Below are 57,671 nucleotides of genomic sequence, written 5' to 3' on the forward strand. Positions count from 1 at the left end.
CATTTTATTATTTTCAATCGTATCAATGATATCATCTTCTAACGGACCTGAATTCCCGATACACGTCGTACAACCATATCCAACAATATTAAATCCTAATGCATTTAAAGGCTCAATCAAGCCAGCATTTTTCAAATAATTCGTTGCGACTTTTGATCCAGGTGCTAAAGAAGTCTTAACCCAAGGTTTACGGGTTAATCCCAATGCATGTGCCTTTTTCGCCAACAATCCAGCAGCCATCATGACTTCAGCATTGGATGTATTGGTACAAGAGGTAATCGCAGCAATCACGACAGAGCCATGTTCTAATTCATAATCAGCATTGGCAACAGGATAAGATTTGTCTTGAGCTGCTGGAACATTAAATCCGTCTGTTAATTCTTTTTCAAATACCGTTTTTGCAGCAGATAAATCAATACGATCTTGTGGACGACGTGGGCCAGAAATAGAAGGAACAACAGTTCCGATATCAAGTTCTAATGTATCGGTAAATTCTGGATCAACCGCGTTTGCATCACGGAACATGCCTTGAGCTTTAAGATAAGCTTCAACTAATTTAATTTGATGTTCATCACGGCCCGTTAAACGTAAATAATCAAGGGCTTGTTGATCGACTGGGAAGAACCCACAAGTTGCTCCATATTCAGGTGCCATATTTGCAATCGTTGCACGGGTATATAGTGGTAAATGATCCAACGCTGGACCAAAAAATTCGACAAATTTACCAACAACACCTTTTTTACGCAGCATTTCGGTAACTTTTAAGACTAAATCTGTCGCAGTTACACCAGCAGCCAATTTGCCTGTTAATTTAAACCCAATAACATCAGGAATTAACATGGTGATTGGCTGCCCCAACATTGCGGCTTCGGCTTCAATTCCACCAACACCCCAACCCAAAACACCCAAACCATTAATCATGGTTGTATGTGAATCAGTTCCATATAACGTATCGGGATATGCGTAGGTTTTACCATCTTCCTCATTATGCCAAACCACTTTGGCAATATGTTCCAAGTTAACTTGGTGACAAATCCCTGTATCAGGAGGAACAACGGAGAAATCTTTAAATGCTTCTTGCCCCCACCGTAAAAACGCATAACGTTCAGCATTACGTTGAAATTCCAACGTGATATTTTGTGTTAATGCAGTAGAAGATGCAGAATAATCAACCATCACAGAGTGGTCGATAACCAAATTCACAGGAATCAAAGGATTAACTTTTTGAGGGTCGCCTTTTAAACTAATCATCCCTTCACGCATAGCAGCCAAATCCACAACGGCAGGAACCCCTGTAAAATCTTGCATCAAAATACGTGCTGGACGAAATGGAACCTCGGAATCACTACGATGATTTTTTAACCATTCTACGACAGATTTTGCATTCTCAACGGTAAAGGCTTTTCCATTTTCAAAGCGTAGAATATTTTCAAGTAATACTTTTAACGTGACAGGCAAATGTTTAACAGAGCCTATTTGTTTTTCTGCTTCGGGTAAAGAAAAGTAATGATAGTTTTTTCCATCAACATCTAATGTGCGACATGTTTTTAAACTATCTTGGCCAATGAGCTTCATAATGGCTTCCTTATTCGTGTATTTCGTTTCTGAACAATCTATATAGTAAACTATTTTACCAAAATTATCGATTACTATAGTTTTTATATCCCGAATCGAATAAAAGCAATTATATGAGTCAATTTGTTTTTTCACTTACGTGTGTACTGAAACGAAAAGGATATAAATACTGTCTATTATATCAACAAATTGTTTTGAGATTATCAATATCAGCGCATTTCATGGGGAAAAGTTAGTTTTAAAAAATATCAGCTTTTCACTTTCTTCCGATGAGTCTTTGATTATCACAGGAAAGAACGGTGCTGGTAAAAGTACGTTGCTGCGTATCTTAGCAGGACTTAGATCGCCGGATGCTGGACAAATAACTTGGAATAAGGCCGATATTACCAAAAACGCTATAGAACATACACAACATATCGCTTGGCTGAGCCATCAAGATTCTTTAAAATCCGCCCTTACTGTCAAAGAAAACTTACTAATCACCAGTCAAATTTACAAAACTGATCTTCAAGCAGCTTTAAAAACAGTGAACCTAGATCACATGGCGGATATTCCTGTGCGCATGCTATCCGCAGGGCAAAAGCGACGCACAGCACTGGCGCGTATTTTATTAAAACCTGCACAATTATGGTTGTTGGATGAGCCGTCTATTGGATTAGATCAAGAAACCATCGAACAATTAGGTTTAATCTTTAAAAAATTTACAAAACAGGGGGGAATGATTATTACCACAACTCATATTCCCTTACCTTTAGAAAATAGCAAAACGCTTCATCTACCCTCTTTATCGTCTTTGGTACCATCCCTATAAAATGCGTATATTTTTATTCTTTATTCGCCGAGAAATACAATTGTCCTTGAAATACGGGACGGATAGTTTAGGCACGATTTTATTTTTTATTTTAATCGCTTCTTTGTTTCCATTAGCCTTGGGGCCAGAGCCACAATTATTGCGTCAAATCGCCCCAGGTATTTTATGGGTATGTGTTTTACTCGCCGCTCTATTACCCATAGAGCGTCTGTTTAACCATGAATATGAAGATGGATCATTGGAGCAACTCTTATTGTTGGGATTGCCCCCATATGGTGTTGCATTCGCAAAAATAGTAGGGCATTGGTTAACAACAGGGATGCCTTTACTGATTGCCAGTGTTCCTTTAGCCTTGATGTTCAACTTTCCCTATCATGCAATCCCTTTATTCCTATTTAGCCTGATGATTGGCACAGGATGTTTGTCCTTACTCGGCGGCATGGCAACTTGTATTGCCCTAGGTGCCAGAAGAAGTGCTTTCTTACTTCCTTTACTGACCTTTCCTTTACTAACCCCAATTATCATTTTCGGCGCAATGATTACGGATGCTCAACTCCATGCATTAAATTTTATGCCTCACCTTCAATTACTCGGGGCTTGTTTTGCACTGGCATTACCACTTTGCCCATTCGTCGCTGGGGCTGGACTTAAATTAGCCGTAGAGTGAGTGGTATCAGGTGCATTTCCTTCGACTGTAAACGGAATTTCACCAGAGCTTTCTTCGCCTTTCCACGTCCAAATCTGCCATTGCAATTTGTATTTTCCTGCTGTTAATGGATATTGTGTTTTTACCTGCGTGTGATCTAAAGAAACCGTTGCTGGGATGAGCTTTGGTTCTCCTTGTTCCCCAACCAGTAATAATCTGCTACGAAAAGGGTTAAATTCATGATCGTATTTCAACATAATTTCTTGAGTGCCAGCCTGCAATGTTTGGTTCGCTTTTGGAATAGAGCTTTTGACATCAATCGCGTATGCAGATATTCCCAAAACGCTAGCTCCTACCAAAACACAAATAGCTGCAGACTTGATTTTATAATATTTTTGCACTTTTGATCCTTTATGTATAAAAAAGAATTTCTTCCTTACGCATCCTAAGCTATCTTGATCCCTGAAAACAATATCATTCTTTGTATTCTTCATCTCAATATAGGAAATATGAATATTATGCCTCGTCACCGTATAACGTTCCTTACCCTTTTAGGAATATGTTTTTCAAGTCTGGTCGGTTCATATTCTGCATACGCTAATTATAAAAGATGTTGGATTAAAGAAGGTGTTGCAACCATTAATTGTAACCCAGCAGATGGCTATTATTTTATCAAAGAAAAAGACCTTTATAAAAAATGCACCGTTGCGAATGGATGGTTAAAAAAAGATTGTAAAGAAGAAGATGGTTTTGCCATGATCTTAAAAAATCATCATTGGGTTCAATGCCCCATACAAAACGGTAAAAAGATAGAAAGCTGTACCCTTGCCACTGGATATTACACAATATTTGTACCGCATTTACCGTTGTTGTAAGCTGTATTAATTCACACACTCTATAAAATATTGAGCATGCCAGTGATTCATAATACAAAATTTACAATCCATCTTTTGAAAGCTGACAATTCAGGTTTGCTTATAGATCTGTTTATTAAATCTATCCATGAAACTGCCAATAAAGACTATAGTCCAGAACAAATTAAAGCATGGTCGCAAATCGACCCTGAACAATGGCATAATAAATTTAGAGAACTGACCACATGGGTTGCTATAACAAAAGAAAATTTCATTGTTGGCTTTATCAGCCTTCAAGCAACTCATCATATTGAGATGCTTTATGTTCATCCAACCTATCAACGTATCGGTGTAGCAACTCAACTTTTAAAAAAATTAGAAGATCAAGAAATGATACATCATATAAAAATGCTCAGTACCGATGCCAGCATTACTGCTAAACCTTTTTTTGAAAAACATCAATTTACAGTTTTTACCCATCAGCATGTATATTGTCGTGGGCAACTATTAACAAACTTTCAAATGAAAAAATACTTTTAGCAATAGCAACTAAGATACTTCTTAATATTCCTAACAAGATTTGATCAATAAGCTACATATCCTTCAGTATCTATTTACTTAACGAAGCGACCAGTTATCACGATCTATATAATCATGCGGTAAGCCATATTTATTTTCTTTTTCCGAACCACGGACTAACATCAACGCCAAAAACACGATCAACAACACACAAAATAAGCATAATATACTCAGAGCAACCCATAATGGGTCCTCTGCGCGTTCCACGTTTTCTAACGCTTCCCAGTCTTGTAAAGTCCTAAGTAATGCCAAGATAAAATGATTAATCAAATATCCAAAACAAGAAAGGATCATACTCAATAAAAAAAAACCATTTTCCACTGAGATTAATATCATGAAACCTGCGCACCCATGATGAAATAACAGGCACAATAAAGATCCCAAACATCATCAATAGTAACAAAAGATATGCACCATCACTCATCCATGATGCTAATAAAGATACGATTACACCAATTCCAAGAAAAAGAAAAAAGGAACTCCAAACCTCTCTTCTGCAAGCACGACCTTTATAATCAAAAGATCTTTGTATCGCTTGGATGCCCCAACAAAAGAAACACGCTATCATGGTATATCTCCAAGAATAATATTTCTTATATTACAAATATATTATTTCATTTTATCAGGTCACTACTAAAATATAATAAAGGCATATTCTATCAAATATGCCCTTGAACTATAAAATTATTTATTATTTAGTTTCTTTATTAGGTTGATCTTTAGCAAATGGTTCTCCTTGAGGAGGATAAGCAGTCTTCCAACTTGGAGGAGATGGCAAATTCGTAGGATGCTCTTTTAATTCTTTCAGCAAATAATTTACAGCAGTTTCCAGTTGTTTATCATGACCATCTTGTAATTCACCAGGTGTATTTTCGACTTCGATATCAGGTTCAACACCATAATTTTCAATAATCCACTCAGAATTCAATCCATAGAGGCTTTCCTCTGGAATGGTAATATATCCCCCATCACGTAAAGGCCAATATCCACGAATACCACGAACACCGCCCCATGTGCGTTTACCAATCACTTTACCCAATCCATATTTACGGAAGTAGTATGGGAAAATATCTCCATCAGATGCAGAATATTGATTAACCAAAGTTACTTTGGGTCCATTGATTAATTGTTGAGGCAACGTTGCTTGCATTTTTTCCCGATTGGTCGTCATACCAACCAAAATGCGTCGCAATCTTTCCAACAAGATTTGATCGATAAACCCACCGCCATTCCAACGGTCATCAATAATCACGGCTTCTTTGTCAAGTTGAGAGTAAAATTGGCGAATAAATTGCTGCATTCCCAACTCTTCCATATCAGACAGATAAATATAAGCAATTCTGCCATCTGATATACGATCAACGAGTTTACGATTATGCTCTACCCATGCCCTTTCTTTCAAAGAAAGCTCGTTTTTAAGCGTATTCACTTCAACATTTTTGACTTTACCTGAATCTTTATCTTCAAAAGACAATTGCACAGGATTAGAAACCCCAACAAAGAACTGATAAGGATTCACATTTCCTTTAACCTCTTGCCCATTCACAGACAATAAGAAGTCTCCCTCGTTAATATTTAACCCTGGTTCTGTCAAAGGACTGCGATATTGTTTACGGCTATTATCCCCTTGGTAAATTTTTGCCAATGAATAGCGTTGCTTTTGTGCATCATAGGCAAAATCAACACCTAATAAAGCAGTTGGAACTGCTTTAACGGGGTCTTGTTGATCCCCACCCCCTACATAAGTATGAGAGTTCCCAATTTCACCCACCATTTGTCCGATAATATAATTCACGTCAGCTCTAGAACCAGCCAAAGGCATCAAAGCCGCATATTTATCGTGAATGGCTTGCCAATCTTGACCATTCATCTTTGGATTAACAAATAAATCCCTTTGTAAACGCCAAGCATTGTTAAACATTTCTTGCCATTCTTTCGGTGGCTCTATTCGAGCCCGCATCGAAGAAACATCTAATGTTTTATCATCGCTATGTTTTTCTTTGGCATCCGCAACAATCCAAGAGTCTTTTTGATTGTAGAGAACCTTTTTACCATCATAAGACAGGCTGTAATTATCAATCCCTTTTTCAATCAATGAATCTTTGCGTTCTTTGAGATCGTAAACATGCAGTTCAGGCTTTTCACCAGAAAACTCTCCAGAAATCGTTTGTGGTGGAGATAGTAAATAATAAATCTTGTCCCCAGCAGCCTGCATATCTGCGATTTCGCCACCCGTCATGGGTACGGGAACAATTCGATTACCAAACCCTTGCGTGTCAAATTCTACTTCTGGCACAGATGCTTTCTTAGCATCTTTGTCATCTTTAGTGTCAGTTTGTCCTTCATCGGAACGCACGGCAAAAGGTGATGGGATATCCGAAGCCAAAGTCGCGACATAGATCCCTGCACTTTTAACCGTTAGTGCATTCATTTCATTATCAGCAAACACTGTATTTTCATAACGGTTAGAAACAAAATATAAATATTTACCATCAGGAGAAAATACAGGTAAATAATCACTATTTTGACCTGTAGTCAGCCGAGAAGGCATATTCTGAGCAATATTATACGCCCATAAGGTACGTTGTTGGTTGGCTTGTGTTAGGCTATATGCAATCCATTTGCTATCAGGAGAGAAATTAAAATCATGAATTTCAGCATTCCGATCCACAGCAATTTGCTTTAGATTCTTACCAGTAACATCGACCAGCCATAAATTATGGTTTCCATCGGAGAAAGCGAGTTTTTTACCATCTGGAGAAAAACGCGGTGCATAATAATATCCTGATTTAAAATCAGTTAAGATTTTTTCTTCCCCACCAATTGATGGACGAATTGCAATATTTTGCTCACCATTTTTATCCGTTGTATAGGCTATCCATTGCCCATCAGGAGACCAAACTGGATGATCTGCATCCACATCACTCGCATAAATTAAGTTCCGTATCGCACCGTGTTCGACTGGCACGGTAAAGATATTTCCTCTGGCAGCAAAGGCAGCGCGTTTACCATTCGGAGAAATCGAATAATCAGGTTGTTGAGCCGCATCAATTTTACGAATAGAATCACTAACCTCTACAAAACGAGGCATCGTGCGTGTGCCATCATCAGGAACTTTGATTGAAACCGTATGAAGTTGTTCGGAAGGCAAATCCAAGACATAGAGTTTGCCACCTTGTTGGAAAACAATACCATTATCACCCAATGATGGAAAATCAATATCGTAATCTGTAAAATGCGTAACCTGTGTGGTTTTCCCCGTCGCTTTATCATATACCCACAAATTTAAACGACGATTAGCATCACGATCTGATAGAAAATAAATCTTATGTTGGTACCACATTGGAATTGTATCTGTGCCTTTCCAATGGGTAATTTGATCGAGCTTTTTCGTATCAAAATTATAAGTGTAAACGTCTTGAGCCAGCCCGCCATCATACCGTTTCCATGTGCGGAAATCACGGTAAATACGGGTGTAAGCAATTTCTTTGTCCGAAACGCCATAGCTGATAAACCCAGAGCGATCTAAAGGAAGTTGTTTAGGTAAACCACCATCGACAGAAACTGTAAACGGCAAGCTCATCCAACTGTTCCACGCATTGCGACGAGATAAGAAGACAATTTCCTTTGAATCAGGCGTCCATGTGACAACCATATTATCAGGTCCCCACCGTTCAGGAGCCGAAGCGACAACATCAGAGTGATAAGTTAACCGTTTAACCGCTCCACCAGCGGCAGGCATGACATAAACATCACGATTGCCTTGATAGCTGGCGGTAAAAGCCAACCATCTTCCATCAGGCGAGTATCGTGGCATTAAATCTTCACCCGTATCCGCAGTCAAACGATGTGCAGTTCCACCTTTTCTATCGACTTCCCACACATCACCACGCGCAACAAATGCAATCTTATCCCCGTGTAAGGTTGGATAACGCATCAATGCCTGTTCTTGTGTTTTTTCTTGTGTTTGTGCAGATTTAGTATTTTCATCCGCCCACGCAGGGATCGAAATCATCCCATAACCAACAGTTCCAATTTGCACCAACATGGTGCTGAATAATAATTTCTTCCATCTATCGACCTGAACCATTGGTTGTTTTTCTCCTGAAAAGTAATTTATGGTCTTAACTATTTATAACCCTAACGTAAAATTCAAAGTAATTGTAAATTTGCCTTTAACCTGCTCCTAGCAATGTCACAATATTCTTCACTAATATCAATGCCAATGAACTTTCTTCCTAAATCTTGAGCTGATTTGCATACAGTGCCACTGCCACACATTGGATCTAAAATAATATCATCAATATTCGACCATGATAAGATATGGTCAATAGCTAGTTGATACGGAAAAGGTGCTGGATGTCCTTTGGCAGCTTGATCTTCTATTTTTTTTCCAACAACATATTCCCAAATGTTACCCTTAATTTTATCTTTTTTAACAGGGTTAGCAATTTTTTCTCTTTTTTGTTCATTTTTAGAGAAATTTTTATATGTTGTTTTTCTCAACTCTAAACCTGCATGTAAACAGGGTATTTTTATTGGATTGTGTGTTTTAACCACCCCTTTACTAAAAACAAACATATACTCAAATTCATTATTATACCGTTTTCTGTAAATTTGAGGTATAGGATTTTGTTTTTTAAAAATCATTGTATCATGTAAATTAAATCCTATTGATTTAAAGTACAAGGCTTGCTCAAAACTACTGCCTGTCTCTGACCCGTTAATTGTCGCGTCTGCAACAACCCATACAACCACCCCACCGACTTTTAAAACTCGAAATAATTGTTGTGCTATCAATTTATAATCAAATAAATATCCTTGATAAGTTCTTAAATTATCATACGGAGGAGACGTAATCACCATATCAATAACATTTTTATCAATTTTATTCAAAATCTCTACACAATTACCAGCGATAATTTTGTTTATCATACCTTCTAGCATATATAAGTATTTTTCATTTATAAGGTTAACAAATCATTATTCTTAATAGATTGAATCGTTTTCTCTCTATTATCAATTCTATTCATTTTCATTAACTCTTGCAACGCAGCTTGATGTGACATACGAAGAATTCTTTTTCTTTCATCGCACAAAAAATCTAAAGCAATTTTTTTTGCAACTTTAATTGAAATATCGACCTCTCTTTTTTCTTCATTCCATAATGCTGGTATTTGAGGATCAAAATTTAAAATAATTCTATTGAGAATAGACCAATAATCCTTTGAATTTTTAGAAGGATTCATGCCTTTTACTTCTTTAAAAATCTGATATAACAAATCATCGGCTTTTTTCTTAGAAGATATCTGCATATATCGATATAAAACAGCCAAATGAGAATAAGTAAAAATACATACACTCCTAGTCGTTGCTTGCATATAAATTTGACTTTGAGAGGTAGGTAATTGATAAATCGGACACACTAACATCGCATAATCATGTGTTTCTCGCCATACATCTAATGCTGTAATCTTAAAATCTTTTTGATTTTTAGCTGTTCTACTTAAGCGAAACGCTTTTGCATCAGAGACAAAACTGTAATTGTTACTTTTGGAACAAGATTCTACGTCCGCACTATTACTTCTTGTTTGCAAAACTACACTATTAATACCTAATTCATTAAATGTTAAACTCAGTAAAGTATCAGTATATTTCGAATATAATTTTTCCTCCGTTGAATCGTGAACATATTGTTCTGGAATATCGCCACATAATCGAAGATGATCAATCAAAACATTTGGAAAAGACTGTATCTCTTGTTGCAACTCTTTTTCCAATCGATTTGAGTTTTGACCTACATTCAAAATCTTCTGTATCCACTTTTGTCTGTGATGAATTAATTGCTGATTGATCATACGCACCCTCTACTTATTTGAAGGATAAAACCATAATTCTATATTACATCTTTCTGAAATAAAATACTTGTCAGAATTGAATGTTATTTTGTAATAGATAAAAGCACTTTACTAAAAATCATAACCAAAGGAACTTCACATGACTGATACGCTTCCAGACCGCCTATCTGCTGATCCTAGCAGCCCTTTTTATAACGAAGAACTGCTGAACCGTGGGGTTGGTATTCGTTTTAAAGGTGTTGAAAAAGACAATATTTTGGAATATTGCATCAGCGAACAATGGGTTAGAGTAACTGTTAGTAACACTGTAAAACGTGATGGCACACCAATGACCATGAAATTGAGTGGCTCTGTCGAGGCTTATGTCAAAGAAAATACTGAAGAAACTAAATAAGTAATACAAGAGCATTAGAATTCATCGCGAGTTCTAATGCTAATCACAAAATATCAACGGTTTGTTATCAATGTGAAAAAAAGCGTAATCAATTGATAATTGATCGCTTCATCAATAAAAATCTTTAGCAAATACCCATAAAAAACCATCAAACCTATCGCCAATATTGCAATAACCGTAAAGCTGATAACAACAATTATCATTTGAATATAAATATGAAATTTATCTAGTTGCTTTAAAACCCATTTTCCCGAAATAAAGCATTTAGAAAAAGTTACAAAAGTTAAAAGCACACAATTTAAAATAAAATATTCGACAGGGAATAAACGCATTATAACAGATAATGAAGAATGCATTTCAGAGAATATTGAACAAACTACTGTCGTCCATAAAAGCGCAGAGAAAAACTCTTCGTATGTTTTTTTAGGATGATCTTTAATTAATGATTTTTGCAGTAATCGTGCTGTTTCTACCTTAAAATCTTGTATTGTTTTTTCCCTGTGATGAGGTGCTAGTGCAAATCGTTGTTTTAAATGAAACATATAAGTTTTTCCTTAATAGATAAGATAATATCTTTCATTTCTATATCATAACATAATGTAAGTAAACTATAAATTCCGTCCATATAAACGCATAATTAATTCTATACAAGTCTGAAATAAAGCTGCATCATATCGTGGCCCTTCATCGCGCAAGAAAGCATGCTGCGCATTAAATTCATGCCATTCATAGTTAGTCCCTGCTTGTTGTAATGCTTGCTGAATTTGGATACGACCTGCAAAAGGCACATGAGGATCTTGCCTGCCAAAGACAAACATAGCCTCGCCTTTCAGCTCTGCTAAGCGATGGATCGTATCATCATGCTGCCCTTGCCCCAAGGTTGAATCGTGGACATTCGTTGGATAGAAACACGCTGCTGCCAAAACATCAGGATGCAATGCAGCGCGTAATGCCAAATGTCCCCCAAGGCAAACACCCATCGTGCCAACTTTACCATTTCCGTGTTCATAGGTTTTCGCCCACTCAATTACAGCTTTAGCATCTGAATCGTAGGCAGAGATTGGCTTTTCAAATTTCAAACAATTGCCACGATCCGTGCCTTCTTTATCATACTCCAATACAGTTCCCAAAGACTCATACTCATGATATACCTCTGGCACAATCACGATATACCCTTGCCCCGCAATATAAGCAGCCAAACGACGAATAGGCTGAGTAACCTGATAAATCTCGGAATAAAAAATAACGCTCGAATATTTTCCTTCGGCAACAGGACGGAAAATATGACAACGCATCAGGCCTGTTGGCGTATTTAAATCAACAATTTCATCGGTTTGGATAATCATTTATTTACCTATATCTTTCAATTCAAATTAACTATTATTTAGCCCAACGTGCGATAATCAAGGAATGATTTTGACCATCCTTTAATCTTAATATTTTTCCATGAACAGAATAAGATTGAACGGATTTTAAATAATTAAAAAGGCGATCATCTTGTGTATTTACATCCTCAGATAGACAGGTTTCATGGGTAGTGATCACGTCACGAATGGTTACTTTATCATTGTGATTTTCAAATTTTCCCATAAATTTATTGCATAAACCACGACCTGTTACCCGATGTGTATAAGGGTTGAAAGAAATAGACGCATAATTCCTTTCCCCTTGATAGGTTTGAATGGTTTTTGGTTGATTATATAAAGTCTCTATACGCCACACTGATTCATCAAATGGAGCAACAACTCGTGTTGCTTGAGCATAAGCCAAACCGTTTCCCAACATGATTTGCGCCCCTAAAACCCACGAAAATATATTCTTCAACATTCCAATCAACCTTATAGTAAAAGAAGAATAATGTCATATTTTCACAAATGTATAAAGGTCTACTCTATGAAAAAAAATATCCTATTAATTTTCATCATTCATTTTGTTGATAACTGTCTGTGCAAATAAAAAAGCTATTAATGATTGTTATCTTATCAAAGTCTGAACACAAATTACCCTTCAAACCAGCACCACTTTCACCTTAAAGTAACCGCTTATTTGAAGGGCGATATCATAAAAAACTGAATTTTTATAATGATTAATTATTTACCTGCTCTTGTTCTGAAAATAGCTCGAAAACCATAACCGCCCCCAGAGCCATTACCATTACCATTACCGTTGCCATTGCCATTGCCATAACCAGGTTTGCAACCAAAACCTGGAAAAGATGGTAATCCTGGGTAAGCTGGAGGAGTAATTTTAAAGCAACATCCACCGTTAACTTCAACGATCTCTATATTGGTTAACTCTTTCATAACATCAAATCCTTATAATTTTGTAAAAAGCATAAAAAATTGCAACAATGATAACTTAATCATTGTTGCAATTTAATATCTATATTTTAATTATTAAAATATCAAATTTATTTTTATAAGGAAATAAATTATTATCGTATAGAATATACCGTCAACATCCCCAATATTGTCAAAGCAACTGAACAGACAACATGAGTCACGATTTCGGTTCCTGCCCAAAAAAAACGTCCCTCTTGCATGGACATTACGACTTCTGCTGAAAAGCTCGAAAATGTTGAAAGACCACCCAGAAAGCCTGTGATAATGAATAATCGCCACGGTGCCAATGATGGAATCAACAAAAAGGCAGCCATTGCAACGCCAATTAAATATCCTGCGATACAATTTGCTGCAAAAGTTCCCAATGGCATACACGGAAACAAAGCGTTAAGGGATAACCCCAACCACCAGCGCAACAAGCACCCTAGTGCCCCACCGACACTAATCATGATAATTGAATTAAACATATCCTATCCTTCATACAAATAACATTGCCAGATAGGTACAGATCTACGCACCCCGTACAAAACCGGCTTGACGTAGATATCATCATCCGCAAAATGCGGCAGTTTACAAGGAGGATATCATCTCCTAATCTTCTTTATAATATTTTTAATTCAGCTTTATAAAACTGTCAAATTCTTTTGCTTTGGCAAAATCCATAAAAAAACCAGGTCATATTGCCTGGTTTTTTTTTAACTCTTTAATATATTTCAATCGACGAATTTATTCAGCATCATTCGTGCTAATCGAAACAAATAAAGACTGATTACCTCTTAAGATTCTCAATAAAACATTCGAATCTTTTTTCAGAACATTCGTAATCGCATCTGTCGCAGCATTTGGATTGTTAACGGGATGATTATCAACGGAAACGATCACGTCTCCTGGCTGTAAACCTGCACGATCTGCTGGGGAATTGCTTTTAATGCCACTAATCACAACCCCTTTGATGCTTTCATCAACACCAATTTGTTGTCTGATGTCAGGCGTTAATGGTGATAATGCCACTCCAATATTACTTGGTTTTTTGACGACTTCTTTATTATCTTCTTTACCATCATTTAAATTAGCAACTTTGATAGAAAGCTCTTTTTTGACACCATCACGTAAAACAACCAGTTTAGCCTCTGTTCCAGGGGTAATACCAGCTACTTTAACTGCTAATTCACGAGGATTTTGAACTGTTTTTCCATCTAGTGTAAGCACAACATCCCCAACATTCAACCCTCCTTTTTCAGCAGGACTGTCTGGAGAAATCGACGCAATCAATGCGCCTTGAGGGGCAATACCATGTTCAGGTTCAGGCAGTTTTAATGCTTTGACCATAGAAGACGTCACAGATTGCGCTGCAACACCAATATAACCTCTGGTTACATGTCCAGTTTTTTCAAGTTGGGTGATAATCGTTTTTACTGTATTCGAAGGAATAGCAAAACCAATGCCAATAGACCCCCCTGATGGGGATAAAATAGCAGTATTCACACCGATTACTTTACCGTCTTGGGAAAATAATGGCCCTCCAGAATTTCCGCGATTAATTGGTGCGTCAATTTGAATAAACGAATCATAGGGGCTATCACCAATATCTCGCCCGCGTGCTGAAACAATACCAGCCGTTACCGTCCCGCCTAAACCATATGGGTCGCCAACAGCCACCACCCATTCTCCTGGTTCGACCCCATTAGAATCCCCTAGTTGTATAAATGAAAAAGGCTTATCAGATTGAATCTTCAGCAACGCTAGGTCTGTTTTTGGATCCAGCCCAATTACTTTGGCTTGATATTTAGCACCGTCCTCAAGGGAAACAGTGATTTTCTTTGCTCCTTTGACAACATGGTTGTTGGTCACCACATATCCATCAGGGGAAATAATAAACCCAGATCCTCGCGCTTCTACAACCTGTTTAGGCATTTGCTGAGGGAACATCGGAAAAGGAAAAGGAGACGAGAATCCACCTCTGCCAGAAAAACCCTCATTATCGGGAAAACCATCAATCATTTGATCGTCACCACCAACGGTCATTTTGGTCGTAATAGACACCACCGCTGGCTTAACTTGTTTTACCAAGCTTACAAAATTAGGCAGATTTTGCGCAGATGTAACGGGTTTTATCGCCCCGCTATGTTCATTCAATAACTTTGATCCTTCAGCAGCGTAAGCTGAAGGCATTCCAACCAATGATATGGAACTACTCCCCATCAATAGAGAGACCATAACCCCTTGACGTATATAAGGGGTAAGTTGAGAAAATAGTTTGACCATTTTGTCTTTATTTAAACGATTAATCATTGAACACCTAAATTTTAAAATTCATCATCATGAATAGTTAAGACATATTATGATTGGTAATTATGGCAAAAATTGACAAGAGGTTGTTCTTACTTTTTGAAAAAATTTTTTTATTAAATTCTGACTTTCTTGCTCTCTGACCCCGCCAATAATCTCTGGTCGATGCAAAGATTGCCGATGAGAGAAAACACAAGCACCATGTTCTGTTCCGCCACCTTTCGAATCATATGCCCCGAAAACGATACGATCTACGCGATAATGCATCGCTGCTGCTGCACACATGGGGCAAGGTTCTAAATTCACGACTAATGTATATCCAACTAACCGTTTTTGATTTAATTTTTTACAAGCTTGCGCTAATGCCAATAATTCTGCATGTGCCGTCGGGTTTTGGAGTTGTTCCACTTGATTAAAGGCTTGGGCAACAATATACCGTTCTGGTGATAATACCAAAGCACCCACGGGGACTTCACCTGCATCAAAAGCACATTTTGCCAGATGTAATGCAATATTCATCTTCCAAAAAGAGTGATTTTTTTTATGCAATCTTATTGTCCTTAATGAAACAGAATTAACCAAATATTTTTTTATAAGTTAATTTAATTTTTATAATGTACAAAGAGACTTTGACAAACATAACACTTCTTTTTAAAAAAGAAATTATTCATCCACATTCTCTGAGTATAGATTATTCTATTAATGACAAACCTATCCCCTCCCATCATAGGTATTACCCTTGACGCGCTAAATGGTTCAGCCAATGGATATTCTGCTTATCCTTGGGTTGCTTTGCGTAAAAACTATACAACAATAACCATCGAAGCCGGCGGAATCCCAATAGGACTTCCACCGCTTAACCATAAAAATATCGATATTTTAATAAATAAAATTGATGGGTTGATTATCAGTGGAGGGAATTTTGATATTCATCCCTCTTTATATGGCAGCTCAGATATACATCCAAGCGTCCAATTCAATGAAGCACGCACTGCGTTCGAATTAACACTTGTAAAAGCAGCATGGGAAAGAAATATTCCCATTTTAGGAATCTGCGGTGGCGCACAATTAATGGCTGTATATTTAGGCGGCGAGCTTTATCAACATCTTCCAGATGATCTTCCTGATGCTTTACCCCATGAGCAAGACTTACCCCCTCATCAAGGCAGCCATAGTGTTATCATTCAACCCAATACAATCTTATCAACTTTAAGCCAAAGACCGCAATGGGCTGTTAACTCCTCTCATCATCAAGGGATTAAATCTACTGGACGAGGTATTGTCTCTGCGGTTGCCGAAGATAATCTGATTGAAGCGATTGAAGATCCTTCACGAGATTTCTTTGTTGGTGTACAGTGGCATCCCGAATTTGGAATAGAATATCCTGATCGAAAAATTTTCTCTGCTTTAATTGCCAAGGCGAAACTCTATGCACAACACAAATAATAATTCTGATTCTCCATCTGCTGTTAAGGGAGAACGTATTGCCAAATGGTTGGCAAGAGCAGGCGTTGCCTCTCGCCGTGAAGCAGAGGTCATGATTGAAGCAGGTAAAATTTCACTAAATAATGAACCTGTTACTCAACCTGCAACCTTTGTCCAAGAAAACGATATTATCCGCGTTGACGGACAAGTCATTTCTCCACCAGACCGTACGCGTTTATGGCGGTATCATAAACCCGTTGGTTTAATCACCACACACAAAGATCCAGAGGGTCGTAAAACCGTTTTCGAAGCCCTGCCTGAAACAATGCCTCGAGTAGTCAGTGTGGGTCGTTTGGATTTAAATAGTGAAGGTCTATTATTATTAACTAATGATGGTGCTTTGGCCAGAAAACTAGAGATGCCCAGCAGCCAATGGACAAGACGCTATCGCGTTCGCGTTTTTGGCACCATTAATCAAGACGATTTTAACAAACTGAAAAAAGGGATCACCGTTGAAGGCATTCATTATGCCCCTATCGACGTCAAAGTTGATTCTCAGAAAGGGAATAACACATGGCTAACAGTTTCCCTACAAGAAGGACGTAACCGCGAAATTAGACGGGTCATGCAACATATTAACTTGCAAGTCAATCGACTGATCCGCATTGCGTACGGCCCATTCCAACTGGGCACTTTACCCAAAGGAAGTTTAGACGAAGTAACCTTGAAAGTTATCAAAGAACAACTGGGTTGGAACCCCGCAGAGTCCAAAAAAAAGTAAGTTAGTATGCGTATTATTGCAGGACATTATAAAGGCACCCATTTATACACCCCAACGGGCAAAGAAACACGTCCAACATCAGACCGTGCAAGACAAACCTTGTTCGATATCTTGTTGCATGCCCCTTGGGCAGGAAAATTTTTTATAGAAGATGCAATTATTCTGGATGCCTTTGCTGGCACGGGTGCTTTGGGACTCGAATCACTCTCTCGCGGCGCACAAAAAGCAATTTTTTTTGAAAAAAATACGCAAACAAGGCAAGTTTTAGAAAAAAACATTCAACTTTGCCGTGCAAATTCGCAGAGTATCCTATATAAAGATGTGTTAACATCTCCACCTAGCAATTATTTATGTAATCTTATTTTCTTTGATCCTCCTTATCATCAAAAATTAATTCCTATTGCATTCGAACATCTAAGAAGAAATCAATATATATCAAAAGATGCGTTAATTATTACAGAAACAGCTATTGATGAACCATTACTGATGGATCAATCAGTAACCTTATTAAACGAACGAAAAATAGGAGCCGCATATTTGAAATTCTGGAAATATAGCAATATGATAGAGTGAACTACTCTTCTTAAAGAATCTTTTTTACCATCTTACAAACAAACGGATAATCATTGTGATCGGCCATAACAAAACAGAAAAAATTATTTCTTCTGAATTACAGTCTGCATTTGGAAAAAGAGTTGTGCAGCTTAGTGGCTGGATTCTTTGGGTATTCGCCTTGCTATTGATTGTCGCATTAATCAGTTATAATCCCGCCGATCCTTCTTTTAACACTTCATCGACTCAGTCCCCTACCAATTTACTTGGGTATGTTGGAGCGTATTTATCTGATATGTTAATTCAATGGGTTGGAATTGCCAGCTTTTTTCCCGTTATTGTTTTTATGGCGTGGGGATGGCGTATTATCAAACACCAACATTTACATGGATTTATTCTACGCATTATTGCGATGCTGTTTGCTTTACCTGTTTGTGCTGCTGTCATCGCTGCTATACCACTTTTTGTTTCAAATAATTATTCTCCTGAATGGCCCAGTGAATCTGGAATTGGTGGATCAGTAGGATTTGTCATTGCTCAAACCTCTTTTACAGCAGCGTCCGACGCTCTGGGACTGTCTGGTAAGATCTTAATCTGGTCACTAGGGCTGATTTTATGCGCGTTATTAATCCCTTTATCAATGGGGTTGTCAAAACAAGAATGGCAAAAAATCATCAGGTTTTTTAAACGTATTTTTAGTATTATTACTTATTTAATTTTCAAAAGAAAAAAAACCACTACTGAGACAGATCAATATACAAACAGTGCATATTCAGCACCCGTGCGTTCATACGATAAAACACCTTTTAAATCTGACCCAAACACTGTATTTGAACAAGATTATACCCCTCCCTCTTATCAAGAATCAATCAGAGCAACAACCCATACACCCTACTCTGCTCCTGCACCTAAAAAGCAAGTAGCAAGTGAAATGGCACCTGATAATACCCCTATTTTTAATCCCCAAGATGTGCAAGAAAAAAACACCAAACACGCCCCTTACTCTTCTGCTCCAGCACAAATAACTTCTGCTGCTCCGACATCACCATCTATTGAAACTAGCAATGAAGTTTATCAAGAAGAAAACACTGTATATGAAGAAACTGAGACGGCCGCACCACCAAAAGTAAAAGATATTTTCTCACTCTTTAACAAACCAATCAAAGAACGCCTAACCCCAATTAAAGAACATATCGTAAACGAACATATTGCGCCAATCAAAGAAACTCTGCAAGCTGCTGATCCTTATAAGCAACAAGATCCTTATACAAATGAAAATTCATGGTCATTCCCACCAGTTTCGTTATTAAGAGAAAATCCTGCGGGAAATAATAACAGACCTAGCGAGCAAATTTTACAAGCCAATGCGCGCATGTTGGAAACAATTCTGGATGATTATGGCGTCAAAGGAACAATTGGTGAAATCTTATGTGGTCCAGTTGTTACCTTATATGAACTTGAACCCGCACCAGGTATTCGTTCAGCCAGAGTAATTGGCTTGTCCGATGATATTGCACGCTCTTTATCCGTCATATCTGTGCGCATTGCAACGGTTCCTGGACGTAATATTATTGGAATTGAAGTGCCAAACAGCACCAGAGAAATGGTATATTTCTCTGAAATGCTTACAACCGAAGCATGGCGCAGGCATACAGCTAAACTTTGTTTGGCTTTGGGTAAAAATATTTTCGGTGAACCCATTTATACGAACCTAGCCAAAATGCCGCATCTTCTAATTGCAGGAACAACAGGGTCAGGCAAATCAGTTGGGGTAAACTCGATGATTTTATCATTGCTCTATCGTTTATCCCCTGATGAATGTCGATTAATTTTAATTGACCCCAAAATGCTTGAATTATCGGTTTACGAAGGGATTCCACATCTTTTAACACCAGTCGTTACCGACCCTCACAAAGCATTATCTGCACTGAAATGGGCGGTCAGAGAAATGGAACGTCGTTATCGCCTAATGTCTCAGCTTGGTGTGCGAAATATTGATGGTTATAATCAACGGATTACCAATGCACGTAACCAAAGCAAGGTTATGACACGTCGTGTACAAACTGGATTTGACACAGAAACAGGCAGACCTACCTTTGAAGAACAGCAAATTCCACTAGAGCATTTCCCTTATATCGTCGTAGTCATTGATGAAATGGCTGATCTGATGATGGTTGCAGGTAAAGATATCGAAGCCGCCGTGCAACGTTTGGCTCAAATGGCGCGTGCTGCTGGTATTCATGTGATTATGGCAACGCAACGCCCTTCTGTTGATGTGATTACGGGCACTATCAAAGCCAATTTTCCGACACGTATCTCCTTTCAAGTGATTAGTAAATTCGACAGTAGAACTATTTTGGGTGAGCAAGGTTCAGAACAATTGTTAGGCCAAGGGGATATGCTATTCATGCAAGCCGGTGGGCGTATTCAACGTGTGCATGGTCCTTTTGTTTCCGATGACGAGGTCGATAAGGTAGTTCATCATCTACGTCAACAAGGCGAACCTATTTACGTTGAAGATGTAACCGCTGAACCTGTCGAGGAAAATAATAACACTGGACGTTCTGGAGGTAATAATAATGATGATGAACTATATAATCAAGCCATTGCTTTAGTTGTAAAAGAAGGAAAAGCTTCCACTTCTTTCATTCAACGCCATTTATCCATAGGCTATAATCGTGCTGCGAAGATTATCGAACAAATGGAAAAAGAACGCATCGTAAGTCCCGCAAATCATGTTGGGAAAAGAGAAATTTTAATCAATAAACTGCCAAACGAATAAGATCATCACATGGTGCTTCCTTTCCCTATTTTGTTTCAAAATAATTACTATATTATTATCAACAAGCCTGCAGGTATGCCTGTTTATAATAACAAGCATACCACGCAACAATCTGTTGAAGATTTCTTCCCGATGATGTCAAAGCGGAAAGATGGCCCTTGGTTAGTTCATCGGCTAGATCAAGATACTGCGGGATGTTTGGTTATTGCTTTGCGTAAACAAGCCCTAATCAATGCACAACATTGTTTCGACACCAAACAAGTCACAAAAATATATTGGGCAATCGTACACGGAAAACCGAAAGAAAATTACGGAAAAATTGATACACCACTTTTAAAAATCACCAAAAATAAACAATGGTCAATGCAAGCAAATCCAACAGGGCAGTCTGCTTCGACTCAATGGAAGTTATTGGGGTCAAATGGTCATATAAGTTGCCTTGAATTAAAGCTTTTAACAGGACGCACTCATCAAGCCAGAGCACACTGCGCGATCCTAGGACATCCTATTATTGGGGATACAATTTATAATCCTAAGGGCGATAAAGAACATTATTTACATCTCTTTAGTCGTGAGATTTCCTTGCCTTTATCCCCTCCCCTCTCTGCAACTGCTGAGCCTCCAAAACATATGATTTCTGAATTACAGCAATTGAATATCTTATGAATAACTCGAAAAGACATGTCACTATAAAAAGAGCCTGTTCATAAACTCAAATAGTTCAAGTTTATCTACTTGAACACATTAATAAAGATCAAAGATAAATACCCAAATCTATATCGTTTTCTGTAACTATTGGTGAGACATATACAGCTACAACATTCGTAATAATTCATCATCTAAGAAAAACTATTTTATAAGCTAACAAATGATATTTACGTCAGCACATATGCTGAAATAATGGATAACCCAATAAAAAATCCCTGATTATCTCAGGGATTTTCATCTAAATATATCTTAGAAAAATCAAGCGCTAAAAACTGTTTTCACGACTTTTGCCACACTATCCTGCCATTTAGGCAAACGCACGTTAAATACTTGATATAACTTATCTGTATTTAAACGAGAATCTTGTGGACGTTTTGCAGGGGTTGGCCAATCCTCTGTTTTAATCGCTGATACTTCTGGCATTTTCTGACCATATTGAGCTGCTTGTTGCAATGCTTCTGTAGCCAACTCATACCAAGTTGCATCCCCAGTGCCAACAGCATGGTAAATACCGTTCCACTCTGAATTCCAACCTTCTTTTAAATAACGATCAGCAATTTGCATAATTGCCCAAGCCAAATCATCAGAACAAGTTGGGTTACCATGTTGATCACCAACAACTTTTAGTGCAGGATTTTTCGCACCAGCATTAATCATTGTGAGAACAAAGTTTTTATTATGAGCAGAGTAAACCCAAGCTGTTCTTAAAATCACGCTATTAGGTTGAGCAGCCAAAATAGCTTGCTCGCCCTCGGCCTTACTTGCACCATAAACAGTTTCAGGAGAAACAGGATCCGTTTCTGTATAAGACGAACCTTTATCACCAGAAAAAACATAATCTGTTGAAACGTGAATCAATGGCACATCATAAACAGCACATAATTTTGCTAATTGTGCAGGGCCATCACGATTGACTAAATAAGCATCTTCTTGGTTGGTTTCAGCAGCATCAACCGCAGTCCAAGCTGCTGTATTAATAATCAATTCGGGCCTCTGATCGCCTTGAAAAACGCTCTTTAATGTATCAGGTTGTGTAAAATCAAATTCTGGACGACCAACAAACATTAAACGATCATTATTTAAGAGTTTAAATGATTCCGCTAATTGTCCATTCTTTCCGCCGATAACAAGAATTGTCATTAATATTCCCCTATTTTGAATATGAAAACCAGCCCTTTGCTTCGGCAAACCCTGGATTTTGTGCATCTTTATCAGACAAGATTGCTTCTTCTGGCTTAATCGGCCAATCAATCGCAAGATCTTTACAGTCCCAACGAACTGCACGTTCACTCGCTTTATCGTACAAACCTGTGCATTTATATTGTACCATTACGTTGTCAGTTAACGTACAAAAACCATGTAGAAACCCAGGTGGAATCCATAATTGTGACCAATTATCTGCAGAGAGCTCTGCGCCAACCCATTTACCATAAGTTGGAGACCCCGTACGAGCATCAATCGCCACATCCCAAATAGAACCTTGAGTACAACGAACAAGCTTTCCTTGTGCATGAGGTTCTAATTGACAATGCAACCCACGAACGACACCTCTTTGAGTAGAAAGACTTTGATTATCTTGTACAAAAGGCAAATGGATTCCTGCTTCTTTTAACCGTTCTGCATTATAGGTTTCAGAAAAAAAACCACGATTATCTTGAAAACGAGGGGGCGTAATAAGAGCAACCTCAGGAATAGCTAAAAATTCTATCTTCATGCGTCTATCTCTTTACAATTGTTTATTATCTTTATGGTGAACATCATTTGCTAATTCAAATAACATACGACCTAATTCAGTTTTGTGTACTCTTTTAGCTAATACACGCAATTGGTCAGCATCAATAAATCCACGACGAAAAGCCACTTCTTCTGGTGAGCCAACTAACATTCCTTGACGAGACTGAATTGTTTGTACAAAAGTCCCTGCTTGCATCAAACTGTCTGGCATGCCTGCATCCAGCCATGCACACCCACGCCCTAGCCGTTCAACGCGCAGCTCTTGATTATCAAGATACATTTTATTGAGATCAGTAATTTCATACTCTCCACGGGGAGAAAGTTTTACTTCTTTAGCATACTCTGTCACTTTAGAATCATAGAAATATAATCCTGTTACAGCCCAGTTTGATGGTGGATCAATTGGTTTTTCAATGATTTGTTGTGCTCTACCATCTTCGTCAAAAGAAACAACACCATAACGCTCGGGATCACGTACTTGATACGCAAATACTGTTGCACCATTCTGACGTTGTGCAGCTTGCTGTAAAAGGATACTTAGATGATCTGCGAATATTAAATTATCCCCAAGAACCAACGCACACGGTGCACCGTCCAACCAATCTTTACCAAGAACAAAGGCCTGCGCTAATCCATCGGGCTTGGGCTGAACGCAATATTCAAAATTTACGCCCCAATCAGATCCATCGCCCAATAGCCTTTTAAATTGAGGGGTATCTTGTGGGGTTGATATAATCATAATATCCCGAATGCCCGCTAACATTAATGTCGACAACGGATAATAGATCATAGGCTTATCATAAACAGGCAATAATTGTTTACTAGATGCCAAGGTTAATGGATGTAAACGGGTTCCAGATCCCCCCGCTAGTACAATCCCCTTCATTGGTTTTTCTTGCATCTTGGCTTCCTTATTTCATACCTAAGCGTTGACCACTATACCGCTTATCACGAATAGATTGCCACCATTCTTGGTTATCTAAATACCATTGAACCGTCTTACGAATCCCAGTTTCAAAATTGTGCTTTGCTTTCCAACCTAAGGATTTTTCAGCATGAGAAGGATCAATTTCATAACGGAAATCATGGCCAGGACGATCGCCTACGAATTTAATTAACCGTTCGTATTTGCCATTTGAATCTGGTCTTAACTCATCTAAAATAGAACAAATTGCTTTTACAACATCTAAATTAGTTCTAGGTTGTTTTGCACCAATTGCATAAGTTTCACCTGGCTCACCAATCTCAACTGCTTTTACTAATGCTTCGGCATGATCTTCAACAAATAACCAGTCACGGATATTATCGCCCTTACCATAAACAGGTAAGTCTTTGCCCTCTAAAGCATTAATAATAATCAAAGGGACTAACTTTTCTGGGAAATGCCAAACACCATAGTTGTTTGTCGTATTTGTAACGAACGTTGGTAATCCATAAGTATGAAACCAAGCACGCACTAAGTGATCTGAAGCTGCTTTTGATGCAGAATATGGACTACGGGGATCATAGGGGGTTGTTTCTGTGAATGGTGGGTCGTTGATTTCAAGATGACCAAAAACCTCATCGGTTGAAATGTGATGAAAACGGAAATTCTTTTTCTGATCTTCAGTCAAATTTTTCCAATATTCATACGCCACGTTCAACAAAGTATACGTACCAACAACATTTGTTTCAACAAACACCCCAGGACCATCAATCGACCGATCAACATGAGATTCTGCAGCTAGATGCATCACTGCATCTGGCTTAAATTCTTCAAAAACTTTTGTTAGTGCCACGGCATCCGTGATATTCACCTGACAAAAATGATACCGATCGTCTTGCTCAATTTCAGCAACCGTTTCAAGAGAAGCTGAATAAGTTAATACATCAACATTGACCACTGAATGTTTGGTATTATGAATCAAATGACGAACCACAGCAGAACCAATAAAACCACAACCGCCCGTAACAAGGATTTGCATAACTAAAATACACCTTTAAAAAACTTTAAAGTCAAAACTTTGTTCTTTTTTAGCCTTGTCTATACATAATATCAAGTAATTTACTTTCTTTGATAATAAGGTATCTTAAATAAAGCTAAGCATCTTCATCTATTCTGGGATTTCATCAAATTAAAATGACAAAAAATACGTATCAATTTTTAGATAATCCTACGTTATTACAAAACACAACACGTTTTTGGTTTGTCCGCCACGCTATTGTTAATCAAAAAGACAGAGAATATCTTTATGGCACTATGGACGTCTTATTATGCCCAGATCACATAAAGCAGCAGCACCATATTTATCAACATTTAGCGAACAGGCTACCCCAATCAACATCTTGGTTCACAACGTCGCTTTCCCGAACACAAGATACTGCCAAACTAATCCAAAACGCTGGTTATGGACAATGTCCTATTCAAATAGACGATTCTTTCATAGAACAACATCTCGGAGATTGGCAAGGAAAAGCCCATGGGGTAGCTAATCAATATTATCAATATCCTCCTCATCCTTTTTGGCCTTTTTGCGCTAAAGAAATACCTCCCAATGGTGAAACAATGTATGATGTAACAAAACGCGTTGGAAAAAGGTTAGAACAACTTACCCAAACACATCAAGGGCAAGACGTCATTATTATCTCTCATGGGGGTGCAATTAGAGCCGCCATTGCCCATAGTTTAAAGATTCCCGTAGATTCTGCATTGTCACTTTCTATTGTAAACCTCTCTCTAACCATTTTAGAAAATAACCAAAATCATTGGCGTGGATTAACAATCAATGAATATCCCGTGTTTTGAACAATAAAGATCTTATTTCATTTAAATTATATGAAGTAAGCCTGATAAATCTAAGATAACGAGATCTACAAGAAACTTTACAATGATTAAAATTATCAACCATTGGGGAATATATAGTGTTGCATACAACCACTCCCCCTTCTAATACGGGTAGTTTAAGACGTTCAGGGCGTAATCTTTTAAAATTATTAAGCGGTAAAGCTGTTAACGTCCCCCTTGGTCTGTTACAAATTTCTTTAACCACCCATCTATTAGGAGATAAAGGCTATGGCTTTCTTATTTTAATACATTCTTTTTCCCAAACCATTGGCGATTTGGCCGAGTTTCAGTCTTGGCAAACCGTATTACATTATGGATTCAAACCCTATAAAAACAAGGATATTCCTTTATTACAACGTGTATTACGATTTTCATTTTTCCTAGATATTTGTAGTGGCGTCTTTGCGCTTATTGTTGGTTTATTATGCGCTATTTATTTCAGTTCTTATTTGGGATGGCCCGCTGAATGGCGTTACTTAGGCATTTTTTACAGTTTCAGCGTTATTTTCACAACCAGTGCCACTTCCAATGGAATTTTAAGACTACTGAATAGATATGACCTTATCGCGATACAAGGGACTGTCGCCAATTTTATTCGCGTCTTAGGAATGGTTTGCTTGATTTTAATCGGGGGTGGACTGGCAGATGCCGTAGGAATATGGATGTTGGCAGCAATTATCAACCTGACCACTTTTCTTGCTTTTGCATTATACCAATTACATCTACATGGATTATTAAAAAACTTTTTAAAAGGAATCAATCACGGGTTAACAAAAGATTTACCTGGAATATGGAGATTTGCTTGGAACACTAATTTAAATATGACGTTTTCTTTGGCATTTAAACAAGTTACAACGCTCGTTATTGGCGGGATTTTGGGCCCCATTGCTGCTGGATATTATAATATTGCCAATAAAATCGCAGAGGCCATGGCAAAACCAATTGTCTTATTACAATCCACTTTATACCCAGAAATGGTGCGTTCTTGGCAGAGCAATAAACCTTCTCATCTCTATAAAATGGCATCACAAATTACAATATCAGCAGGCGTTTTTACCTCTCTTGTTCTTTTAGTTCTGCCCTACATTGCCGTGCCCATTATGCATTTACTCTTGCACAAGGACCCGCCCCCTGAGACCCTTACCCTCTTATATTGGCTAGCAGGAGCAGAGCTCATTTTAACCTGGGGAATGTCATTGGAACCTATTTTAATTACGACAGGCAACACGAGTGGAGCCATTTGTGCCAAGGGGATTGATGTCTTAATTTTCTTACCTATGCTTTATGTCTCTATTCATTACTGTGAATTGGCTGGCATTGGCCCTGCAACAGTTATTGCTGCTTTTATTTTGATTATTTTACAGGCATTTTTTATGCTGAAAAGAAAAAATAGAAATGCTGCTATATGATATTAGCTATATCTGTCTAAGCTTGGTGGGTGCACAAGGGTTCGAACCTTGGGCCCGCTGATTAAGAGTCAGCTGCTCTACCAACTGAGCTATGCACCCATCTAAGAATTGCCATTATCAATATCAAAGCCTCATTTAAAATACAAGTTTTAAATCTCAGTAATTCCGTAAATTTCTATTAATTATTTATGCGGTTTATAGAGAAAACAGAATTATTTTTACAAAGTTGCAAATATTTTATATATCTATAACTCAAATTATCGACCTAAAAAACATAATATTAATCGCTATATCAACGAACATCCTAGATTGACCAAAACCAGATGTTTTACTGATATATCATATCCCATTATCGGATAAGTTGCGTAGCCACGGTATTTTTAGGAGATTAATATGGTCTCGTAAGGCTATTTTTGCATACAAAATTACCCCTCATCTCGAAACGCCTAATAATTTCTTCGACATATTAAAGGTCACAATTTTTTAAACAAACAGAGCAAAAAAATAATCTCAATAAAAAAACTGTAATTATTTATTTTTTTAACAATCCCAATAACTCATCAAATTGTTCCAAAGATTTATAGTAAATTTGCACAGAGCCGCCTTTACCATCAAATTTGATTTGAATATTCAATCCTAATTTGCTGCGCAAATCTTTTTCAAGCAGTTTGATTTCTGCGTCCAAAGGCTCTATTTCCTTGTGCGTTCTTGGTTTCTTTTCTTGATCGCGCTTTACCAACTCTTCGGTTTGACGTACAGTTAGTCCACGTTGTATCACTTCTTTTGCAGCAGCTACAGGATCGGGATGCATTAATAACGCTCTTGCATGCCCGGCTGTCAATTTTCCCTCTTTCAAAAACTGACGAACTTCCTGTGGCAACTGTAATAAACGAATAGTATTTGCGATATGAGGACGCGATTTTCCAACAGCCGAAGCCAACTCATCTTGTGTCAGTTCAAATTCTTCTAATAACCTAGAAAAACCTTCAGCTTCCTCAACGATATTTAAATCTGCACGCTGCAAATTCTCAACCAAAGCCGCAGCCATCGCGTCACTGTCACTAAGCTGACAAACACGAACGGGAACCTCATGAATAGTTGCAAGCTGCGCTGCACGCCAACGACGCTCTCCTGCAATAATCTGGTAATGCCCTTGAGACCCTGGTTTCTCGCGCACTAATAAGGGTTGTAAAATACCATGATGCTTGATTGAATCCGCTAGCTCTTGTAATGCTTCTGGCATCATGACCTGACGAGGTTGAAAAGGACCAGGCTCAACAAATTCAATTGGCACATTCAATAAAGATATTGGCGCATCGGATAAATCTGCGCTATTTTTTTGAGAACGCTGTACAGTTTCTTCTACCGCATTTCCTAATAAAGCAGCTAAGCCTCTTCCCAAACGCGCCTTCTCTTGCCCTTTTTTACCAGCCATAACGATCTACCTTTTTACCCTATTGAAAACGACGTGTCAGCTCTTTGGCAAGGCTCATATAAGCCACAGCCCCTGCAGATCTACGATCATATAGCATAATGGGTTTACCATAACTTTGAGCTTCTGAAATACGAATATTTCTAGGAATTACCGTTTTACAAACTTTTTCACCAAAGAATGCTTTGGTATCTTCAGCAACCAGTTCAGAAAGCTTATTACGTTTATCATACATTGTTAAAACAATGGCTCTGATATCTAATTCAGGGTTTAAAGATTTTTGCACTCTTGTGATCGTTTTAACAAGATGGCTAATTCCTTCTAATGCCAAAAACTCACATTGCAATGGCACAATCAATCCATTTGCAGCAACCAAAGCATTTAACGTCAACATGCCTAAACTGGGTGGGCAATCAATTAAAATATAATCATAATATTGAGGTAAAGTCGCCAACGCATTCTTTAACCGAAATTCCCGCTTTTCAACATCGATCAATTCTAACTCTGCACCAGCCAAATTTCCATCAGCCGTAATCAATGATAAATTAGGAACAATTCCTTGTTTAATCATTTCTTCACTGACGGCCCCATCGATCAACAAATTATAGGTTCCAAGAGCACGATCATTATAATCAACGCCTAATGCTGTGGAACTATTCCCCTGAGAGTCTAAATCAATCAATAAAACTTTTTTCTTTTCTGCCAATGCTGTTGCCAGATTAATTGCTGTTGTCGTTTTCCCAACCCCTCCTTTTTGATTGGCGATTGCCAAGATATGAGGTGTCTTTTGTTTTTTATTTTTCTCGGTCATACTTCTTACACAATATGTCTAAATTGATTGATTTTTACTATAACCCCATCGGAGCTGGTCTTGCTAGGAATTTTCAAGTAGTCAAATTCCCAATTTTGCTGTGCTTCTGCGATTTCATCATCGACTTGCCGACCTTTTAGAAACAAACAATATCCATTTTCTTTAACTCTATTTTCAGAAAATGACAGCAAAATCTCTAAAGAAGCCAAGGCTCTTGCTGTAATCACATCCACAGAAGGAATATCTACTTGTTCAATACGTTTACATAAAATATTAACGTTTGCTTGCGTTTGCCTGGCAACTTCTCGTAAGAAAACAGTCTTACGCATATCAGATTCAATAAGCGTTATTGGTATTCCTGTCACAATCGCCAACACCAACCCAGGAAACCCTCCACCAGAGCCAAAATCAGCAATCGACCCAACGGATGGATCAATAAAACTTGCCAATTGCAAACTGTCCAAAATATGACGATCCCATATTTGATCGATCGTTTGTTTTGAGACAAGATTTATCTTGGTATTCCATTGCTGTAATAAAGAAACATAAAGCTCTAGTTTTTCTTTTGTTTCACGTGAAACATTTTCTAATAAATTAGCATCTTCATTCTTTAACTGCATGCTTTGATACCCCATCCAAGCTGCGAATATGTGCCAAAATCGCCATCAAAGCCGAAGGCGTTACCCCAGCTATACGCTGTGCTGCGCTGAAGCTAACAGGCCTTACAGCCTCTAAACGTTCCTGCATTTCACGACTTAATCCACCGATTTGCTTGTAGTCTAAATCTACAGGGAACGTAATTTTTGCTTCTTGATCTAATTGCCGTATTTCACGTGCTTGCCTTACTAAATACCCATCATATCGTGCTTCTGTTCGTACATATTCTTGAATATTTTTAGGGAGCTCAACAAACCAAGGGGCTAATTGAGATATTGATTCCTGTGAAGGCATCAATGAAAGCACCTCGAAAAAAGAACGCCAACGTCCATCAGAGGAGATTGTCAATCCTTGTTCCAATAGAGTTTTAGGTAAAAACTTCTCTTCCCTCGCCCGCTCGACTGCTTGTTGGATATAGTTTTGATCTTGACGATATAATGCTAAACGTTCTGCACCAACGCATCCTAGCTGTTCACCTAATGGCGTTAATCGGACATCCGCATTATCTGCACGCAACGTCAACCGATATTCCGCACGTGAAGTAAACATACGATAAGGTTCTGTAACCCCTTGCGTAGTTAAATCATCGATCATCACTCCAATATAACCTTGACTACGATCAATGGTAATTTTATCCGATCCACTTGCATGTAATGCTGCATTTAATCCAGCCAACAACCCTTGCGCTGCAGCCTCTTCATAACCTGTCGTTCCATTAATTTGTCCAGCTAAAAACAGACCTGCATATTGGGGCAATTCCAACGTAGGATTCAATGAACGTGGGTCAATAAAATCATACTCTACTGCATAGCCAGGACGTACAATCACGGCATTTTCTAACCCAGGAATAGAATGCACCATTCTTTCTTGGATTTCTTCTGCTAAACTTGTTGAAATCCCATTCGGGTAAATCAAATCTCCACCTTCATGATGAGGCAATGCTTCTGGTTCCAAGAATAATTGATGACGATCACGCCCAGCAAAACGCACAATTTTATCCTCGATCGACGGACAATATCGAGGCCCTTTTCCCGTAATTGATCCACCATACATGGCTGAACGATGAATATTATCTTGAATGATTTGATGCGTTTCAGGCGTGGTTGCCGTAATACGACATGACACCATTGGGTTATACGCTTTGGACGTAAAACGACTAAAGAATTCTGGTTGTTCATCACCTTTATCTTCAGCCAGACTTTCCATATCAATACTGGTTCTTAATAAACGAGGTGGCGTTCCTGTTTTCAAACGTCCCATTCTGAGTCCAAGCGCTTCTAAACGTGCACCCAACAATGTTGCTGGATCTTCACCAACACGCCCTGCAGGACTACTCTTCTCACCAATATGAATCACACCTCGTAAAAAGGTTCCCGTCGTTAATACAACAGCACCAGAAACAAATTCACGTCCATCTTCACAAACAACCCCTTGAATACAGTTTCCTTGCCCAACGCGCAAGTCAGCAACAGCCCCCTCCACAATTGTTAAGTTAGGCGTAGCTGCCAACAGATCCTGTATTGCTTGGCGATACAAAATACGATCAGCTTGAGCGCGTGGGCCATGGACTGCAGGCCCTTTAGAGCGATTTAAAAGTTTAAAATGAATGCCAGCTCGATCAGCTGCTTGCGCCATGATGCCATCCATTGCATCAATTTCACGCACCAAATGCCCTTTACCAATCCCACCAATTGCAGGATTGCAAGACATCGTCCCAACCGTATGTTGATAATGCGTTAACAATAATGTTTTTGCGCCCATACGTGCAGAAGCAGCCGCGGCTTCGCTGCCAGCATGACCACCACCTACAACAATGACATCGTATTTTTCATTAACCATTATCTTTTGCTCATTTTCATTGCTTGATCAACCAACACTTATTTACCAATACAGAATTGACTGAAAATTGTATCCAACAAATCCTCTACACCAATCGTGCCTGTTAATCTACCCAAACTTTGCATCGCGAGGCGTAATTCTTCCCCTCTTAATTCTGGCCAGTCCAATCGTTGAGCTTCCTCCAAATGTTGAACACATTCTTCTATCCCCAAACGATGGCGCACCCTTGTCAAAGGGGGTGGCCCCTGCCTTGCCGTTAAAAACTTTGCTTTTTCTGCAAGAACTTGTTTTAAATGGGCAATGCCTTCGCCTGTTTTAACGCTAATATACAAATTTTTGTTATCATTTCGTTTCAATGTTTCACGTGAAACATTAAGATCTTTTTTCGTTCTAACCCAAAAATCACACTCAACTTCTGGTTCAGACACATCAACAGAAGCATCAGTTAGACATAACACACAATCTGCCTCTCGACCAATTTTCTGTGCGCGCTTAATTCCCTCTGCTTCAATCAGATCTTGTGTTTCACGCAACCCAGCCGTATCTACCAACGTTACAGGAACGTCACCTAGCACAACCCGAACCTCAATCGCGTCACGAGTAGTTCCCGCTTGTTCCGTGACAATCGCAGCATCACGATCTGCTAATAGGTTTAACAAACTTGATTTGCCTGCGTTAGGAGCCCCTAATATCGCAAACACCAACCCACGACGCAAACGCTCACCACGACCAGCATCATTTAAATGACTCTTCATTTCTTGATGTAAATTATTGATCGTATTCTTTAAATTCTCTTCGACTTCCTCAGGCAAATCTTCATCAGGAAAATCAATGAGTGCCTCCTGAAATGCCAAAACTTCACGAAGTTTTTGAGCCCATCCTTGATAGACAATACTCAAACCACCTTCTGTCTGTTCCAGTGCCTGGCGACGTTGAGCTTGCGTTTCAGCCTCTACAAGATCGGAAATACCTTCTGCTTGCAACAAGTCAACTTTACCATTCAAGAAAGCTCGTTTACTGAACTCACCCGCCTGTGCAGGCCGTGCGCCATAATAAACCAACGCATCAGCAACCGCATCTATAACAGCTGGGCCTGCATGTAAATGCAGCTCTGCACTATCTTCACCCGTATAACTATTTGGCCCCTTAAACCAAATAACCAAAGCTTGATCTAATAACTCATCTTGATCGCCTCTTCTCCATAATTGTCGAACAGAGGCTTGTCTGACCTTTGGCACAGTTTGACAAAGTTTTTCCAAAATAGAGAACGTCAAAGGACCACTGATGCGCATAATTGCAACCGCAGCGCGACCAGAAGCAGTTGCCAAAGCAAAAATTGTAGACTGAGAAGAAGTAAATACATTCATGGATGATGGCTTAACTTATACAATCATGATAAAAATTGTAATCGTCTTTGATAGACAATATTGACCTCTTTTACACCAAAAAGAAGATCTTTATCCAGAGTATTTATATATTTTTCTCAATTAAACAAGATATAAAGAAATGGTTTATTCGAAAATGTGGGGTTCATGAACACAAGTTTGTTTAAAAACCAGATTTATTGGCAATTGTTGAATATCATCACAACCTGTTGGCATCAATAACCTCAACCCAAAATCATGGTCTACATATAAATAATCATCGTCAACAATCATTTGATGAGTAGATAACGATAATAATTCACCAACTGATATACCTGTGTAAATTTTATCTTTGTATGATCCTTTAATATTTTGGTCACATGTGATGTTAAAAATAATACCATTTAACCAAGTATTGATGGTTAAAAGTCCATGATTTACTTGATAACAACAATATTCCTTACCATAAATTTTATCGTCATAAAGCGCTGTCAATATTATATAGTCGCGATATAACATTTCTGCAAATTCGCAATGTTATCCCCGATAATAATATTACCCATGGATTTTCCAGAAATAATCTCCGCATAACAATCAATCATCATTTTTTCATATACCATCAAATTCATATATTCCTAGGTCTATATGAATATAAATACTATTATCAATCAAAATAATCAAAGCGTGTTACACCCAGAGAACTTGAATGAAATTAAAATATATTTTGCTGATTACCGCAAGTTTAGTTGCTGCCATCCCATCCAATGTTGTTGCAGAATATTATCGTGATGATATTCCATTGTTACAACAACAAGCAAACCAAGGCGATATTTATGCAAAAATTAAACTCGCCAACATCTATTTTGACGATAATGATAAGGAAGCCATTCAATTACTGAATGATGCTATAAAATATGGTACACCCAAAGAGCAAATGAGCGCTGTAAATATTTTAAACGATCATGAAGAAACCAGAAAAAAGGCACTGAAGATCACGAAAAAACTTGCTTCTAAAAATAATATTTATGCTCAAATAGAATTGGGAAAACATTACTTTGATAAGTATTCTGATTCTAAGAATGACGAGCTTAATAGTAAAAACAAAGCCATGAAATGGCTTAATCGTGCTGCCGAACATGCTAATATACCACAGATGATAGAAATCACGAATGTACTTACCTCTCATAGCAGTTCTGATAACAAGTATCATGCTAAAGCTAGAGCCATTGAGCTTGGGTTAAAAATAGCGAATACTGGTGATGCGAACGCTGAATATAATATGGGTCAGTTATATCAAAAGAAACTAGGATCCGATCTTGTTCAAGCAAAAACGTGGTATGAAAAAGCAGCTCAACAAGGCCATAAAGATGCACAATTTGAACTTGGAAGCATGATTTACAGAGGCTATGACCATGTAAAAGAGGATCATTATCAAGGGATGAATATTCTTTTGCCCCTAGCCAATTCAAATTATCAACCAGCCCAATGTCAAATCATCACATTTTACAATGACCAACAAAATAAAGTAGGATATGCCAAAGCCATTGAATGGGCAAAAAAAGCCTATCAAAATAACAATCATTGTGGTGTAGAGTATCTAGGTAAAATCTATACAGTAGGCAAAATAGTTCCACAAAATTATGAAACCGCCCTCGCATGGTATAAAAAAGGAGAGACGCAAAAGAAAAATAGTTTTACGAGACAAATCAAAGAGACAGAAGAATTAATACAACGCAAGAAAAATACAGATATCCTTATAGACAACGCACAAAGAACACGTAATTCAAATTTACTGATTCAATATGGACAACAATTAATAGATGGGCAAAATGTCTTTCGTAAAGAACAGTTAGGTCTCAAATTTTTAATAAAAGCAGCAAATCTTGGTAGCACAGAAGCTAAAACCATCATAGCCAAAAACTATTATAAAGAAGGCTCAGAGCTCTATAGTTATGGCTTTGCTCAATTATGGTATTATCGCGCAAACAAAGATCAAGATCCAGACATAAAAACTTCATTAATTCAAAAACTTAAAGAATTTTCAACTGAGACAACTCATCAAGAGAATGATGCGCAGACGTTACCAAACTTATCAGAAATACCTTTAAGAAATAACAACATTCATCAAACATTACCATTGTTAGAAGTCGCAGCTGCAAAAAATAATGAACAAGCTCTACTTGCTTTGGTTATTCTTTATGCACAAGGAAAAGATGTTCCAAAAGATCAGAATAAAGCCCGTTTTTATCTTGTCAAAATATTGCATCAACATAGCAATCGATGGTTTTTTAAAATGATCACATTTAATATTAATCACGCCCAAAATTCAGATGACTATACAAAAGCACAAATCTTGCTGGGTAGTTTTGAAGAAAAATTACATAATGATGCAAAACTATGTAACGAATACGCAGAACAAGATGCAAAAAAAGGGGTACCTATGATGATGTGTGAACATGGGTTAGTAGATCAACCTCTATATCAAACCATTCATGGATTGTCAGGTGTCATTGCAATCAAGTTACACCACTCTCGTGATGAAATTCAAAATGGCATTCAACAATTACAAGAATATATTCGCTTATTAAGATATTACGAAGAAACGGCCATTTACTCTCAAGGCATTCCTGAAATTATGTTGGCACAACTCTATATAAATGGGCAATTTGTGCCAAAGGATTATCGAAAAACAAAAACCATTTTAGAAACAGCATTTAAATATAAATGTTATGATAATTTGCAAGCAATGTATCTACTTGGTAAAATGTATCAACAAGGGCTAGGTATGAAAAAAGACTTAAAAACAGCAAATGACTATTTTATTGTCGCCTGTTTACACAATAATAAAGATGCCTGTCATACATTAAAAGCAAATTCAAAGAAGCATTAACTTCTTACTTACTCTAAAGAATGAAAACAACATAAATCATTCTTTCTTTTTATTCTTCATACAATATAATATTCTGAACAATCTATAACAAATAAAGTTTATTCTATATGTCACAAATATCATTTCACTCCCCCGTAGGGGAACTCAGCATTGCCGAAGATGATGGATTTATCGTTTCTGTTGATTGGGGATGGGGAAGTCTTCAGGAAGAGACGCCTTTATTAATCGAAGCTAAGAAACAATTTAACGCTTATTTTGACGGTCAGTTAAAACAGTTTGATTTACCTGTTCGCCCTTTTGGTACCAACTATCAACTCAAAGTTTGGCAGGCTTTAAAAGATATTCCTTATGGAGAAACCTGCTCTTATCAAGACCTTGTAAAGATCGTAGGGGGCGGCCCTCGTTCTATTGGAGGTGCCAATGGAGCCAACCCTATCCCTCTGATTATTCCCTGCCACAGAGTAATCGGTAAAAATGGACTTGGAGGATATTCAGGCGGAGAAGGTATTGAAACAAAAGAATATTTATTGAAAATGGAACAGCTTTTCAAATAAAAAAAGCCAGTTTTTAATGAAAAAATCTGGCTTTTAACTTATTTGTTCAAGATTACGTATTCATTGCATCAAAGAAATCTTGGTTATTCTTGCTGTATTTTAATTTATCAAGCAAGAAGTCCATCGCATCCATGGTTCCCATTGGTGCCAAGATACGGCGTAATACCCAGATTTTCGAAAGGCTAGCACGATCCACAAGTAACTCTTCCTTACGAGTACCACTCTTGGTAATATCAATCGCAGGGAATGTACGTTTATCAGCCAATTTACGGTCCAAGATTAACTCAGCATTACCTGTGCCTTTAAACTCTTCAAAGATCACTTCGTCCATACGGCTGCCCGTATCAATCAATGCTGTTGCAATAATGGTTAACGAACCGCCCTCTTCAATATTACGGGCCGCACCAAAGAACCGTTTTGGACGTTGTAAGGCATTTGCATCCACACCACCTGTTAATACTTTACCAGATGATGGAACGACCGTGTTATAAGCACGGGCTAAACGAGTGATCGAATCTAATAAAATCACCACATCACGTTTATGCTCAACCAAGCGCTTGGCTTTTTCCAATACCATTTCAGCGACTTGAACATGACGATTGGCTGGTTCATCGAATGTCGAAGAAACCACTTCACCCTTCACGGAACGAATCATGTCTGTGACTTCTTCTGGACGCTCATCGATCAATAAAACGATCAATACTGCTTCTGGATGGTTGGTCGCAATCGCAGTTGCAATATTTTGCAACATGACTGTTTTACCTGTTCTAGGAGGAGCAACGACCAAAGCACGTTGTCCCTTACCAATCGGCGTCACCAAATCAATCACACGATGCGTAAAATCTTTATTTGCGTTTTTGCCTTCCATCAACGATGGAATTTCCATTTTCAAACGCTCATTTGGAAATAACGGCGTTAAATCATCAAAGTTAATCCGATGGCGGACGGCTTCTGGATCTTGAAAATTAATAGAATCCACTTTCAACAAAGAGAAATAACGTTCACCCTCTTTAGGCGCGCGAATTTCACCTGAAATTGTATCCCCAGTCCTTAAGCTAAATCGTCTTAACTGTGCAGGAGATACATATATATCATCAGGTCCTGGCAAATAATTGGATTCGGGAGAACGTAAATACCCAAAACCATCAGGAAGGATTTCTAATGTGCCTTCCCCGTAAATTGCTTGATTATTATCTGCAAATTTTTTGAGGATTGCAAACATCATATCCTGCTTGCGCAGCGAAGATGCATTCTCAATTTCTAAACTCTCTGCATATGCAAGAAGTTCTGCTGGAGATTGAGCCTTAAGGTCGGCAAGTTGCATTGATAGCTCTAATTATAGAAAAACTCATGAATGAAAAAGGAAATATCGTTCAAACCCATAAATATCCAAATTGAATGAACAGCGATTTTTAATTTAAACAAACGATTATAAATAAAAATACATAATTCCATACGAGGGGGGATGCTAGATATAAATATCTAAACTGTTGCTAAAAAATACTTTTATTTTTTTTACGTGTCAAGCGCTTTTTATCAAGCGATTTCACACCTAATTAACAAAGATTTTTTCAACTCATTTAACCTTGCTATTCATATAATTTAGACTAACTTTATGATTAATGGTATATTATAGAATTAAGTTTTAAAAACCCTACAAATTATTAAGTTATCTTTGAGGAGAAAAACGTGAGGCGTGAATCTGACCTGCCTTTAAATAGCTTGCGCCAAGGACCTGACGATCATGGTCGATTTGGCATTTTTGGTGGTATTTTTGTTTCAGAAACATTAATTCCTTTGATCCTTGAATTACAGCAAGCATATGCTGATATTCAAAAGGATCCGACATTTCAAAAGGAACTTGATTACTATCTGAAGCATTATGTCGGAAGACCCAGCCCGTTATGGCTTGCGCAAAGATTAACCGATGCTGGTCAAGGTGCGAAGATTTACTTAAAGCGTGAAGATTTGAACCATACTGGCGCACATAAAATTAATAATGTGATGGGTCAGATTTTACTGGCACGTCGTATGGGAAAAACCCGTATTATTGCGGAAACAGGTGCTGGTCAACATGGCGTTGCCACTGCAACTGTCTGTGCATTATTTAACATGGAATGTGTTATTTATATGGGTGCTGTTGATATTGAGCGTCAAAAACCCAATGTCTTTCGTATGAAATTACTCGGCGCCAAAGTGGTCTCTGTGACCTCAGGAAATGGTACATTAAAAGATGCTATTAACGAGGGAATGCGTGACTGGGTAACCAATGTCCATAATAGCTATTATCTCATGGGAACAGTTGCAGGTCCTCATCCCTATCCTGCCATGGTACGCGATTTCCAATGTGTGATCGGTAATGAGACCAAAGCACAAATTTTAGAAGCTGAAGGAAGATTACCTAACAAAATTATTGCAGCCATTGGTGGCGGATCAAATGCAATTGGAATTTTCCATCCTTTCCTTGACGATAGCACTGTCGAACTCATTGGTGTAGAAGCTGGTGGAATGGGCTTGGATAGTGGTGAAACAGCTGCCTCCATTGAACGTGGATCTCCTGGTGTATTGCATGGGAATCGTACCTATTTGCTTCAAGATGAAGATGGGCAAATCATTGAACCTTATAGCATCAGTGCTGGCTTAGATTATCCTGGTGTTGGACCAGAACATTCATGGTTAAATGATATTAAGCGCGTTGAATATGTAGCCATTAACGATGATGAGGCCATCAACGCATTTCAACTATGCACAACCAAAGAAGGGATTATCCCAGCACTAGAAAGTTCCCATGCTATTGCTCATGCATTAAAAATAGCCCCATCCATGTCAAAAGAAGATATTATCATTATTAATCTTTCTGGACGCGGTGATAAAGATATTGATAGTGTTGCTAAATATTTAAAGGTGGAATTGTGAGCCGTATTGCAGACTGTTTTGCCACGTTAAAACAACAAAAACGTGGCGCTTTTATTCCTTATCTAGAGGCAAGTGATCCCAATTATCAAACCTCTTTAGAGATTTTAAACGCTTTACCAGAGGCTGGAGCCGATCTAATTGAAGTTGGGATGCCATTCAGTGACCCTATGGCTGATGGTCCCACAGTGCAAGCGGCTGCTATTCGTGCTTTGCAAGCCGGTGCGACCATGCACAAAACATTGCAACTGGTCTCAGAATTTAGAAATAGTAATCAACATACTCCCATTATTTTAATGGGATACACCAATCCTGTTGAATATTATGGTTACGAAAAATTCTGTCAGGATGCTGCCAAAGCCGGAGTTGATGGGTTAATTATTGTTGACATGCCCCCAGAAGAAATGGAAAATATCAAACGATATACAATCAAGCATCAAATCGATATTATTTATTTAGTCGCACCAACAACGTCTACTGATCGTTTAAAAATGGTATTAAAAGAAGCCTCTGGGTTTGTTTATTACGTCAGCATTGCCGGAATTACAGGCACAAGCACAGCAAGTAACGATAGCTTACTAAAAGCTATTCCAATGATTAGAGAGGCCTCTGATTTACCGATTGCTATCGGCTTTGGATTATCCACGCCTGCACATACAGCAAATGCAGTAAAAATTGCCGATGCTGCCGTTGTGGGATCTGCTTTGTTAAAAACGCTGACCTCTACTTTGGATGAAAAGAATCAACCAACAAAAGATACCGTTACGAAAGTGATTGAGCATGCAAGATTGCTTGCCCAAGGCACACATAGCGTTCAGAAATAACCAATATTCTATTTGAAACATTTTATTAAACTAAAAGGTTTATCTCATGAGCTGGCTTACCGAATATGTTCGACCTAAAATCCAAGGATTTTTAAAAAAAGAAGTTCCAGATAATGTCTGGAAAAACTGTGATTCTTGTGGTCAAATGTTGTTAATCAAAGATTTAGAAAAAAATCTGAATATTTGTCCTCATTGTAATCACCATATGCGTACTTCGGTGACACAACGATTCGACTGGACGTTTGACCCTAATTCTTACACACGTCTTGACCTACCAAAAGCACCTGTTGACCCTTTGCTATTCAAAGACAAAAAGAAATATGCAGATCGTTTAAAAGAAAACAAAACCAAGTCACAGCTCGATGAATCCATTGCCGTTGCGCATGGAACCATCGAGGGTCAAAAGGCGGTTGTGGCTGTGATGGCTTTTGAATTTATGGCTGGCACAATGGGCGCCGCATTTGGTGAAGGTTTTATTGCAGCTGCACGCTTGGCCTTAGCACAAAAAACACCTTTGATTGTATATACGGCTTCTGGTGGGGCAAGAATGCAAGAGGGTATGCTCAGCTTGATGCAAATGCCTCGTACCGTTATTGCTGTTGAAATGCTCAAAGAAGCGGGAATTCCATATATTGTCGTCTTTACTGATCCGACTACAGGCGGAGTGACAGCATCTTTTGCAATGCTAGGTGATATTCATATTGCAGAACCCAATGCTTTGATTGGCTTTGCTGGTCCTCGCGTCATTGAAAATACAGTACATGAAAAATTACCAGAGGGCTTCCAACGGTCAGAATATTTATTAGAACATGGCATGGTTGATATTGTCGCCAGCAGAAAAGAGCTGCGCCCTACGTTAGCTAAAATACTAAGATTATTATCTAACACCGCTCAGCCTTCTAAAAAAGTTGCATAGTTTAATGTCTTCTACGCCCTCTCCTATTCTTACAGAATTTTCAGGACGCTCTGGTGAAATTTTAGAACGTCTGAATAAATTATATCCTGCCCTCATTGATCTTTCCTTGGATCGATTGGTCAGATTACTAAATAATCTTGGAAATCCTGAGCGTCATATGCCCCATATTATCCACGTTGCTGGAACCAATGGGAAAGGCAGCACGTGTGCTTTTCTAAGAGCTATAGGAGAGGAAGCTGGATTAAAGGTTCATGTTTCCACTTCCCCTCATCTTGTCGATGTGACGGAGCGTTTTCGTATCGCCGGAGAATTGGTCAGTGAAGAAGAACTATCTGAAACGCTAATTGAAATCGAGCGCGTTAATCAACAACAACCAATTACTGTTTTTGAAGTATTAACCGCTGCTGCTTTTATCTTATTTGCCAAACATCCTGCTGATTTAGCAATTATTGAAGTTGGTTTAGGTGGACGTTTTGATGCAACCAATATCATCATGCCAATGGTTAGCGTGATTACGTCTGTTTCCATGGATCATGAAGCTTTCTTAGGGGATAATTTGGCTAAGATTGCCACTGAAAAAGCTGGAATTATTAAAAAAAATATTCCAGTCATTGTCGATCAGCAAGCCCCCGAAGCATTAACTGTTATCAAAGAAACTGCTATTTCTTTGAACGCTCCTTATTTTATTAAAGATCAAGAATGGAGTGTCACACCAACAGCAAACCAACTGATCTATAAGGATGCAAAAGGATGTTTGGAACTGCCATTACCCAGTCTTTTGGGACAACATCAATTTCGTAACGCCGGATTAGCGATTGCTGCGCTCAGAAATAGCAATCTTCCTATCCCTGTCCAAGCTTATCAAGGCATCGCCAAAGCAGTATGGCCTGCCAGATTACAACAACTTCATGGCAAATTAACCGAACTCGTTTCTCATGACAGCGAGATTTGGTTAGATGGTGGTCACAATCCAGATGCTGGAAAAATACTGGCACAATTAATTCAGGATAAATGGCAAGATAAACCATTGCATTTGATTGTTGGAATGAAAGACAATAAGAATGTTCGTGAATATTTGGCTCCTTTAATCCCTTTGAGTGCCTCTATTCAAGCCGTTGTCGAACCAGATCAGCATTTGGCCATGCCAATCTCTGAAATTATCAAAGCATCTGATAACTACGCGATATCAGGTGGAATAGTTAAAGAGGCCCTCTCAACTCTTAATAAACAAAGTAGGTCTTCTGCTATACGTGTCTTGATTTGTGGGAGTTTATATCTTGCGGGCAGTGTTTTACGCCAAGATCAATAAAGCATAAATTTACGCCTTTTAAAAACATATCAATATTCTAAAACGCGCTTTTAAACCTAACTGAATCTTACTTCTATCGGGCAAGCTGCTATGAAAAAAACATTATTAACCGCTACTTTATTTATGCTTTTGCAAAGCAGTTCTTTCTGTTATGCAGCTCCTTTAGGGGACACTGGTGATCCTTCTGCTATTCCTGCAGGAAGCATAGAGGTTCTGGATCAATTTACAGATCCAGGCCCTTCAGGAATTGCAGTAACCCCCGATAAACGAGTATTTGTTAGTTTTCCTCGACATGCACAAAATCATAAAGATGCTACATTAGCAGAAATTATTGATGGACAGAGGGTACCTTTTCCCAATAATCAAATGAGTCTGCCCTCTGATCTCTCTTTAAAAGATCGATTAATTTCAGTTCACGGGATTGCATTAGATAGCCAAAATAATTTATGGGTTATTGATGATGGTAAACGTGCAGGAATCAAAAGCATTCCTGATGGTGCAGCGAAAGTTGTTGGTTTTGATATTCATACCCATAAAGTCATTGCGTCCATTCCTATTCATGCACCAACACTTTTACAAGATAGCCATCTGAATGATTTACGTGTTGATTTAACCCATGGGGCAAAAGGAACGGCTTATATTACAGATTCTTCTTTTGGCACGTCTCCAGCTCTTGTTATTGTCGATCTTGCCACTGGAAAACAACGCAGAGTACTTGCTAATCATGTATCGACCCAACCTGAAAAAGGATTTGTTGCTTACTTAGCGGGAAAACCGAGGTTGTACGACCCACAACATCCTTCTTTCCCCGTAGGTGGCGCAGATGGAATTACACTCAGCCATGAATCAAAAACACTTTATTATGCCCCACTAACCAGTCGGCGCTTATATTCTATCCCCACCGCCATTCTCTCTGACTTTCAAGCCAACGAGGGAACAATTGAAAAAAATGTCAAAGATTTGGGCGAGAAAGGATTTGCTGATGGATTGGCCAGCGATCCTCAAGATCGAATTTATACAACGAATGGTGAACATAATAGTATTTGGAGGCGTTGGCCTGATGGCCACACGGATTTAATCGCCAGAGACCCAAGAATTGATTGGCCTGACGGAATTGCAGTTCAAGGCGATATTGTTTATGTTGTTGCTGGACAGTGGGAAAGGCTAGCAGGATTTCATCAAGGAAAAGATTTACGTGAGCCTAATTATTTACTTCTCGCGATTCCTTTGAAAACTCCTCCCATTATCAAACCCAGTCAAGATATCCATTAACTTTAATAAAAAGCCTTACAAAATTAGTGTAAGGCTTTTTTAAAGTCCATTATAGTGTTGGCATAGAGAATTGACTATTTTCCCTTACCCCTGAAGATGGCCAACGTTGGGTCACTGTTTTACGTCTGGTATAAAAGCGCACTCCATCAGGCCCGTAAATATGTAGATCACCGAACAAAGAACGTTTCCAGCCACCAAAACTATGATACGCAACAGGCACAGGAAGTGGAATATTTACCCCAACCATGCCTACCAAGATATTATCACAGAAATAACGCGCTGCTTCACCATCCCTGGTATAAATACAAGTTCCATTGCCATATTCATGGTCATTAATTAATTTCATGGCTTCTTCCATGGTGTTCACACGAATAACTTGCAAAACAGGGCCAAAGATTTCTGCTTTATAACTATCCATATCCGGCTTAACATGATCGATTAATGTTGCGCCGACGTAAAATCCGTTCTCATACCCACTTACTTGAGTCTGACGACCATCAACAATAATTTTTGCACCTTGTTGTTCAGCACTGGTAATATGACCAATAATTTTATCTTTATGCTGTTTCGTGATGACTGGGCCAAAATCATTACTCATTTCTGAATATGCACCAAGCTTTAATTTCTTCATGGCTTGGGTTAATTCTTGAATAAGCTTATCAGCCATTTCATCGCCAATAGTCACTGCAACAGATAACGCCATACAACGTTCACCAGAAGAACCAAACGCTGCCCCTAATAAAGAGCTTACCACATTATCTAAGTCAGCGTCTGGCATAATAATCGCATGATTTTTTGCGCCGCCTAATGCTTGACAACGTTTACCATTTGCCGCAGCTGTTTTATAAATATATTCAGCAATCGGTGTGGAGCCAACAAAACTGATCGCTTGAACTATTGGATCATGCAACAGAGTATCAACGGCTTCTTTGCCACCATTGACCACATTCATCACCCCTTTTGGCAGTCCTGCTTCATGTAAAAGCTCAGCAATATATAAAGTAGAGCTGGGGTCTCTTTCTGAGGGTTTTAAAACAAATGTATTTCCACAGACAATCGCCATTGGAAACATCCACAAAGGCACCATCGCAGGAAAATTAAAAGGCGTAATGCCAGCAACCACACCTAGGGGTTGGAAATCACTCCACGCGTCAATATTGGTGCCCACATTTTTTGTATATTCGCCTTTTAATAATTCAGGGGCACCACAAGCATATTCAACGACTTCGATTCCGCGTTGCAGTTCTCCTCTGGCATCATGCAGGATTTTTCCGTGCTCTTCACCAATTAATTTGGTAATTTTATCTGCATTTTGTTCAAGTAACTCTTTAAAACGAAACATAATTCTGGCACGTTTTAAAGGAGGTGTATTTCTCCACCCGGGAAATGCTTTTTGTGCCGCAGTAATGGCTTGCTCTACTGTCGCTTTAGAAGCCAAAGATACTTGCTTGCTTACTTCGCCCGTAGAAGGATTATATATATCTTGCGTTTGTGCTGAATCTTTTACAGTTTCACCATTAATGAAATGCCCAATAATATTCCCAGTCATTGTTTTTACTCCTCGACAAACAATTTTTGAAAATACTTTTCTAAAAAAATATAGAAAAGCATAAATATAGAAATAAAATTCTATAAATTATTTAGGATAAAAACAATACACCTTCACGTGATACGACCATAAATATAATCAGACATCTCATTGAAGATTAATAATTATTGTAAATTAACGAACAATCCACCATCGACCAACAAAGAGGCACCGGTCACATATCTTGACATGTCAGAGGCTAAAAACACGATGGGCCCAGCCAAATCTTCTGGTTCGCCCAAGCGTCCCAAACAAGTACGGCTGCTCATATAAGCTAATTTCTCAGGATCGGCCAAATCCTCTTTATTAATATCTGTAGCAATCGTTCCAGGCAGCACCGCATTGCAACGAATATTATATTTCCCCAATGCCACGGCACATGATTGCATCAAAGATAGAAGTCCTGCCTTTGTGGGTGTATAATGTGTTTGAAACTCACCACCCACCAAAGCACTAATAGAGCTTACGGCGATAATAGACCCACCCTGCCCTTGCTTTTTCATTTGATTAGCTGCTGCTTGTACAGCAAAATACGCCCCATTAAGATTGGTATTAACTGTTTCCAAATAAGTTTCTCTTGGCATATCCAAAAACGAGTGAAACGGACATATTCCCGCATTATTGACAAATACATCAACCTGTCCAAACGCCTTGACCGCTTCATGAACCAAAAGCTCACCTGTATCTAGATTAGCAGCGTCCGAGCCAACATCTATGGCATGACGGCCTATATTTTTAATCTCAGCAATTAGGCTTTGTGCTGCTTGGCCCCCTGATGGGCGACCACTGTGACCAATCACAATATTCGCACCTTGTTTTGCACATTCAAACGCAGCTGCTCTTCCTATACCCCGAGAAGCCCCTGTAATAATAACCGTTTTATCTTTTAAAAGCATATATTTTCTCTATTTAAATCATAATTATTTAATAAAGATCTTAATACTTCTGTAAGACCTTAAAAAATAACAAAATTGTTATATATAGGCTTTATAATCGATCAGACTTCAATATATAAAAATATTTACAACATACAAATAGTATTATCTAAATGAATAGTCTTATTTATTCGGTAAACCATTAGATAATTTAGGAGAGATCAATGTCTACTCAAGCGGTTTATGACCTATTGATTATTGGTGGCGGTGTTAATGGAACTGGTATAGCCAGAGATGCCGCAGGTCGAGGGTTAAAAATATTATTGGTTGAAAAGGACGACCTTGCTCAACATACATCCTCTGCCAGCACTAAATTAATTCATGGTGGCTTACGCTATTTAGAATATTATGAATTCAGATTGGTCAGAGAAGCATTACAAGAGCGCGAACGTTTATTAAACCTTGCACCACATATTATCCATCCTCTGAAATTTGTTCTTCCTCATCGTAATGCGGTTCGCCCAGCATGGATGATTCGTGCAGGGTTATTTCTGTATGACCATCTTGCTTGCCACCCTAAATTGCCAAATGCACAACAAATTGCAATGCAAAAATCTCCTTACGGCCAACCATTACGAAACGATATTAAAAAAGGCTTTACTTACTCGGACTGTGCTGTTGATGATAGCCGATTGGTTGTCTTAAACGCCAAAGGCGCACGCAATAAGGGCGCAGATATTCGCACACAAACCACTTTACTAAAAGCAGAACGTAAAGACGATGTTTGGGAAGCAATTATTCAAGATAACAAAACCCAAGATCAAACAACTGTTCAAGCGAAAGCAATTGTAAATGCAGCAGGTCCTTGGGTTGCAGAAGTTTTACAAGATCTACAAGTTAAAAGCTCGATGAATGTGCGTTTGGTCAAAGGCAGCCATATTGTGGTGAAAAAGCTTTTCGATGGCCCGCAAGCCTATATTTTACAAAATGCAGATAAACGCATTGTATTTGCTATTCCTTATCATGAAGAATTTACATTGATTGGAACCACTGATTTATCTTGGGATCAATCCCCTGATGCTTTACCAAAAATTGATCAAGATGAGACTCAATATTTGTGTGATTCAATCAATAATTATTTTACCAAAAACATCACTCCAAAAGATGTCATATGGGATTATTCTGGGGTCAGACCATTATACGATGATGCTGCAAGCAATGCATCCGCTGTGACGCGTGATTATCACTTGGATTTAAATCAAAATGTAGGAAAAACACCTCTATTATCGATATTTGGTGGAAAAATCACAACATACAGACGATTAGCTGAACATAGTATGGAACAATTAGCGCCGTTTTTCCAATATAGTCGTGGTTCATGGACAGGATCTGAGGCTTTGCCTGGAGGTCATATTACCAATGGTGATTTTAAATTATTTTATAATAATTTGCGCAAAAATATTCCTTTCTTGGATGAAATTACCACAAAACGCATGGCACATGCCTATGGAACAGATGTGTTTGAAGTGTTAAACAAAGCCAATAGTAAAGAAGATCTCGGCACCGATTTTGGTCATGGATTAAGCCAACGAGAAGTTGATTATTTAATTGAAAAAGAGTGGGCTATAACAGCGGAAGATATCTTGTGGAGGAGAACAAAGTTAGGGTTATATTTCTCGCAAGATGAAATCCAAAATTTACAAAAATATTTAGCGGAAAAACTCCAATAAATTTTGATGATTTAGAAAGTATTTGCTTGATGTCTCCTACTAAAAAATTTATTGGCGAACTTATATCAGAAGCAATCGCCGTTGCTATTATTATCTTTATCGGTTGTTCGGCTGCTGCGATGCTTATTTTATACGATCCCAGCCCTTATCAAAATGCATATTGGGGAGTTGCCATCGCATGGGGGCTGTCTGTTACTTTTGCAATTTATGCAACAGGAAGCGTCAGCGGAACCCATGCTAATCCAGCAGTAACGTTGGCATTAGCTTTATACCGAGGGTTCTCGTGGAAGAAAGTCCCAGCCTATTGTATGGCACAAATAGTTGGTGGTATTTGTGGGGCTGTGCTCGTTTATTGCTTATACTCCCCCGTCATTAATCATTATAACGAAGTGCACCATATTACGCGTCTTTTGGGCGGTGGTGCTGGGGTATTTGTTACTTCGCCAGGGTTGGCTATTACCCCTATTCATGCTTTCTATGACGAGATTTTACTGACTGCATTTTTAGTATTCAGCATTTTTGCAATTACAGAAAGTTATAATACAGTTGCCCCTCAGGCCAATAGTGGTGCTTTTATGATTGGTCTTGTTGTTGCAGCAATTGGTGCTTCTGCGGGCTATCTTGAAGGATGGGCGATTAATCCAGCTCGTGATCTCGGCCCACGGATTTTTATTTATCTGGCAGGTTGGGGACCTTCAGCTTTTCCAGGGCTTCCTAATTATTGGTGGGTGCCTGTTTGTGGTCCGTTAATTGGGGGAATTATTGGTGGTGGTGCGTATCAATTACTCATCAGACCTTTTTTGCCTCGTCCAATTGTGTAAACACAAACCATTTAAGAATGAAATGGATATAAAAACCAATGTCTAAAGATCAATATATCATTGCCTTGGATCAAGGAACGACTTCCACACGCTGTATTGTTTTCAATCAAAAAGGCGAAGATATTTCAACAAGCCGCAGAGAATTTGCACAGCATTATCCTGAACTAGGATGGGTAGAACATAACCCAGAAGATATTTGGAATGATGCCATTTATACCATTAAAACAGCAATTTCCGAGGCGAAATTAGAGGGAAATCTTGCCTCGATTGCAGCGATAGGCATTACCAATCAACGTGAAACTGTTGTGTTATGGGACAAAGCCACGGGAAAACCTATTTACAATGCAATTGTGTGGCAAGATCGACGTACATCAGCCTATTGCCAAAAATTAAAAGCCGCAGGTCTGGAAAAAACAATCCATGAAAAAACAGGATTATTGCTTGATCCTTATTTTTCTGCAAGTAAGCTGGCATGGTTACTAGATAATGTAGCTGAAGCAAGAAGCGCTGCTGAACGTGGAGAATTGGCTTTTGGCACGGTCGATAGTTTTTTATTATGGCGGTTAACAGGTGGTAAAGTTCATGCAACCGATGCCACAAACGCCAGCCGTACGCTGTTATTTAATATTAAGACACAATCTTGGGATCCAGAACTTTTAAAGATTTTTAATGTTCCAGATACCTTGTTACCCGAAGTAAAAGATAACAGCACTCTATTTGGTGTGACAGATCCTAATTTGTTTGGACATGCTATTCCTATTATGGGTATGGCTGGCGATCAACAAGCGGCTTTGATTGGACAAGCCTGTTTTGATACTGGGATGACAAAAGCAACATATGGTACGGGTTGTTTCATGTTGCTGAATACAGGGGATAAAATGGTTATCTCTCAGAACCGTATGCTGACCACAACGGCATATCGTTTGAATGGAAAACCAACCTATGCCCTAGAAGGGTCTATCTTTGTTGCAGGTGCTGCTATTAAATGGCTACGTGACGGTTTAGGGTTAATTACTCATGCCTCACAAACGCAAGATATGGCAACGCAAGTTGAAGATAATCATCAGATTTACATGGTTCCTGCTTTTGTTGGTTTGGGCGCGCCACATTGGGCACCTGATGCGCGTGCCATTATTTCGGGATTAACCTTTGGGGCAACAGCAGCTCATATTGCCAGAGCAGCCCTTGAGTCGATTGCTTATCAAACCCATGATCTTGCCGAAGCCATGAAAAAAGATAGTGGGAATGATATTCTGACCACTCGTGTGGATGGTGGCATGTCAGCCAATGATTGGTTTTGCCAATTTCTTGCGGACATTATGAATATTACCGTTGAAAGACCGTCTTATATAGAAACAACGGCGATGGGTGCTGCTTATCTAGCGGGAATGGGTTGTGGTCTTTGGAGTGATCTTTCTGCGATTCAACATCACTGGAAGCAAGGAGAAAGCTTTATCTCTCATATGAAAGAAGAAGAAAGAAAAAGTAAGCTTAGAGGTTGGAAACATGCTTTGAAGCAAGCATTGTTACCAGAAGATGAATAATTACTGAGCATTAATCTATACTGTTCTATAAAAATATAGGGCAGTATAGACTTTCAAAAACTAAACAATAAAAATCACTCTTATCTCGACTAAAGATTTGCAATAATAAAGCAGTTTCAACCTCTTTATAAGCCTTTCCTCCTAAAGATCAGAAACAACTATATGCCTCACTACCTATAGGAATCTTTTGGGTATGTGATAACAAGCAATATTATATTAAAAACAAAAATAGAATTCTTGCTATTTTTTTAAAAATCATCCTCAACCTAATTAAATAGTAAATAAGATTATTACATAACCTATATTCTCTTTGGCCATTAAGCCCTTTTATTTAAAGCATCAGTCTAATATTTTTCCTTGCCATCTCAGCCAAAATCAATCAAAACAAATATATGTATTAAAAAGATAATTTATCTTTATTATTTCCTCCTCTATTTTATACAAAATATTTATAAGGAATAATTTTATGAAGCGCGCTAAAAACTATCGTCCTGCCACACAATTAATTCATGGAGGGGTTAACAGAACTTCCTTTGATGAAACCAGTGATGCAGTGTTCTTAACCTCTGGTTTTATTTATGACAGTGCAGAACAGGCTGAGCTTACTTTTAAAGGCGAAGCAGATCGTTATCAATATAGCCGCTTTAATAACCCGAATTTAACTTCTCTGGAAAACCGCCTCTCAGAATTAGAAGGCGCAGAAGCCTGTGCATTAACCTCTACGGGCATGAGTGCAATTTATGCCAGCTTGATCCCCTTGGTTAAATCAGGCGATCGTGTGGTTGCTTCTCGTGCTTTATTTGGATCAAGTTATTGGATTATCGAAAATCTGTTGCCTCAAATGGGTGTTGAAACCATATTCGTTGATGGTACAAACCTTCAACAATGGGAACAAGCCCTCAGCAAACCCACAGCTGCTGTTTTAATTGAAACGCCATCCAATCCTATGTTAGATATTTTAGATATCCAAGCCATTGCTGAATTAACCCATAAAGCTGGCGGAAGGCTGATCGTTGATAATGTCTTTGCAACACCTTTATATCAACATCCTTTGCAATGGGGAGCAGATATTGTTGTTTATTCTTGCACCAAACATATTGATGGTCAAGGGCGCGTTCTGGGCGGTACTGTATTAGGCAGTAAAAGCATCATACAAGATCATATTACCCCTTTTGTCAGAAATACAGGCATTGGGTTATCTCCATTTAATGCGTGGGTCTTATTCAAAGGGCTTGAAACACTGCCTTTACGTGTTGAAAAAATGACTCAAAATGCTTTGGCATGTGCTGAATTCTTGGAAAAATCAGAACATATTTCACGTGTTCTATATCCTGGTTTAAAATCACACCCTCATTATGATTTAGGGCAAAAACAAATGTCCGCTTCCAGCACAATGATTGGGTTTGAAATTAAAGGGGGTAAAAAAGCTGCATTTACGTTTATGAATGCATTAGAATTAATTCTACTTTCTAATAATCTTGGCGATAGTCGCTGTATCGTGACTCATCCAGCGACAACAACTCATATGAAAATAGGAGAAGCAGAACGTTTGCATCTGGGGATCACAGATGGCTCTATCCGTTTTTCTGTTGGAATAGAAGATATTCAAGACATTATCGAAGATCTGCAACAAGGGTTGGACGCTGTTGCTGCTTTATCCAATTACAAATAGATAAAGCTTGGTTTCATGCAGTATCATATTCCCCCTTTACTTTTTTCCTCAATCACAAAGACTGACAAAAAACAATATCAGGACTTGCTTCAAAACCCTTGTGTTTTTGAAGCACAATCACATCATATTCATATTGCGATTTATCCTTTTTGGTTAGAAGAATATTCTTTTCCACGACGAAGCATCTATAGTTGGGGATATCATGTTCGTATCGAGAACCATAATCCAAACCCAATCTCTATTTTGAAAAAAAATTGGAATATTATTCAAAGCAATAACCACATTAAAACCATTAACACACCCATTATTGCGGATGATAATGCCTTATTAAATGTTGGTGAAGCATGTGATTATACATCCTGTATCACTTTGGATACGCCGTCTAATATTATCAAAGGATATTACACCATTTCCAAAGATACGGAACAAACGATCAATATTGATATTCCCTCTTTTACACTTGATAATCCACACGAATTATTTTCTATTAATTAAAGATGAAATATAATGAATACCAAAGAAAATCCTATACCCACCCGTGAAGATGCAGAGGAAGCAATTCGCACGTTAATTCGCTGGGCTGGAGATAATCCAGAACGCGAAGGGCTTCTTGATACACCCAAACGGGTCGTTGATTCATACAGCGAGTTTTTTGCTGGATATCAAGAAGACCCAAGAGAAATCTTATCTCGGACTTTTGACGAAGTAGGCGGATACAAAGAAATTGTTTTGCTGAAAGATATTCGCTTTGAAAGTCATTGTGAACATCACATGGTTCCGATTATTGGCACCGCCCATGTTGCTTATTTCCCAAATTCGCGCGTGGTGGGGATTTCAAAACTGGCCCGTATTGTTGAAATATTTGCCAAACGGTTACAAATCCAAGAACGCATGACCTCTGAAATCGCTAATATTATCCAAGAAGTTTTAGAACCCAGAGGCGTTGCCGTTATTATCGAAGGTAGTCATCAATGCATGACGACAAGAGGCGTTCATAATACCGGTGTATCAATGATTACCTCTAAAATGTTAGGGATATTCAGAGACGATCCAACCGTCAGAAACGAGTTGTTAATGACGTTGAATCGTCCATCGACGCTAGGGTTATAAATCCACAATAACTTCGTCTTTCATCATATGACGAAGTTTTTGACGTGGTTCTGGATAATGATCTGTTTCAATCACTTCGCATAAATATTTCATTTGTCGACGTGTTGTATATAATTGATCCAACAAATTCAAAATGACAGGCATTGCATCTTCTGTAATGCCTAAATCATCACGCAGCTCTATGATTAGGTAAGCTCTGGCTTGGTCAATCTCTTGGAAATAGTAACTTCCATCTTTTTCTTGCGGTCTTAACCATTCATTTGCAATCCAGAATTGTATTTCTGTTGAAGTGACTTCTGGAAGATTAAGACAAAACATTTCAAACGTCATCATCTGATCTTCTCCCTTTTTACTTATTTTTGATCGCTATCGGATGAATCTTTTAAAAATGCTTCCAAAGCAGGATCAACCTTGCCAATTTTAACTTGCAAAGAAACATATAAATCCCCTGCTTCTTGATTACCCTTAGCTGGTAAGCCCCGCCCTTTTAAGCGCAATACACTGCCCGTGTCAGAATGCGCAGGAACATTTAAAACGACCTCACCCTTAGGGGTTGGGACTGTTATTTTTCCACCTAATATAGCTGTTTTTAAATCCATTGGCCAAGTAAGACGAATATTTCGTCCTTCACGTTTAAATTGAGCGTGTGAACGGACATGGATAGTAATTAACGCATCCCCAGCAGGTGCATTATTAAAACCAGGATCGCCTTTACCTCGCAATCTTAACACTTGGCCATCTTCTATCCCAGAAGGAATAGTAACGTCTAACTCTCCCCCACCAGGAAGGGTAATGCGTGATTTGGTTCCATTGACAGCGTCAAGGAAATCAATATCTAAATTATAACGCCGATCCTGACCTTTTTGCGCACGAAAACCGCCACCACCTTGTTGGAAAGGCCCCCTGCCAGCACCACCGCCGAACATACTGAAGATATCTTGCAAATCTTCTTCTGAAAAATTGCCTTGAGGCCCACCTTGTTGACTATATCGAAATCCTTGAGAACCATCACCATGACTTTGATAGCGTCCACGACCGCCCGCAAACCCCTGTTCTTGACCGTGAATATCAATTTCACCACGATCAAAACGCGCGCGTTTTTCTGGATCAGACAATAAATCGTGTGCGACACTCACGAGTTTAAATTGTTCTTCTGCCTTTTTATCTCCAGGATTTAAATCTGGATGATGTTTCTTAGCCAATTTACGATAAGCCTTACGAATATCGTCTTGACTAGCTGTCTTTGCAATTCCTAATATTTGATAAGGATCTGTACTCATGCACTGTCTCCTTTTAATTCTTTACGATGTCTTTAAAATCTAATTCGTCAGCCAAAGCAATGATTAATGCTTCGAACACATCTGCAGGAATACCTGCAATTGCGGCATCTTTAGCAATTTGTATTAATTTTGCTTTTACAAATTTTTTTGCAAAATGAGGGTCTGTGTGAATATCTTCGGCCATTATATGCTGTCTTTCCTAATCATTTAAAAGCATCCTTAATACATCATAATATTTTAACATAAATACAACTAATTATTCTATAATTTTACGCTTATTATATAAAATATGTCCTGTTATTCTAGTCTTTTTCATTTGAAAAATCACACATTAATATTGCAAGGCCATTTTAGGATTTTTATAAATGACGGGGTATTGGGTAGTTTCTACTGTGATATATAATTCATTACGTTCATATGTCGGCTACATACTTTTTTTATTTGCCGAAGACTATCCGTAAAATAAATTGCATAAATAGACATTGTATAGAGAATAGTGGCTTTATCAACATTTAATCCATAAAATCAATCATTAACGCAATAAGACACAGCCTTTTCATTTTTCTAGTAATATGGATTAAAATATATCCCCATTAACGCTCTTTGATGATCGCATATTTCCATTCCCTCGAAAAGGAATCAAGGAAGTCATAATACTGAATTTTAACATTCATAAATTTTCTTAATATGAAGCAATAGCCGTAAATACTCTATTTATACAACTCTTTCGGCCAACGTCTATGTAACCACAACCATTGTTCTGGGGTTTGCTTAATCCATCCTTCGAGCTTATCATTAATTACTTGTGTAAGACGATGAATATTGTCTAAATTATTCTCAGAAAATTCCGAATAATCAATCGGTGGTTCGACCACGATACGTAATCGTGCTGGCCCTAAACGTTGCACATAGCCAGGAATAATCGGACATTGTAATTTCAAAGCCAAACTTGCCACCGCAGAAGATGTCATGGCCGACCTACCAAAAAATTGAACTTCAATGCCATCATTCATTTTCTGATCGCTTAAAACGCCCAATCTGTGTCCTTGTAATAAATGCTTTAACGCTTGCCTTGCTCCTTTAGATCCCTTGGCAAACATCGGGATTTTCTGCCCCATTGCCTCATCGCGCAAATTCAAAATCAATTCATTCACATAGGGATTACTGGCGGCTCTGAAAAAAGAGGAAAAAGGCGTTCCATATTTTGCCACCCCCAAAGGTAACATCTCCCAATTTCCAATATGACCAGAAACAAATAAAACAGGCCCTATCTTCTTTGATTGTTCGGTTAAATATTCCCCACCAACAACTTCCCAACCTGCGCCTTGGGGTGTATTGTGTTTTAAATTGGCCAAATGCGGAAATTCTGCAACGGTTCTGCCAAGATTTTCCCATACCCCACCAATAATTCTTTTTCTTTCCAAAGGGGTCAAATGGGGCATGACCAATTGCAGATTTTTATCAGCCACTTTGGATACAGGCAGTTTTGTTCCGATTTGACGACAAATAGCCCCACCTATATCAGAGGCTTTTTCTGGCGACAAAGAACGCAGTAAAGAAAGACATCCTTTTGCCAAAATATATTCGTTATATTGTAAAAACTGATGAGTATATGATGATAGTTTTTTTAAATTTAAAATTGGCATTTCAGATATAATGGTTAAATGTGATTCCAGTCACATTGTATGAATGTTTATAAAAAAAGCGCAAGGGGCTATAGAGGAAATATTGTGAAGCAAAAATATTATACAGGCCCCATCACTGACCATTTTAATGGAAATAGTTTTAATAACCTGACAACAGCTGAGAAAATTAAATATTTAAACAGCTTTGATGGCATTAAATGGTATTTTCATATGATGACCAATGCGTGGACAGGATTGACCCCGCAAGTTGTTCAAGCCCATCCTAGGGAAAGGGAAAAGGAATTAAAAGTGACCATGATCGGTCATGCCAGTATTTTATTGCAGATTGAAGGATATAATATTCTCGTCGATCCCGTTTGGTCGCCCAGAATAGGGCCTGTATTTTTCATTGGAAAAAAACGTGTCAATCCACCTGGCGTTCCTTTTTCACACCTTCCGCCCATTGATGCGGTATTGATTACCCATAATCATTACGACCATATGGATATCCGTACATTACGTCGCCTCTATAAAAAATATCATCCTGTTTTCTTTACTCCACTGGGCAACGATATCGTCTTAAAAAAACATATTTCAAATAAAATGACCATTCACACAATGGATTGGTTTGAAGAACTATTTTTAGATCATCAATTGAAAATCACACTTTGGCCAGCCTATCATTGGTCTGCACGTGGGATTTACGACCGCAACCATGCGTTATGGGGTGGGTTCATTGTCTCATCACCCCAATATAATGCCTATTTTACAGGCGATACCAGCTATGGTGATGGAACGATCTTTAAACAGATCAAAGAACGATTTTCCTCTTTAGATGTTGCTGTTATTAATATTGGTGCCTATGCACCGCGTGCTATATTAAAAAGCCATCATAATGATCCAGAAGAAGCGGTGAATATTTTCTTGGATTGTGGCGCAAAACAAGCCCTTGGTATTCATTGGGGAACATTTCAGCTAAGCAGCGAAGAAGCCTATGAGCCAGTACATACATTATATGGTGTGTTAAGGGATCATTTATTGTCCGTTAATCAATTTATCCCTATGCGCCCTGGACAAACATG

58 protein-coding genes, 1 tRNA gene and 1 riboswitch (3 of these 60 only partly in view) are annotated in these 57,671 nt (G+C 38.4%); of the genes, 26 read left to right on the forward strand and 33 right to left on the reverse strand.

Going from position 1 to position 57,671, the window contains the following annotated elements; all coding sequences use genetic code 11:
• Positions 1 to 1,575, reverse strand: the 5' portion of a protein-coding gene (gene acnA / locus PQG52_RS05150; RefSeq protein WP_271828290.1) for an aconitate hydratase AcnA. Its footprint begins 1,113 nt before the window's first position; only the first 1,575 of its 2,688 coding nucleotides appear in the window; the start codon lies at positions 1,573 to 1,575; its stop codon lies beyond the left edge, outside the window.
• Positions 1,576 to 1,774: 199 nt separating this feature from the next.
• Here acnA and ccmA point away from each other — a divergent pair, with 199 nt between their 5' ends.
• Positions 1,775 to 2,386, forward strand: coding sequence for a heme ABC exporter ATP-binding protein CcmA (gene ccmA, locus PQG52_RS05155; protein WP_271828615.1), 612 nt, complete (start codon positions 1,775 to 1,777; stop codon positions 2,384 to 2,386).
• 1 nt (position 2,387) lies between these two features.
• Positions 2,388 to 3,053 carry a heme exporter protein CcmB gene (gene ccmB / locus PQG52_RS05160; protein WP_271828291.1) on the forward strand — a complete coding sequence of 222 codons (666 nt, stop codon included), beginning with the start codon at positions 2,388 to 2,390 and terminating at the stop codon, positions 3,051 to 3,053.
• Here the strand turns inward: ccmB and PQG52_RS05165 are convergent.
• On the reverse strand, positions 2,969 to 3,562 hold the full coding sequence (locus PQG52_RS05165) for a copper resistance CopC family protein (RefSeq protein ID WP_271828292.1): 594 nt from the start codon (positions 3,560 to 3,562) through the stop codon (positions 2,969 to 2,971). The genes ccmB and PQG52_RS05165 overlap by 85 nt on opposite strands.
• On the opposite strand from PQG52_RS05165, the gene PQG52_RS05170 reads away from it, so the two are divergent.
• Positions 3,551 to 3,907: a hypothetical protein gene (locus PQG52_RS05170; protein WP_271828293.1), complete on the forward strand. Its 357-nt coding sequence runs from the start codon at positions 3,551 to 3,553 to the stop codon at positions 3,905 to 3,907. The genes PQG52_RS05165 and PQG52_RS05170 overlap by 12 nt on opposite strands.
• A 42-nt stretch (positions 3,908 to 3,949) precedes the next feature.
• Positions 3,950 to 4,426, forward strand: coding sequence for a GNAT family N-acetyltransferase (locus tag PQG52_RS05175; protein ID WP_271828294.1), 477 nt, complete (start codon positions 3,950 to 3,952; stop codon positions 4,424 to 4,426).
• A 78-nt stretch (positions 4,427 to 4,504) separates the two neighbouring features.
• On the opposite strand, the gene PQG52_RS05180 is transcribed toward PQG52_RS05175, so the two are convergent.
• From PQG52_RS05180 to PQG52_RS05200, 5 genes are all read right to left on the reverse strand, one after another.
• Positions 4,505 to 4,765 (reverse strand): hypothetical protein, encoded by a 261-nt coding sequence (locus PQG52_RS05180; protein ID WP_271828295.1) that lies wholly within the window; start codon positions 4,763 to 4,765, stop codon positions 4,505 to 4,507.
• Positions 4,728 to 5,033, reverse strand: a complete 306-nt coding sequence (locus PQG52_RS05185; protein WP_271828296.1) for a DUF805 domain-containing protein — start codon at positions 5,031 to 5,033, stop codon at positions 4,728 to 4,730. Before PQG52_RS05185 ends, PQG52_RS05180 begins: the two co-directional genes overlap by 38 nt.
• Before the next feature lie 123 nt (positions 5,034 to 5,156).
• On the reverse strand, positions 5,157 to 8,555 hold the full coding sequence (locus PQG52_RS05190) for a S41 family peptidase (protein WP_271828297.1): 3,399 nt from the start codon (positions 8,553 to 8,555) through the stop codon (positions 5,157 to 5,159).
• 62 nt (positions 8,556 to 8,617) lie between these two features.
• The gene (locus tag PQG52_RS05195) at positions 8,618 to 9,400 is read right to left on the reverse strand and encodes a DNA-methyltransferase (protein ID WP_271828298.1); all 783 of its coding nucleotides are present in this window, start codon (positions 9,398 to 9,400) and stop codon (positions 8,618 to 8,620) included.
• A gap of 29 nt (positions 9,401 to 9,429) precedes the next feature.
• Entirely contained in the window at positions 9,430 to 10,323 is an 894-nt protein-coding gene (locus PQG52_RS05200; protein WP_271828300.1) for a HindIII family type II restriction endonuclease, read from the reverse strand.
• A 139-nt stretch (positions 10,324 to 10,462) separates the two neighbouring features.
• Between PQG52_RS05200 and PQG52_RS05205 the strand changes: the two genes are divergently transcribed.
• Entirely contained in the window at positions 10,463 to 10,717 is a 255-nt protein-coding gene (locus tag PQG52_RS05205) for a DUF3297 family protein (RefSeq protein WP_271828301.1), read from the forward strand.
• A gap of 53 nt (positions 10,718 to 10,770) precedes the next feature.
• Here PQG52_RS05205 and PQG52_RS05210 read toward each other — a convergent pair whose 3' ends face one another.
• The 7 genes from PQG52_RS05210 to PQG52_RS05240 form a co-directional block, all read right to left on the reverse strand.
• Positions 10,771 to 11,259, reverse strand: a complete 489-nt coding sequence (locus tag PQG52_RS05210) for a hypothetical protein (protein WP_271828302.1) — start codon at positions 11,257 to 11,259, stop codon at positions 10,771 to 10,773.
• 66 nt (positions 11,260 to 11,325) lie between these two features.
• Positions 11,326 to 12,063 (reverse strand): dienelactone hydrolase family protein, encoded by a 738-nt coding sequence (locus tag PQG52_RS05215; RefSeq protein ID WP_271828303.1) that lies wholly within the window; start codon positions 12,061 to 12,063, stop codon positions 11,326 to 11,328.
• A 34-nt stretch (positions 12,064 to 12,097) separates the two neighbouring features.
• Positions 12,098 to 12,544, reverse strand: a complete 447-nt coding sequence (locus PQG52_RS05220) for an META domain-containing protein (RefSeq protein ID WP_271828304.1) — start codon at positions 12,542 to 12,544, stop codon at positions 12,098 to 12,100.
• A gap of 263 nt (positions 12,545 to 12,807) precedes the next feature.
• A complete protein-coding gene (locus PQG52_RS05225) occupies positions 12,808 to 13,020 on the reverse strand; it encodes a hypothetical protein (protein ID WP_271828305.1) in 213 nt (70 codons plus the stop codon).
• 131 nt (positions 13,021 to 13,151) lie between these two features.
• The gene (crcB, locus tag PQG52_RS05230; RefSeq protein WP_271828306.1) at positions 13,152 to 13,526 is read right to left on the reverse strand and encodes a fluoride efflux transporter CrcB; all 375 of its coding nucleotides are present in this window, start codon (positions 13,524 to 13,526) and stop codon (positions 13,152 to 13,154) included.
• Between the two features lie 66 nt (positions 13,527 to 13,592).
• Positions 13,593 to 13,660: riboswitch (Fluoride riboswitch) on the reverse strand.
• A 125-nt stretch (positions 13,661 to 13,785) separates the two neighbouring features.
• Complete coding sequence (locus PQG52_RS05235; protein WP_271828307.1) at positions 13,786 to 15,351, reverse strand: DegQ family serine endoprotease; 1,566 nt, start codon at positions 15,349 to 15,351, stop codon at positions 13,786 to 13,788.
• A 60-nt stretch (positions 15,352 to 15,411) separates the two neighbouring features.
• A complete protein-coding gene (locus tag PQG52_RS05240; RefSeq protein WP_271828617.1) occupies positions 15,412 to 15,867 on the reverse strand; it encodes a nucleoside deaminase in 456 nt (151 codons plus the stop codon).
• Positions 15,868 to 16,050: 183 nt separating this feature from the next.
• Here PQG52_RS05240 and PQG52_RS05245 point away from each other — a divergent pair, with 183 nt between their 5' ends.
• The 5 genes from PQG52_RS05245 to PQG52_RS05265 are packed head-to-tail and all read left to right on the forward strand — an operon-like array spanning position 16,051 to position 21,554.
• The gene (locus PQG52_RS05245; RefSeq protein WP_271828308.1) at positions 16,051 to 16,794 is read left to right on the forward strand and encodes a gamma-glutamyl-gamma-aminobutyrate hydrolase family protein; all 744 of its coding nucleotides are present in this window, start codon (positions 16,051 to 16,053) and stop codon (positions 16,792 to 16,794) included.
• Positions 16,778 to 17,554 (forward strand): pseudouridine synthase, encoded by a 777-nt coding sequence (locus PQG52_RS05250; RefSeq protein ID WP_271828309.1) that lies wholly within the window; start codon positions 16,778 to 16,780, stop codon positions 17,552 to 17,554. Before PQG52_RS05245 ends, PQG52_RS05250 begins: the two co-directional genes overlap by 17 nt.
• Positions 17,555 to 17,560: 6 nt before the next feature.
• Entirely contained in the window at positions 17,561 to 18,127 is a 567-nt protein-coding gene (rsmD, locus tag PQG52_RS05255; protein ID WP_271828310.1) for a 16S rRNA (guanine(966)-N(2))-methyltransferase RsmD, read from the forward strand.
• Positions 18,128 to 18,182: 55 nt separating this feature from the next.
• Entirely contained in the window at positions 18,183 to 20,888 is a 2,706-nt protein-coding gene (locus tag PQG52_RS05260; protein ID WP_271828312.1) for a DNA translocase FtsK, read from the forward strand.
• Positions 20,889 to 20,897: 9 nt separating this feature from the next.
• Complete coding sequence (locus PQG52_RS05265) at positions 20,898 to 21,554, forward strand: RluA family pseudouridine synthase (RefSeq protein WP_271828313.1); 657 nt, start codon at positions 20,898 to 20,900, stop codon at positions 21,552 to 21,554.
• A gap of 300 nt (positions 21,555 to 21,854) precedes the next feature.
• Here the strand turns inward: PQG52_RS05265 and rfbD are convergent, their stop codons facing one another.
• From rfbD to rfbB, 4 genes are read right to left on the reverse strand one after another with little or no spacing between them, the layout of a single operon-like run.
• A complete protein-coding gene (gene rfbD, locus PQG52_RS05270) occupies positions 21,855 to 22,736 on the reverse strand; it encodes a dTDP-4-dehydrorhamnose reductase (RefSeq protein WP_271828314.1) in 882 nt (293 codons plus the stop codon).
• Between the two features lie 10 nt (positions 22,737 to 22,746).
• A complete protein-coding gene (gene rfbC / locus PQG52_RS05275) occupies positions 22,747 to 23,310 on the reverse strand; it encodes a dTDP-4-dehydrorhamnose 3,5-epimerase (RefSeq protein ID WP_271789669.1) in 564 nt (187 codons plus the stop codon).
• A gap of 12 nt (positions 23,311 to 23,322) precedes the next feature.
• Positions 23,323 to 24,231, reverse strand: a complete 909-nt coding sequence (gene rfbA / locus PQG52_RS05280; RefSeq protein WP_271789670.1) for a glucose-1-phosphate thymidylyltransferase RfbA — start codon at positions 24,229 to 24,231, stop codon at positions 23,323 to 23,325.
• A 10-nt stretch (positions 24,232 to 24,241) separates the two neighbouring features.
• A complete protein-coding gene (gene rfbB / locus PQG52_RS05285; protein ID WP_271828316.1) occupies positions 24,242 to 25,294 on the reverse strand; it encodes a dTDP-glucose 4,6-dehydratase in 1,053 nt (350 codons plus the stop codon).
• Positions 25,295 to 25,449: 155 nt separating this feature from the next.
• Here rfbB and PQG52_RS05290 point away from each other — a divergent pair, with 155 nt between their 5' ends.
• Together PQG52_RS05290 and PQG52_RS05295 are read left to right on the forward strand one after the other, a co-directional pair.
• Positions 25,450 to 26,115 (forward strand): histidine phosphatase family protein, encoded by a 666-nt coding sequence (locus PQG52_RS05290; RefSeq protein ID WP_271828318.1) that lies wholly within the window; start codon positions 25,450 to 25,452, stop codon positions 26,113 to 26,115.
• 116 nt (positions 26,116 to 26,231) lie between these two features.
• Complete coding sequence (locus tag PQG52_RS05295) at positions 26,232 to 27,563, forward strand: lipopolysaccharide biosynthesis protein (protein WP_271828320.1); 1,332 nt, start codon at positions 26,232 to 26,234, stop codon at positions 27,561 to 27,563.
• Positions 27,564 to 27,586: 23 nt separating this feature from the next.
• Here PQG52_RS05295 and PQG52_RS05300 read toward each other — a convergent pair.
• From PQG52_RS05300 to PQG52_RS05330, 7 genes are all read right to left on the reverse strand, one after another.
• Positions 27,587 to 27,662 (reverse strand) — tRNA-Lys (locus tag PQG52_RS05300).
• Between the two features lie 433 nt (positions 27,663 to 28,095).
• Positions 28,096 to 28,998: a ParB/RepB/Spo0J family partition protein gene (locus PQG52_RS05305; protein WP_271828321.1), complete on the reverse strand. Its 903-nt coding sequence runs from the start codon at positions 28,996 to 28,998 to the stop codon at positions 28,096 to 28,098.
• A 19-nt stretch (positions 28,999 to 29,017) separates the two neighbouring features.
• Positions 29,018 to 29,806: a ParA family protein gene (locus PQG52_RS05310; RefSeq protein ID WP_271828323.1), complete on the reverse strand. Its 789-nt coding sequence runs from the start codon at positions 29,804 to 29,806 to the stop codon at positions 29,018 to 29,020.
• Between the two features lie 5 nt (positions 29,807 to 29,811).
• Positions 29,812 to 30,426 carry a 16S rRNA (guanine(527)-N(7))-methyltransferase RsmG gene (rsmG, locus tag PQG52_RS05315; RefSeq protein WP_271789676.1) on the reverse strand — a complete coding sequence of 205 codons (615 nt, stop codon included), beginning with the start codon at positions 30,424 to 30,426 and terminating at the stop codon, positions 29,812 to 29,814.
• The gene (gene mnmG, locus PQG52_RS05320; protein ID WP_271828324.1) at positions 30,410 to 32,302 is read right to left on the reverse strand and encodes a tRNA uridine-5-carboxymethylaminomethyl(34) synthesis enzyme MnmG; all 1,893 of its coding nucleotides are present in this window, start codon (positions 32,300 to 32,302) and stop codon (positions 30,410 to 30,412) included. The genes rsmG and mnmG overlap by 17 nt, the downstream gene beginning before the upstream one ends.
• 38 nt (positions 32,303 to 32,340) lie before the next feature.
• A complete protein-coding gene (gene mnmE / locus PQG52_RS05325) occupies positions 32,341 to 33,669 on the reverse strand; it encodes a tRNA uridine-5-carboxymethylaminomethyl(34) synthesis GTPase MnmE (protein ID WP_271828325.1) in 1,329 nt (442 codons plus the stop codon).
• Between the two features lie 144 nt (positions 33,670 to 33,813).
• On the reverse strand, positions 33,814 to 34,185 hold the full coding sequence (locus tag PQG52_RS05330) for a hypothetical protein (RefSeq protein ID WP_271828326.1): 372 nt from the start codon (positions 34,183 to 34,185) through the stop codon (positions 33,814 to 33,816).
• A 187-nt stretch (positions 34,186 to 34,372) separates the two neighbouring features.
• Between PQG52_RS05330 and PQG52_RS05335 the strand changes: the two genes are divergently transcribed.
• Both PQG52_RS05335 and PQG52_RS05340 read left to right on the forward strand, forming a co-directional pair.
• Complete coding sequence (locus PQG52_RS05335) at positions 34,373 to 36,556, forward strand: tetratricopeptide repeat protein (protein WP_271828328.1); 2,184 nt, start codon at positions 34,373 to 34,375, stop codon at positions 36,554 to 36,556.
• 107 nt (positions 36,557 to 36,663) lie between these two features.
• Complete coding sequence (locus tag PQG52_RS05340; protein ID WP_271828330.1) at positions 36,664 to 37,110, forward strand: methylated-DNA--[protein]-cysteine S-methyltransferase; 447 nt, start codon at positions 36,664 to 36,666, stop codon at positions 37,108 to 37,110.
• A 52-nt stretch (positions 37,111 to 37,162) separates the two neighbouring features.
• Here the strand turns inward: PQG52_RS05340 and rho are convergent, their stop codons facing one another.
• Complete coding sequence (gene rho / locus PQG52_RS05345) at positions 37,163 to 38,434, reverse strand: transcription termination factor Rho (protein WP_271828331.1); 1,272 nt, start codon at positions 38,432 to 38,434, stop codon at positions 37,163 to 37,165.
• 365 nt (positions 38,435 to 38,799) lie between these two features.
• On the opposite strand from rho, the gene trpB reads away from it, so the two are divergent.
• From trpB to PQG52_RS05370, 5 genes are all read left to right on the forward strand, one after another.
• On the forward strand, positions 38,800 to 40,026 hold the full coding sequence (gene trpB / locus PQG52_RS05350; protein ID WP_271828332.1) for a tryptophan synthase subunit beta: 1,227 nt from the start codon (positions 38,800 to 38,802) through the stop codon (positions 40,024 to 40,026).
• Positions 40,023 to 40,847, forward strand: coding sequence for a tryptophan synthase subunit alpha (gene trpA, locus PQG52_RS05355; protein WP_271828333.1), 825 nt, complete (start codon positions 40,023 to 40,025; stop codon positions 40,845 to 40,847). The genes trpB and trpA overlap by 4 nt, the downstream gene beginning before the upstream one ends.
• A gap of 46 nt (positions 40,848 to 40,893) precedes the next feature.
• Complete coding sequence (gene accD / locus PQG52_RS05360) at positions 40,894 to 41,763, forward strand: acetyl-CoA carboxylase, carboxyltransferase subunit beta (protein WP_271828334.1); 870 nt, start codon at positions 40,894 to 40,896, stop codon at positions 41,761 to 41,763.
• Positions 41,764 to 41,767: 4 nt separating this feature from the next.
• On the forward strand, positions 41,768 to 43,072 hold the full coding sequence (locus PQG52_RS05365; RefSeq protein WP_271828335.1) for a bifunctional folylpolyglutamate synthase/dihydrofolate synthase: 1,305 nt from the start codon (positions 41,768 to 41,770) through the stop codon (positions 43,070 to 43,072).
• Between the two features lie 90 nt (positions 43,073 to 43,162).
• Positions 43,163 to 44,344 (forward strand): L-dopachrome tautomerase-related protein, encoded by a 1,182-nt coding sequence (locus tag PQG52_RS05370; RefSeq protein WP_271828337.1) that lies wholly within the window; start codon positions 43,163 to 43,165, stop codon positions 44,342 to 44,344.
• 49 nt (positions 44,345 to 44,393) lie between these two features.
• Here the strand turns inward: PQG52_RS05370 and PQG52_RS05375 are convergent, their stop codons facing one another.
• Both PQG52_RS05375 and PQG52_RS05380 read right to left on the reverse strand, forming a co-directional pair.
• Positions 44,394 to 45,893: a CoA-acylating methylmalonate-semialdehyde dehydrogenase gene (locus tag PQG52_RS05375; RefSeq protein ID WP_271828339.1), complete on the reverse strand. Its 1,500-nt coding sequence runs from the start codon at positions 45,891 to 45,893 to the stop codon at positions 44,394 to 44,396.
• 164 nt (positions 45,894 to 46,057) lie between these two features.
• Positions 46,058 to 46,828 (reverse strand): SDR family NAD(P)-dependent oxidoreductase, encoded by a 771-nt coding sequence (locus tag PQG52_RS05380; RefSeq protein ID WP_271828340.1) that lies wholly within the window; start codon positions 46,826 to 46,828, stop codon positions 46,058 to 46,060.
• Between the two features lie 203 nt (positions 46,829 to 47,031).
• On the opposite strand from PQG52_RS05380, the gene glpD reads away from it, so the two are divergent.
• From glpD to folE, 6 genes are all read left to right on the forward strand, one after another.
• A complete protein-coding gene (gene glpD, locus PQG52_RS05385) occupies positions 47,032 to 48,537 on the forward strand; it encodes a glycerol-3-phosphate dehydrogenase (protein WP_271828341.1) in 1,506 nt (501 codons plus the stop codon).
• A gap of 29 nt (positions 48,538 to 48,566) precedes the next feature.
• Positions 48,567 to 49,358, forward strand: a complete 792-nt coding sequence (locus tag PQG52_RS05390; protein WP_271789692.1) for an MIP/aquaporin family protein — start codon at positions 48,567 to 48,569, stop codon at positions 49,356 to 49,358.
• 38 nt (positions 49,359 to 49,396) lie between these two features.
• Positions 49,397 to 50,902, forward strand: a complete 1,506-nt coding sequence (glpK, locus tag PQG52_RS05395; RefSeq protein ID WP_271828342.1) for a glycerol kinase GlpK — start codon at positions 49,397 to 49,399, stop codon at positions 50,900 to 50,902.
• A gap of 466 nt (positions 50,903 to 51,368) precedes the next feature.
• Complete coding sequence (gene metZ / locus PQG52_RS05400; RefSeq protein WP_271828343.1) at positions 51,369 to 52,574, forward strand: O-succinylhomoserine sulfhydrylase; 1,206 nt, start codon at positions 51,369 to 51,371, stop codon at positions 52,572 to 52,574.
• Between the two features lie 15 nt (positions 52,575 to 52,589).
• Positions 52,590 to 53,069 (forward strand): ApaG domain-containing protein, encoded by a 480-nt coding sequence (locus PQG52_RS05405; RefSeq protein ID WP_271828344.1) that lies wholly within the window; start codon positions 52,590 to 52,592, stop codon positions 53,067 to 53,069.
• 12 nt (positions 53,070 to 53,081) lie between these two features.
• A complete protein-coding gene (gene folE, locus PQG52_RS05410; RefSeq protein WP_271828345.1) occupies positions 53,082 to 53,684 on the forward strand; it encodes a GTP cyclohydrolase I FolE in 603 nt (200 codons plus the stop codon).
• On the opposite strand, the gene PQG52_RS05415 is transcribed toward folE, so the two are convergent.
• The 4 genes from PQG52_RS05415 to PQG52_RS05430 all read right to left on the reverse strand — a co-directional run bounded on the left by PQG52_RS05415 (position 53,679) and on the right by PQG52_RS05430 (position 56,610).
• Positions 53,679 to 54,017, reverse strand: a complete 339-nt coding sequence (locus PQG52_RS05415; RefSeq protein WP_271828346.1) for a chaperone modulator CbpM — start codon at positions 54,015 to 54,017, stop codon at positions 53,679 to 53,681. The two genes, folE and PQG52_RS05415, sit on opposite strands and share 6 nt — an antisense overlap.
• Positions 54,018 to 54,037: 20 nt before the next feature.
• Positions 54,038 to 54,964: a J domain-containing protein gene (locus PQG52_RS05420; protein ID WP_271828347.1), complete on the reverse strand. Its 927-nt coding sequence runs from the start codon at positions 54,962 to 54,964 to the stop codon at positions 54,038 to 54,040.
• Positions 54,965 to 54,977: 13 nt separating this feature from the next.
• Complete coding sequence (locus PQG52_RS05425; RefSeq protein ID WP_271828348.1) at positions 54,978 to 55,148, reverse strand: hypothetical protein; 171 nt, start codon at positions 55,146 to 55,148, stop codon at positions 54,978 to 54,980.
• A 526-nt stretch (positions 55,149 to 55,674) separates the two neighbouring features.
• Complete coding sequence (locus PQG52_RS05430) at positions 55,675 to 56,610, reverse strand: lysophospholipid acyltransferase family protein (protein WP_271828349.1); 936 nt, start codon at positions 56,608 to 56,610, stop codon at positions 55,675 to 55,677.
• An 84-nt stretch (positions 56,611 to 56,694) separates the two neighbouring features.
• Between PQG52_RS05430 and PQG52_RS05435 the strand changes: the two genes are divergently transcribed.
• Positions 56,695 to 57,671: the 5' portion of an MBL fold metallo-hydrolase gene (locus PQG52_RS05435; protein ID WP_271828350.1), read on the forward strand. It continues 73 nt past the right edge of the window; the window shows 977 of its 1,050 coding nt (coding positions 1–977); it begins with the start codon at positions 56,695 to 56,697; its stop codon lies off the right edge, out of view.
• Positions 57,650 to 57,671 carry the 3' portion of a tetraacyldisaccharide 4'-kinase gene (lpxK, locus tag PQG52_RS05440; protein ID WP_271828351.1) on the reverse strand. It continues 971 nt past the right edge of the window, so 22 of the gene's 993 nt are visible here — the last part of the coding sequence; its start codon lies off the right edge, out of view — the gene reads right to left on this strand; the stop codon is at positions 57,650 to 57,652. The two genes, PQG52_RS05435 and lpxK, sit on opposite strands and share 95 nt — an antisense overlap.

The organism is Commensalibacter communis, from assembly GCF_947179105.1.
GTDB classification, from domain to species: domain Bacteria; phylum Pseudomonadota; class Alphaproteobacteria; order Acetobacterales; family Acetobacteraceae; genus Commensalibacter; species Commensalibacter communis.

Bases quoted from the DNA above. Each gene is read 5' to 3' on its own strand.
- PQG52_RS05365 (WP_271828335.1), top strand. From the start codon at position 41,768: ATGTCTTCTACGCCCTCTCCTATTCTTACAGAATTTTCAGGACGCTCT.
- PQG52_RS05420 (WP_271828347.1), bottom strand. From the start codon at position 54,964: ATGAGTACAGATCCTTATCAAATATTAGGAATTGCAAAGACAGCTAGT.
- PQG52_RS05190 (WP_271828297.1), bottom strand. From the start codon at position 8,555: ATGGTTCAGGTCGATAGATGGAAGAAATTATTATTCAGCACCATGTTG.
- rsmD (WP_271828310.1), top strand. From the start codon at position 17,561: ATGCGTATTATTGCAGGACATTATAAAGGCACCCATTTATACACCCCA.
- PQG52_RS05310 (WP_271828323.1), bottom strand. From the start codon at position 29,806: ATGACCGAGAAAAATAAAAAACAAAAGACACCTCATATCTTGGCAATC.
- PQG52_RS05290 (WP_271828318.1), top strand. From the start codon at position 25,450: ATGACAAAAAATACGTATCAATTTTTAGATAATCCTACGTTATTACAA.
- rsmG (WP_271789676.1), bottom strand. From the start codon at position 30,426: ATGCAGTTAAAGAATGAAGATGCTAATTTATTAGAAAATGTTTCACGT.
- rfbB (WP_271828316.1), bottom strand. From the start codon at position 25,294: ATGCAAATCCTTGTTACGGGCGGTTGTGGTTTTATTGGTTCTGCTGTG.
- glpD (WP_271828341.1), top strand. From the start codon at position 47,032: ATGTCTACTCAAGCGGTTTATGACCTATTGATTATTGGTGGCGGTGTT.
- mnmG (WP_271828324.1), bottom strand. From the start codon at position 32,302: ATGGTTAATGAAAAATACGATGTCATTGTTGTAGGTGGTGGTCATGCT.
- PQG52_RS05170 (WP_271828293.1), top strand. From the start codon at position 3,551: ATGCCTCGTCACCGTATAACGTTCCTTACCCTTTTAGGAATATGTTTT.
- PQG52_RS05265 (WP_271828313.1), top strand. From the start codon at position 20,898: ATGGTGCTTCCTTTCCCTATTTTGTTTCAAAATAATTACTATATTATT.
- PQG52_RS05430 (WP_271828349.1), bottom strand. From the start codon at position 56,610: ATGCCAATTTTAAATTTAAAAAAACTATCATCATATACTCATCAGTTT.
- PQG52_RS05405 (WP_271828344.1), top strand. From the start codon at position 52,590: ATGCAGTATCATATTCCCCCTTTACTTTTTTCCTCAATCACAAAGACT.
- PQG52_RS05195 (WP_271828298.1), bottom strand. From the start codon at position 9,400: ATGATAAACAAAATTATCGCTGGTAATTGTGTAGAGATTTTGAATAAA.
- PQG52_RS05210 (WP_271828302.1), bottom strand. From the start codon at position 11,259: ATGTTTCATTTAAAACAACGATTTGCACTAGCACCTCATCACAGGGAA.
- glpK (WP_271828342.1), top strand. From the start codon at position 49,397: ATGTCTAAAGATCAATATATCATTGCCTTGGATCAAGGAACGACTTCC.
- mnmE (WP_271828325.1), bottom strand. From the start codon at position 33,669: ATGAATGTATTTACTTCTTCTCAGTCTACAATTTTTGCTTTGGCAACT.
- PQG52_RS05305 (WP_271828321.1), bottom strand. From the start codon at position 28,998: ATGGCTGGTAAAAAAGGGCAAGAGAAGGCGCGTTTGGGAAGAGGCTTA.
- PQG52_RS05235 (WP_271828307.1), bottom strand. From the start codon at position 15,351: ATGATTAATCGTTTAAATAAAGACAAAATGGTCAAACTATTTTCTCAA.
- PQG52_RS05240 (WP_271828617.1), bottom strand. From the start codon at position 15,867: ATGAATATTGCATTACATCTGGCAAAATGTGCTTTTGATGCAGGTGAA.
- PQG52_RS05390 (WP_271789692.1), top strand. From the start codon at position 48,567: ATGTCTCCTACTAAAAAATTTATTGGCGAACTTATATCAGAAGCAATC.
- crcB (WP_271828306.1), bottom strand. From the start codon at position 13,526: ATGTTTAATTCAATTATCATGATTAGTGTCGGTGGGGCACTAGGGTGC.
- rho (WP_271828331.1), bottom strand. From the start codon at position 38,434: ATGCAACTTGCCGACCTTAAGGCTCAATCTCCAGCAGAACTTCTTGCA.
- PQG52_RS05340 (WP_271828330.1), top strand. From the start codon at position 36,664: ATGTCACAAATATCATTTCACTCCCCCGTAGGGGAACTCAGCATTGCC.
- PQG52_RS05250 (WP_271828309.1), top strand. From the start codon at position 16,778: ATGCACAACACAAATAATAATTCTGATTCTCCATCTGCTGTTAAGGGA.
- PQG52_RS05425 (WP_271828348.1), bottom strand. From the start codon at position 55,148: ATGGCCGAAGATATTCACACAGACCCTCATTTTGCAAAAAAATTTGTA.
- PQG52_RS05220 (WP_271828304.1), bottom strand. From the start codon at position 12,544: ATGTTGAAGAATATATTTTCGTGGGTTTTAGGGGCGCAAATCATGTTG.
- PQG52_RS05205 (WP_271828301.1), top strand. From the start codon at position 10,463: ATGACTGATACGCTTCCAGACCGCCTATCTGCTGATCCTAGCAGCCCT.
- PQG52_RS05380 (WP_271828340.1), bottom strand. From the start codon at position 46,828: ATGCTTTTAAAAGATAAAACGGTTATTATTACAGGGGCTTCTCGGGGT.
- rfbD (WP_271828314.1), bottom strand. From the start codon at position 22,736: ATGACAATTCTTGTTATCGGCGGAAAGAATGGACAATTAGCGGAATCA.
- metZ (WP_271828343.1), top strand. From the start codon at position 51,369: ATGAAGCGCGCTAAAAACTATCGTCCTGCCACACAATTAATTCATGGA.
- PQG52_RS05415 (WP_271828346.1), bottom strand. From the start codon at position 54,017: ATGATGACGTTTGAAATGTTTTGTCTTAATCTTCCAGAAGTCACTTCA.
- folE (WP_271828345.1), top strand. From the start codon at position 53,082: ATGAATACCAAAGAAAATCCTATACCCACCCGTGAAGATGCAGAGGAA.
- PQG52_RS05330 (WP_271828326.1), bottom strand. From the start codon at position 34,185: ATGTTATATCGCGACTATATAATATTGACAGCGCTTTATGACGATAAA.
- PQG52_RS05215 (WP_271828303.1), bottom strand. From the start codon at position 12,063: ATGATTATCCAAACCGATGAAATTGTTGATTTAAATACGCCAACAGGC.
- PQG52_RS05245 (WP_271828308.1), top strand. From the start codon at position 16,051: ATGACAAACCTATCCCCTCCCATCATAGGTATTACCCTTGACGCGCTA.
- rfbC (WP_271789669.1), bottom strand. From the start codon at position 23,310: ATGAAGATAGAATTTTTAGCTATTCCTGAGGTTGCTCTTATTACGCCC.
- PQG52_RS05375 (WP_271828339.1), bottom strand. From the start codon at position 45,893: ATGACTGGGAATATTATTGGGCATTTCATTAATGGTGAAACTGTAAAA.
- PQG52_RS05370 (WP_271828337.1), top strand. From the start codon at position 43,163: ATGAAAAAAACATTATTAACCGCTACTTTATTTATGCTTTTGCAAAGC.
- PQG52_RS05225 (WP_271828305.1), bottom strand. From the start codon at position 13,020: ATGAAAGAGTTAACCAATATAGAGATCGTTGAAGTTAACGGTGGATGT.
- PQG52_RS05185 (WP_271828296.1), bottom strand. From the start codon at position 5,033: ATGATAGCGTGTTTCTTTTGTTGGGGCATCCAAGCGATACAAAGATCT.
- PQG52_RS05200 (WP_271828300.1), bottom strand. From the start codon at position 10,323: ATGATCAATCAGCAATTAATTCATCACAGACAAAAGTGGATACAGAAG.
- rfbA (WP_271789670.1), bottom strand. From the start codon at position 24,231: ATGCAAGAAAAACCAATGAAGGGGATTGTACTAGCGGGGGGATCTGGA.
- ccmB (WP_271828291.1), top strand. From the start codon at position 2,388: ATGCGTATATTTTTATTCTTTATTCGCCGAGAAATACAATTGTCCTTG.
- accD (WP_271828334.1), top strand. From the start codon at position 40,894: ATGAGCTGGCTTACCGAATATGTTCGACCTAAAATCCAAGGATTTTTA.
- PQG52_RS05335 (WP_271828328.1), top strand. From the start codon at position 34,373: ATGAAATTAAAATATATTTTGCTGATTACCGCAAGTTTAGTTGCTGCC.